The following is a 42450-nucleotide window of genomic DNA, read 5'->3' on the forward strand; positions in this document are numbered from 1 at the left end:
TGAGCAGTTTGTAAATATGATCGGTGTGATACCTTACATTGAACTGGTCATAAATATACTGAGCAATATCTTCCCCCATTAGTCTGCCTCCTTCTGAAGAACTTGCTGACTGTTTTACATAATCTGACAGTGTGTTTAGTTGTTGTAAGGTTAATTTAACTGGACGACCTTTAATCGGTTTGTTGTTCAAGCCAGTAACGCCATTATTAAGGTCGTTTGAAACCCATTTATTGGCACTGCCGCGCGCTGTATTTAGGCGCTTAGCAATATTCGTTCTGTTTTCACCCTCAAAGAATAATGAAACAGCAAGCAGGCGTATTCGCTTTCTTGCATTCGGCTCTTTACGTGATAAAGCTAAAAGTTGCTTGGATTTTTCTAAGTTCAATTTAGTAAAAGTAGATAAGTATCAGTGTGCTAATTAGATCACATAATTTGGCAGATTGGTATTATGCCATTAAAGGGAAAGCACGTTGATATACCATTAGTATCGTAACAAACTACTAACCTAGTCATATCTGTTGCTTGTTTAGTTAAATTATCGAAGATTAGAAGTGGCAATTAGTTCTTTTTATTAACCGATATTAAGATAATGCTTGAAAATAAAACGTCAATTTTTGATAAAAAAATACCTGCAGATTAAAATTAGCAGGTATTTCATATGGCTAGTTACTTGTTAGCAATATTTAGTTGTTAAAACTTGAATGTTGCTTTTAAGTAGTATTCACGACCGGTCAAACGATGAACACGAATAAGTGCACCGTTATCGCCGTTACTTACATATGGCGGCTCTTTATCAGAGATATTATTGATACCTAAACTAAGAGTTAAATGCTCAAAATTATAGTAACCATTGATGTCATTATACGCTACCGTACCTACACGGTCAGATAAAACACCATTTGGCTCAGCATAGTCATCTACAGCACTTTGATATTGGATGGTATGAGTAAGACCCCAATCACCTTGTGAGTAGTTTGTTCTAAAGTTAGCACGAAGTTTATTAAACGCACCACGTCCACCGTTTGCAACATCAGCACCGTATCCACCAAGAAGTTCTGTTGTTTCCAAACCTTCAGCTTCATTGTGATCTAATTCAAGAACATAAGTACCATTTAAGTTAAACTTCAACTCACCACCTAATACATCTAGGCCGTATTTTAAGTCAAAGTCTATACCACTTGAATTAAAAATACCTAAGTTCTGAGTCGATAATTCAACACCACTTAAACTACCTTGCGAATCACGACGAGGACCACCTACTGTACCATAAGCAACTGGGCCTTTAATTTGAGCACATAATGGTGAAGAAAAGTCTTTACTATTATAACATTCATTACTAATAGTACCGATTGAAAGCTCACCTATAATATCTGTAATTTCAATATCATAATAATCTAGCGCTACACTGAAACCTTCGATAAACTCTGGAGCCCATACAACGCCTAAATTTTTACTTTCCGATTGCTCAGGACCAATATCAGGATTACCACCTACCCAAGAGCCAGACTGTTGGTTAGGTTGTGCCCAATCACCTGGTAGACCATCTGCAGCACAGTTAGCCTTAAGTTCAGCGCTTGCATCAGGATTAGAACCATATTTAATACATGGATCAGTATAAGTTTCAGCTGAATTAGCACGAGGTGCAAATAAAGTACTCACGCCAGGTGTTCTGAAGCCCTCTGATAAATTAGCGCGAACTAATAAATCTGAATATGGGCGCCATTCAATAGCAAACTTAGTAGTAACTTCAGCGTCATCAATTAAGCTTACATCAGTGCGACGTGCAGCTGCTGTAAAATCTAAACGCTCAGCAAACGGTAAGTCAGCTAAAATAGGCACATTAATCTCAGCATAAAATGATTCAGTTGTATAACCGCCATCAGTTCCGTCTGGTGCTACACCATAAATTGCCCCAAGACCAGCCGCACCGTCCGGTAACGATGTATAATGAGTCGTTAAATGTTCATACCCCGTTGCCCAAGCAATAGTACCGGCTGGTAATTCAAAGCTTGTTTCACCAGCAATATTGAACTGTAATTGTGTATCTTCTGCTTTACTTGTTGAGCTCATTGGAACAATAATCCAATCTCTCATATCATTTGTTAGAGAGTCTTTTTGGAACGGGTCCCATACTCCCGGACAAGCTGCATTAGCAGAACATAATTCTGGATCTACCAATGTATTAGCACGTTCTTGGTGAATACGCCCACCGATTTCTTCAGTTCTACGGCGGCTATTGAACGAATAGCTTGTGTCCCAATACCAACCATTGCTAAATTCACCTTCAAAACCAGTAGTAATTAAATATTCAGTAATAGAAAATTCAGAAGTACGTCCTTCAGATTCTGTTAAACGTCGTTGAGCAAATACCTTTTCACCAAATGTATTCCCTGGATTTGTTTCAGGAACAGGCATGCTCCAGAAAGTGCCGACAGGTGCCAAACGGGTTTTATTCACACGATGTGTAAATGATGCTTCAGATACAAATGTTACAGTAGAAAAACCACTATCGATAAGTTCGTAATTAGCGGAACCGAAAAGATTATATTTTTCAAGTGGTTGATAAATGATACTAGTATCAGCATAGTTATAACGATCAGCACTTTCTATTGCTCGAGGTTTACCATCCGCGCCTTTAACAAAGGTTTTACCGACAATACCTGGAATAGAGAATGAAGCTGGTGAGGTTGTTGCAGAGCCACCAGCACATACCACTTTGCCCTCAACGCTACCATCTGCATTTTCTTTTGTTATATCTTCTGCGCGCACACAACTTGCCCAATCACGGTCTTCACCATAAATTGCATCACGTTGTTCATAACCTGCTGAGAATACAATATTCCCTTTATCAGTTTCAACACCGGTAATGAACGAGATATTAGACGTTTTGCCGTCATTTTCACTCGTCTGTTGATGGCGGAATTCTATTTCAGCACCAGAGTAATCATTGTTTGTAACAAAGTTAACTACACCAGCAATTGCATCAGAGCCATAAATTGTTGATGCTCCATCGCGTAAAACATCAACTCTCGCTACTGCCGCCATTGGAATAATAGAAATGTCACCACTGAAACGACGACCATTTAAAAGAACAAGCGTACGACTCGCACCTAAACCCCTTAGGTTCATTGTTACGCTACCATTACCACCGTTATTAACGTTACTACCGTATGAACCACCACTAATAATTGGTAATTGTTGTACAAATTGCTCAAGGGTAGGAGCACCCGTAGCTTTAATGTCATCTAATGAATAAGTAGTAACAGGTACTGACGTTTCCATATCTGTGCGACTAATACGTGACCCTGTCACTTGAATTCTTTCAACTTTATCAGCGCCCTCTTCAGCAGCAATCGAGCTTGCTGAAAACGCAGCGGTTGAAGCCGCACCAAAAGCGATCGCTAAGCGAACAGCCTTTGAAACTTTATTATTTAACATTTGATTCTCCCTGGGTCATATTTATATATGATTTTATTAGTTTTAATTGCTAGAAATTGAGTACTTAAGTGCCAATATATGACACTAAGTACCTAATTGAGCAATGCGATACTAATATTAGAGATGACCAAAGGTCAACAGTTATTTAACCTGAAAATCAATAGTTTTACAGATAAAGAACAAATAAATTCAAGAAAGTTACATTATAACCAATTGTTTTATCTAGAAATAAAGCTTTTATTTATGCTTATAAGGTGATTTCCTTTAAAAAAATAACCATGTAAAAAACCAGTTCTAACTCAATAATTTATAACAAAATCAATAAAAAGTTATGCAATAGGTTGCTTAGTAATGATATCAAAAGCGTTTATGGTGCCTCTAATACTTTCTGAGTTAGTGTTTTGTATCGCGAAAAATTAAATCTATCCTCTACATTACGTAAAAAAAGCCCTAATAGATCGGGCTTTTGTTAACTTTAATTTAATGATTTATAAACCCATTAAAACTTCAAATTTACACTCATGTGGATAAAGCGACCCAATGTATCGTAAAATCCAGCAACTGTGTTTGCATTTGAAGCAATAGTATTACCCACCATTGGAGGTTCTTTATCGAAGATATTATTCATACCACCAGTAAACGTTACATGTTCGTTAATAGAGTAACTACCAGATAAGTCGATAAAACTATAAGAACCTATACCACCGTTTTCAATTAATGAGGCATCTGCTGTTCCATCGTAGTCAATACCACCATAGTAACGCCATTTAGCTCCTACACGCCAGTCATCACGGATGTAATTAACGTTAGCAGTATGACGCCATTTAGGCGAAGCAAAACAGTCTGTATTAATATTACCGGCACAGTCATAAGCTAAGGTTGAATCACCTAAGATAGGTTCAACTTCTTTCTTCATGCTGTAGTAACCGTTAATGTCAAACTTCAAGCTTGCATTTTCTAGATCCATTGAGTAGGCAGCTGTAGCATCAATCCCTTCCCACGTTCTACCACCAATATTATCACTTAGGTTTGTTACAAAACCTGCTTGACCTAACCAAAGGCTACCAGATGGACTACGAGTAATGTTATTACAGAAAAATTCATCACCAGTTTCAGCACAGTTGTTTAATATACGCTCTGCGCCTACTGTACCAATAACCTTTTCGATTTCAATTTTGAAGTAATCAACAGAGAAGTTAAAGTTTTCAAAAGGAGAAGCAACTAAACCAATTGTAAGCGTTTCACCTTCTTCTGGTTGAAGTGCTGGGTTACCACCAGATAGCTGGTTATATTGTCCTGCAGGTGACTCACCAATACTTCCGTATTGTGAATCATTCACGCCAGCATTAGCACATTGGCTTGCTGAGTACGCTGGTCTGTCAGCTGCATCGGCTGCTGTAGGATCACCAGCACAACCGTCTGCACCACTCCAAAGGCCAATACTTTGAGCAGCAAATAACTCACCTACGTTAGGAGCACGTACAACTTTCGCAAAGCTAGTTCTAAATTTGTATGTGTCTGCAAGAGTGTAGTCAACACCAATTGAGTAAGTAGTATCTGAACCAGTTGTTGAATAATCAGACCAACGAGCTGCTGCTGAAACATTTAATTCATCTAAGACTGGGATTTGTAACTCACCGTAAACTTCGTTCACGTCAATTGCACCGTATAGGCTTGGTGAAGGTCCACCTTGACCTAATAACTGACCTTCTTCGTAAACTGTGTCTGATACACGTTCGTAATCTTGTTCACGACGCTCAACACCAAATACAGCGCCTATAGGAAGAGATGCCGTAGGAAGAGTCCAATCAAACTCACCACTAATATAACCACTGTAAATAACTTGAGTTACTAGACCCGTTTGAGTACCTACACCTGCAAGTTGAGCTGCTTGCTCTGGTGTTACACCACCAAGTTCAAATACGTTGTAGTATAAACAACCATCTGCCTCATCACATTCAGTCCCTACAGCACCAACGCGAGGAGCTATTTTCGGTGAAAGCAAGTCATTTTTGTAAACAGAGCTTGAAGTCGTTGCAGAGTAGTTGTAACTAACATCGTATGACCAGTTATCGCTCAGTTCACCTTCCATACCCGTTAGTATTCTGTATGACGAATGCTCTAAGTTATCTGAACGAGGGCCACCTTCTACATTACGTTTACCAATGTATGCAACAAATTGATCAGTTCCATCTTGACTGAATAAGCCTTGAAGCTGCTGCTTTTGAGCATCAGATAATAAAGGGTTATTGTAATCAAATAAAATCTCTTCATTATAGAACGTACCAGATTCAGCAATCTGACCTGCTGTTCTATTATGCATGAAAGAGAACTCTAAATATGGACGGAAAGTTTCATTGATTTCATAATCAATGAAAGTACCTAGAGTAAAACGCTCATTTGGTCTTAAAAAGTGATTAACTGGAGCATAGTTGTAACGATAACCATCGTCCTCTCTAAAACCTGTACCATTTGGATCTAGGTAACCGTAAAAATTTTGTTTGTAATCAACTTCACCATCAACCACGGGGTAGATATCAAAAAATGGGTTTGGAGTTGTACCAGAACCACCACAAGATTGACCCGCGCCATTTAGTGCACAAGATGAATAATCTCGAGAGCCCTGTAACAGTTCAGTTTGACGGTTGTAAGTTACATAACCTACAGCGTGACCTTTGCTGCCATCGAATCCACCACCAACAGTAAAATCTATGCTGTAAGACTTACCATCGATACCTGTACTACCTGTATCGTATTCAAAGCCTTTCTCATCCATCAAACCTTGAATGTATTTGTTATCATTATTGTGTTGATAACCAGAAGTACCTACGTTAAGAGAAATACCTTCGAACTGATCATCCATTACAAAGTTAACAACACCAGCAACAGCATCAGCACCGTAAACAGCAGCTGCACCACCAGTTAAAACATCTACTCGCTTAATCAGTGATGAAGGAATTTGATTTATATCAGCAACTTGAGATGTGATACTACCAGCTTGCATTCTTCGGCCGTTAATCAAAACTAAAGTTCTGTTTGAACCTAGACCACGTAAATCTACTGTTGCAGTACCTGTTGCGCCATTCGCTAAAAATGAACTTTCTGCAGCTTCAATTTGTGGCAACTGATTCAAGATATCTTCAACACGAGTGAAACCGCTTAGTTTAATCTCTTCTGCAGTCATTACAGTAACTGGGCTAGATGTCTCTAAATCTGTCCGCTTAATGCGAGAACCTGTTACTTGAATACGTTCAACTTTTTCAACGCCATCTTTTTCTTCTGCAGCAAATGAGCTGGCAGAAAACGCAGCTGTTGACACTGCACCAAAAGCGATCGCTAAGCGAACTGCCTTTGAAACTTTATTATTTAACATTTGATTCTCCCTGGACCACTATATTGTGGATTATTTTTATTTAGCTTTTGTAAACTATCGCAACAATTATGTTGCAAACGCATCACGATACTAAACAAAAAAAACCAATATGCCAACATTTGTTCACATTAATTTAATTTAATCGGCATAAAAACCCAGACAATGCAATAAAACGGTACAAAAACGATTAAAATAGCAACAATATATTTTAATAACACTTTCAAAAGTACACTTTTTAGCAACAAAAAAATTAACAATACCGATATTTGGAACTATTTAAATAAGTTGTAATTGTGCTTTATTGGGCGAATTGAAATCTTTATTCAAGGGAAGAAGGATCATTTGTGCGATTGGTTTGAGTTGTTTTTCGACATAAATTGCATAGTCATATTTTTGACTTGTCTGGGTTTGCTGCACGTTTGCATAGAGCTCTGCACCAACATGAGTGTATACATATTCAACAATTTGGCCTTTATTAATAACAAATTCAGGGTGAGTTGCTTGGTGTTTTTTGACAGCTTGGACTTGAGGTGGGATATTTTTTTGATAATCAGCCAAGTGTTGGCCGAGTTTTTTTCTGTATACGAGTTTGTCGTCAAATTCCCCAGCATACAAACGGATAATGTAACTTTCAATAATCGGTGTTAACATTTCAACAGTAAAACTGTCGCTGAATAAAGTTTCAAACAGTTCGGTTTGAAACTCATGCGCTAATTCTGTCCAGTCGCTTCGCACGGTTTCCATACCTTTGAAAATTAGCTCTTTTTTATCTTCGCATTGTACCTGGCCAACATAACGTTTTTTTGAACCGGTGGTTTTGCCACGGATAGTCGGCATAAAGAATGGGCTATAAAGTGTTTCGAATTCTATTTCTAAATAACTTTGTGTCGCAAAGCGCTGTTTTATTGTTTGCTGCCATTTTTCATTAATAGTATTAGCTAATTGCTTGCCAATTTCTTTGCAGTTATCTGAATCAAGTTGATCTGGTAGGCTCACAAATGTTGAATCGGTATCACCATAAATAACAGTATAACCAAGCTCTTCGATCCACAATCTGCTGGTTTGCATTATTTCATGACCACGCAAAGTAATAGAGCTTGATAAGCGTGGATCGTAAAAACGACACCCCTTTGAGCCTAACACGCCGTATAAACTATTCATGATGATTTTTATAGCTTGCGACAGCATGGGCTGAGCAGTATTTTTTGCGTGTTGCCTTGATGAGGCTAACTTTTTTATTAAATTAGGAAGGTGATGCTCAGTGCGAGAAAAAAAAGCGTCTTTAAAACCTGCAATCGCGTTATCAGGCTCCTCTAAGCCGCGAATTAACCCAAGCGGATCAATACAAAACGTTTGCATAATCGATGGATACAAGCTTTTAAAATCCAACACGATAACATTTTTATAAAGCCCAGGAATTGACTCCATCACAAAACCGCCTGGGCTTTCAAATGATAAGCCATGATCGCCTAGATTCGGTGCAACATAACCGCTTCGATGCAATAACGGTAAATATAAGTTAGTAAAAGCAGCCACTGAGCCACCCATTCGTTCTAACTCTAATCCTGTTAACTGCGTGCGAACAATAGCAAATTCAATGAGTTTTAACTTTGCAAAGATACGATTAACTAACACACAATCTTGACGATTATACGCCGCTAGCGAGAGCTTATCTTCATTATATTGACGAATAATTTCACTCAAGCGGTTATCGCTTTGGATTAACTTTTTCTCGCCTAGTATTTTATGGCTCACATTAGCCAGTGAGAAACTATCAAAATGATAAGTAGCATTTTTTAGCGTATCTATGCCATCGATAACACAGCGCCCAGGCAGAGTTAAACGGGTAAAGTGTCCTTCTCTGATCTGTAATTGACCATTACCTCGACCCAATAATAATTTAACGCCAAGGGCATCCGCGCGTCGATTAAGTACATTAAAATCAAATTCAATGACGTTCCAACCAATAATAATGTCAGGATCTGCTTGTTGTACCAGCTGCTGTAATTGAGTCAGCAAATCAATTTCATCATGGCACCAATGAATAGTCTGTTCACTCTGTTGTGGCTCGCCAACCATAATAACGCAATCAATCCCCTCACCTACTAAACCAACTGAAAACAACACGCCTTCACCACTGCACTCAATATCCAATGACAGCGTTTTAAAACGTGGTTTATACGAATCAGCTGCTTTTAGCTGGGCATTGTCGATTTGGATAAAGCCAGCTTGTTGAGTAACGTCGCCTGTCACCCACACCCCACCTCGAATAAAACGCTCCATTAAAAAGCGATCGCTGTGGCGTACATCACCTTCATATACTGTGATCTGGTTTTCTAGGGGTTGGTTTTCTAAAAGCTGCCTTGCTTGATATAACGCTTGTGAGCTTGAAAAATAGCAAGCGATGCATTGTTCGCCACTAAAGTGTTTAATCGCAACGTCTTTAAATTCGACATTGATATTGTGCTTTGATAACAACTGAGCAGCTAAAGCACGTTGTTTTATTAAAATAAAAAATACCGCTTGTTGATTTGGCACTAACACTTTTATCGGACCATGATCAGAGCTTAGCCAATAGCACAGTGTGATCCCACTATGGCGGCTATACTTATCAGCAGAATATTGTTGCCTAGAAAGTATAAAGCCTTGATAGATTGCTTGTGTCAATGTTCGATCCCAATTAATATACAGCACTGTGATTATATACATACTTTAGGTTATTGACCCATGCTTTCTGATGCATTAAAAACGACGATAAGAAAAATTCACAAGCATGTGGCCGATAACCTCAGTGATTATCGCCCTCGCAGTAGCCAAAATTACTTAGTAGCCGAAATTGCAAAAACACTGGCGGGCGAGTACCACAAAAAACAGCGGATCTGCGTTATTGAAGCTGGTACTGGTACGGGTAAATCGCTGGCTTATTGTTTAGGTGCATTACCGCTGGCGCTTGCACAAAAAAAGAAGTTAATTATTTCTACTGCAACGGTAGCCCTTCAAGAGCAATTAATAAGTAAAGAACTCCCCTTTTTTAAAAAACATTCAGGCCTTGATTTCAAGTTTGATTTAGTCAAAGGCCGCCAGCGCTACCTATGTGCACACAAGCTACATAATGCGGTTAATGGTGACAATCAAACACAAATGGACTTTATGCCCACCCTTACTTCGCCACTGAGTGCGATGGAAACTAAATGTTTGCAGCAACTCTATGATACTTACACCAATAAAAAGTGGCAAGGCGATCGAGACAGCTGGGCAGATACTATCCCTGATCGCGTTTGGGGATTAATTGCTTGCGATAAACATGCTTGTCAACGACAAATGAAAGCACATCAAACCTGCCCTTTTCAACTTGCTCGTCAACGCTTGATGCAAATGGATGTATTAGTGATTAACCATTCATTATTATTAGCTGATCTTGATTTAGGTGGCGGGAAAATTTTGCCCGAGCCAGATAATAGTATTTACGTTATTGATGAAGCTCATCATCTTGCTCATATTACGCGTGACTTTTCATCTGCCGCAGCGACGATTAAAGGCACCATTGATTGGCTTGATAAACTCACTAAATTTAGTGGCAAAATGGCCAAAGTATTAGTAGGTCAAAAAGCCATTGGGCAAAATTTTAAGCTCTGTGACAGTATTAATGATGCCAATAAAGACTTAAAAGTTGTTCGCGATATTTTGGATAATGCCGATTTTAACTATTCAAAAGACGATACATACCGATTTGAACATGGTGAAATACCTGAATCGTTACACGCTAAAGCCAAAGATATCAGCGAGGCGACCCTCGATGCTCTGCGCTGCTTAAATAAAATGCACGATACCTTAGTACAAGATGTCAGTGATGGTGATATCAAACCCTATGTTGCCGATCCTATTTTAGGCGAAAGCGGTCATTACATTAATCGTTTAGAGCAACTAAACAAACTTTGGTATAGCTACGCCACCAAGGGTGAAGGCACACCACATGCACGTTGGATAAAGCGTTTAGAATACAAAAACCATCACGACCATCTACTCAGCGATTGCCCTATTGAAGTTGGCTACTATTTAAAAGATAAACTGTGGCGACAATGTGCCGGTGCGGTTTTATGCTCAGCGACCCTGACTGCACTTGGTTCATTCGATCATTTTGCTTACGAAAGCGGTCTTACAAAAGAAGAAGGTGTAAAATACTTAAAAGTACCTTCTCCGTTTGATTATCCTAATCAGGCCACTTTGCACATACCAACATCACACATCGAGCCGACCGATAAAGAATTTAGTGATCATCTGGCCAAAGTATTGCCGGATCACTTAAATGCACAACATGCTAATTTAGTGTTGTTTGCGTCTTACTGGCAAATGGATCATGTAGTAAAAGCCTTGCGCGCTAAAAACCTCGACATTTTAGTACAAGGTGAAATGTCGCGTGAAGCACTATTAAAGCAACATACAAAGAATATAGATGCGGGCAAAGGCAGTATTTTATTTGGCACACAAAGCTTATCCGAAGGACTCGACTTACCGGGTAAATACCTTGAGAACTTAGTGATCACTAAAATTCCATTCGCGGTACCCACCTCACCCATTGAAGAGGCACAAGCAGAGTTTGTACAAAGTAAAGGGGGTAATCCGTTTTTATCTATCACGGTGCCTGATGCGGCTAAGAAATTAGTGCAAAGCTGTGGTAGACTGCTGCGTAAAGAGAACGATCAAGGGCGCATTACAATCCTAGATCGCCGTTTAGTGACCAAGCGATATGGCAAAGCCATGCTTGACACATTACCACCCTTTAAAAGACAAATAGATTATTAATGTTTGAACTTGCACTAGACCCAACAACCTGGGCACTTCTTTGCGCAGTGGCACTTGCCGCAGGCTTTATAGACGCAATAGCCGGTGGTGGTGGCATGTTAACCGTGCCAGCACTTTTAACAGCAGGATTGCCGCCCCATTTAACACTTGGCACTAACAAATTAGCTGCTAGCTTTGGCTCACTCACCGCAAGTGTTACTTACTTCCGTAAGCAATTATTTAATCCTCAATTTTGGGCAGCGTCAATTATAGCAACCGCCATTGGCGCTTTACTTGGTACCCTTATTGTTGACTACCTGAGTATTGAATTTTTAAACAAACTACTGCCTATTGTTATCATTATGGTAGCCTGCTACAGCTTATTTGGCAGTTTAAGTACGGTAGAACATGATCAATTACCACCATTGAACAAAACAACTAAAATAAAACAATGGCTACAAGGCTTAAGCTTAGGCTTTTTTGATGGCTTGGCAGGCCCTGGGACCGGGACTTTTTGGACTGCATCAAATAGTTTACTCTACAAAATGAGTTTACTGCTAAACTGTGGTTTAGCCCGTTCAATGAATTTTGTGTCAAATTTTGTATCACTGATTACTTTTGTAGCGCTTGGTCATGTTAACTTTTTACTCGGCATCACAATGGGCTTCTTTTTGATGTTTGGAGCCTGGCTTGGAGCTCATTCAGCAATTCGGTTTGGCAGTAAGTTTATTCGTCCTGTTTTTAATACTGTGGTGATAATTTTAGCGTTAAAACTAATTTACGAGGCTTATTTATAAAATGCGAACAGCTTCTTTTGATAAGCTTTGCCAACAAGTTGCAACCTTAAAGCAGCATGCTGAGCAATTTGATAAAGCCAAGTTATTTGCTAAAAACCGCTATATGCAGGCACAACCCAGTTTATTTGACCGAGGTGTGTTTACTACTAAAAGCATGAAATTAGTTGATTATGTGTTAGAAATTGAAGATGAAGTTAATAGCCTTCCACCACTGGAGCGTCGCCATGCTCATAATTATGCTTTAGAGCGTATCGGTAATCAGGTGCAAGCCGTATTTAACGTCATTAAATCAACCCCTATTTGGGAAAAAGAAAACAAAAGCACTTACAAACCCCGTAGTAAAACCTATAATAAATCGGCACCTTACCAACAAGCTGTAAAACAAATTATGCAACCCGCCCATGAGCTATATGACGAACTCAAACAAAATCATGAGTTCGAGCGTCGCTTAGTGCTAATGGTTGAAGAATGTAAGCTAAGAATGCAAAATGTGGGTCCTGTAAAAGCAAAAGCCATTAATTTAGAGATCCTTGCTCTTCATGGCCGCCTTGGTCGCTGCCGTAAGGCAATATCTGCCACCGAAGAAAAAATTCAAATAGTTGAAAAACAACAATTACGCTAGCTATGACTGTTTTTTATCATCCACTATACTCTGCGCTTGAACTGCCTGTACGCCATCGTTTTCCAATCGCTAAATATAAATTGCTAAAACAAGAAATTGCAGAGCTTGGTTTTACTGACTTTATTAGCCCAAATAAAGCGACTAATGAACAGCTCCAGCTTTGCCACAGCCATGAGTATGTTGAACGCTTTATTAGCGGGCAGTTAACTGACAAAGAAATAAAGAAAATGGGTTTCCCATGGTCAAATCAACTGGTAGAGCGCACTTTATTTTCTGTTGGTGCAAGTATTCAAGCCGCTGAATACGCTTTAAAAACGCAGCTGGCGGTAAATCTCAGCGGCGGATATCATCATGCTTATAATGCTTACGGCAGTGGTTTTTGTATTTTCAACGACCTCGTGGTTGCCGCCGCTCACCTCATTAACACTGAGCAAGCATCAACGGTGCTGATTTTTGATTGTGATGTACACCAAGGTGATGGCACAGCCGAAATTTGTGGCTCTCTTGATGGAGTGATTAGCTGTTCGATTCATTGTCAGCAAAACTTTCCACGTTTAAAGCAGCATTCTGATTATGATTTCTCACTCAACACTGGCTGCAGCGATAATGAATATTAAAAAACAGTCGCTAATGCCTTGGCTTTTTGTATCCGTCTTCATCAGCCTGATATTATTTTATATAACGCCGGAGCTGATATTTGTAGCCAAGACGAATTAGGCTATTTTGATGTTAGTTTAGAGGGTGTATATCAACGCGATTCGCTGGTTCTAGCAACCTGCAAACAGCACTCAATTCCTTTAATGTGCGCGCTCGGTGGCGGTTATCAGCGAGATACACAAAAGTTAGTTGAAGTTCATAAGCTGCTTTTTCAAGCGATTGTCGATTTATACCCGCACTTGGTATAAACTAAAAACAGCTTAATACTACTAAGGTAGATAACACAGTGCGATTACATGACGACATACACAATTACTATGAAAAAATTATGATTGAAGAAATCATTAAACGACAACTTGAAAAGCAATATAGTGAAGACGTAATGGCTGATTTTTGCTGTACTGTACTAAACCAACTACCTGCCCGATACATTCGCTATGATGTAGATATGGAGTTTTACTTACCACACGTTGAACGCTCTCATATGGAGGAACGAGTAAATATTGCCATTGATGTTGCAATCAGCCAAATAGCGAAAAAAAAGGGCGGACATGAGTAAAGAGTTAACCCAAGCACCTACACACGTAAAATTAGCCGTAGACTTAATAATGCTGCTTGAACAACATGACGTTGCCGCTGATGATGTGCTCAAAGCACTTGAAATAATCAAAAGCGATTATGAAAAAAAACGCCTCAATACTAACATACAGCCAGCATAGTTTACTGGCTGTAGTACATTTACATAATCGTATTATTCGTCTTTAAAAATTGCCACATAGGTCGCTTGCGTATTTGATTTGCTGGCCCGATACATACCACTGGTATTAAACGGTAAGCTGATATTACCTTTGCTATCAACGATGATCACTCCTCCAGTACCGCCAATCGGCTTTAGCACACTATTAATCACTTCATCACCCGCTTGTGTAATAGTCTTACTTTGATATTTAACTCGTGCGCAAATATCAGCCGCGACATTATAACGAATGAAATACTCGCCGTGGCCAGTGGCAGATACCGCACATGACGCATTTTCAGCAAATGTACCAGCACCAATTACAGGGGCATCACCAATGCGACCAAAACGCTTTGCAGTCATCCCGCCCGTTGAAGTACCTGCCGCCAAGTTACCATTTTTATCAAGTGCAACAGCACCCACAGTGCCCATTTTATAATTGACGGGTAACGCCTGATGCGCAGCTTGATAATCTTTACTGGTAGCTTTGGCTTTATCTAGTTTTTCTTTTGCTTTTAATAACGCTTTATAACGGTTATCCGTATCGAATAGGTTATTTTCGACCAATGGAACGCCCTGCTCTTTGGCAAACTCTTCAGCACCTTGACCACTGAGCATCACATGAACCGATTCTTCCATCACCAGACGCGCTAAATTAATCGGATTTTCAATATGTTTAACACCCGCAACAGCGCCCGCTTGACGGTCACGACCATCCATAATTGACGCATCTAATTCATGACTGCCGTCATAGGTATATACCGCACCTCGACCAGCATTAAAGTATGGCGAGTTTTCTAATACATTGATTGCAGCGGTTACTGCATCTAGGCTTTCGCCACCTTGCTCAAGTACTTTATAGCCAGTTTCTACCGCCTCTTTGAGTTTAGAGCGATAAGCTTGTTCTTGCTCTGGAGTAAAACGACTTTTTTCAATCGTGCCTGCCCCACCGTGAATAGCGATAGCCAAAGGTGCACTAGCGCTTATGGCTAATGGGCTAAACGTTATACAGCACGCACTAACTAAAGCGCTAAAAAGTGACTTGTTCATACAGGTAGCTTGTGTTGGAAATAAGTATAACCAATGTGAATAAATTGGCGTTAAATTACAACCCTAACCAGATAAAAAACATAAAAAAAGCGCCCAAAGGCGCTTTTTAATATTTCGTTTAAATTACGCTTGTTGCGCTTTCAAACGAGCTAAACGTGCTACTTGATGCGTAGACGTTAAGAAAGAGAAAATAGGCGCTAAATAACCACGCTTACGAAGCTCTAAAAAGTCTTCGTCACTTAACTCGTTAAGCTTTTTCTCATCAATAAGGTAAATACCATTGATGTCTTTTTTCTCGCCTTTAATATCAACTGTTAGTGTTTGCGCTACTAAAAGCTCTTTATCAGCAAGATATTTTGTGAATGCTTCAGTTACATGAGAAAACTCAATAAATGATACAAGTGCTTCTTTACGACGTTTTAAGTAATCTGTCTCTTCACCGTTTTCAAATAATGCATTTCCTTCAGTTTCACCCACTAATGGGCTTGCTTCGTCAATCACAATACCGTATTGATCTTCTTGTGGGTGTTTAACTAGACCCAGTGGGTAGCGTGTTGTTGCCATAGGAGCAAACGCTGCAGTCCACTTACCGTCTTTTACAAAAAGGTTTTCGCCAGGCTCTAAACCAAACATAGCTACAGCTTGAAATTGACCAGTCTCGTTATTTTTTACGAAAGACATTGGAAACTCATTTGCTACACGCGCGAACTCATGTGCAACTACAGGCACTAAGTGTTGAGTTTTTAAAAATTCTACATTGATGCCGTTTTGAATTTTAGTGTTGGCATGCTTTTCATTGTGTAAAGGCTGTACTTGTTGCTCCGCCATGTTACTGCTCCGTTATTAATAAGTTTATATTTTTGCTGTTAGTACCCTAAGGCTAAAGGTTTTGCTACAAAAATGGAAGTGAAATGTTTGTTGCAATTTGCAGTTATCATATGATTTTAAACATAAGAAGCTTAATGTAGCTATCTTTAGGAAGCTGTCAGACAAGTTACTTTAAACTACAAGAAAAAAAATATAGAATTAGACGGCATCCAAATACTAATGCATATACCGAATTAAGTTTTTCTTAACTTATGGGTAGTAATTTGTAATCGAAGAAAAGTGCCTTTTAGTGGCCTAATCAAACTGAATCATATCTAACTTAAATATGGTGTGTTTCCATCAATTAATCGAGGCTTTACTTTTTGAATATCCGGCTTGAAAAGACTAAAGTAGGAAACAATCCATATGCTATTATTGACCTACCTGATGAAGACTGTGAACTCTGGAAAAAGAGTGCAAGCTTTTATAAAGGTGACTGGATCAAAGCACTAAATTATTATCCAGGAATTTGGTCAAGAGTAACACCTCAATATTTCACCTTCATTGAAAGTATATTACCAAAAATAGTCAATCACTTTAATTTAGAAGGTTCTAAAATTGAATCTTTAAATTCAAATTATGCGATTGCTCAAACACCCAGTGAAGAATTATCGCAATTACAAAAAATCCCTCATTATGATGGAACCAAGAACAACCAACTAGCTATAGTGCACTACTTATGTGGTGAAGAGTTTGGTGGCACAGGTTTGTTTTCACACAGAAAAACAAACCTTGAAAGAATTAATCTTGAAACAGAGGAAAACTTTAATCAAACAGCAAAAGAAGAAGCTCTTCAAGCTAAGTTAAATGGCTATATTGATAAAGATAATGAGTATTATGAGCTAATAGCATATTGTAAAGCTAAGCCTTCTAGACTATTCATATACCCAGGTAATGTACTACACTCAGCGATTATTCCATCGCAATGTAAACTAAATAATGAAATAGCAAAAGGCCGCCTAACAATTACTTCCTTTATCTCGTTTGATAATAATATTACTTAGATTTATATTTTCCCTAAACCATGCAGTTTAATCTTAATGAGTAAATCTCTTTGCCCCTGTAAGCTCTTCATTGCTAATATACTTGCCTGTTGTATTTTACTGATATGAGCTGTCGCTGAGCTTAAACTTGGATACCTCTGCGAGATTGCATTTCTATCAATCTCAAAATCCATACCATACATTACGTATAAGTAATTCTCGAGCTTAAAAAGGTCTGTCGTACGTTCAAAATCAAACTGACTAGGAATATGGGTATGCCAATACTTTAGTTTTTGTAAAAGGCCATCAGGAATATTTGCTTCATCACGATTATCAAGCCAAAATTGCGTATCATCACGTTTTGAAATGCAATAATGTAGTTTTATAAAATCAATAATATTTTCCCAAATTGCACCTACTTGCTGGTTATAATCTTTGGCAATATTTTGCATCTCATTAAAATTAATTGGTAGCTTCGTTGCTAATATTTTTGCTGTCATATCAAAAACAAGTAGCCCGGTTGCCTCAAGCGGTTCAACAAACCCTTGAGATAATCCAATTGAAACACAATTCTTCAACCACGGCTCTTTTTGATACCCAGTTTGCATAGGTATTTTGCGCGCATTAACAGGCTCTTTACCTAGGTACTTTGCTAGTTCTTTATAAGCGCTTTCTTCATTTATATGATTACTAGAATAAACTAAACCAACCCCTCTTCTTGTAGTTAAACCTATATCCCAAATCCACCCAGCCTTTTTCGCATGTGCGACAGTATAAGGTTTAATAATTTTTTCGTGTTCTCCATAAGGAACTTGTATTGCAAGTGCGGTATCGCATAATAAAACATCTGATTTATCTACAAATGAGCCATTAAGTGTTTTCTTTATTAACTTTCCTTCAAAGCCACTACAATCAACAAATAAGTCACCACTAACCACGCCCTCATTTAACAGCTCTAACTCACAAATATAACCATCAGATGAGAGCTTTACGTTAGACACATGGGCATGAGTATGTTTAACAGCTAAATTATTAATCGCATTTTCTTTTAGTAGCTCTGTAAATTTACTTGCATCTAAGTGATATGCATAATTAACAATACCACCATATTCTGGAATTTGAATATTTTTAGGGGCTAAATTTGCTTCACATATGTCATGCTGTATTGATACGCAGGAAGCATAATGATCAGGACATATATCTTTATTCTGCAGCCAAAATGCATTTATTGAATCATTCCCTAAATGTGGGTATTCAAATAGATGATGGTAGAAATTATTGGGTTTTTCTGAGGGATTATAAGTCCAATCGACAAACTTGATACTTTGTTTAAATGTTGCATCGCATTGCACTAATAGTTGAGTTTCTGAAATCCCAAAACTTTTGAGTGTTTCTCTTATTACTGGCACTGTACCTTCACCCACACCAATTGTCGCTACATCCGGTGAGTCAATTAATTTTACTGAAAGGTTACCTGCTGCTATGCTTTCTTTATAGTGAGATGCAATATGGTTTGCAGTAAGCCAACCTGCTGTACCCCCACCTAAAATGACGATATCCCTTATGTTTTTTTTATTCATAGTATTCTCACAAAAAAGCCCCGAAAACGGGGCTTAATTATATATCTTAATCTTAATTTAGAAGCGGAAATCTACACCAATTGCATAAGTAGCTTCACCTTGGTAAGACCAAGCTGGATAGCCATCTTTAAGTGAAATTTTAGTTGCTTCGTTATCTGCATCTGCTGCAGCGTATTGAATGCTATCTTCTTCAAGTAAGTTTGTAGCAGCAAAACGCAATGTGAAGTTTTCAGTTAAATTATAACTTGCTGTTAAATCAAGTGTACCAAAATCATCGTGCCAGCGGTTTCCATAAAAGCCTGTTTCACGGATCATATACTCTGAACGCCAATTGTAAGCTAGACGTACAGAAACTTCATCATTCTCATAATAGCCGACTGCGTTAACTGTATGCTCTGAACTATCAGTGAAAACATCAATGCCATCAGAGAAATTATCCGGATCGGCAGAACTATCAGCGAAGGTATAGTTAAACATGGTTCCGAAGCCACCTGCTAACGCATGTTGAATTTGGAACTCAACCCCTGCAATTTCGCCACCATCACCGTCTACTTGTGTGTTCACGGTCCAATCATCACATTTACAAACGGGGTCTGTAATGCCAATTTTTTGGTTACGTAATGTCTCAGACGTAGTGAAGTTACTAACATCTTTATAAAAAGCAGTAACTGCAACTAAGTTAGAGTCACCATAGTAATATTCAAAACCAATATCAGCCTGAGTTGCCTTAAACGGGCTAAGTGAAGGGCTTCCTTTTGTAACCGACTGATTACCTAACTGTGTATCGCCATAACCTGCTAACGATTGCGATGCAAACATATCTGAATAGTTTGGACGAGAGATAACTTGCGCAATAGAGAAACGTAAAATAGTATCTTGATTTATATCATATGCTAAGTTAAAACTTGGTAAAAGTTCACTGTAATGACCTTGGTCTGTGTCGATTGTTGAGCTTAGGCCATTATTTTGCGCAATCCCATTTGGGTCAACAAAAGTTGGATCTGGTGCATAAAAATCTGACTCCGCATATGTTGATACATAGCGCACACCAAAGTTACCGCGATAGGCTTCACCGGAAAAATTTGCCATTACATATACTGAAAGGTTTTCCTCTTCAACAGTACCAAAGCCAGAACGGTCTTCATACCAGTTTTGAACAGCCGCTAAGCCATTCGCTTTCATCGCGTTAATATTTGGTAGTGGAATTGTTAAATCTTGCATACCAGCAGTATCTGTACCACTCCAGTATTGCAAAGGATCAACGCTAACGTGTGCACCTTGTGCTGCTCGCAAAGATTCTCTTGTTACTTCATGGTTAGACCAACGAACACCTGTTTTAACGCTGGTAATGAAATCGCTATCCAGCATCAAAGTTAAATCAGTTTGAAAGTATGTCTCTTTATCCTCATTTGGCGCAATTTGTGTTGCCCACTCTTGAAGACCTCTACCCGCCCATACTGTACCAATGTCATTTTCATTCCAACCATTCACAGCAATATCAATATCTGTATATTCACCAGTTGCATCAATTGTACCGTAAACATCTTCTGGAGAGCCGATAAAAGCAGCATGATTAAGAGTTAAATCAGTACCACCTTCAGCTTTAGTTGTGCCTATTTGTGTTTCAAGTTTAAAATTATCGCTAACGTAATCAAACGATAAATCGATTGTTTCTGAATTCATTGATGCAAAACGAGCGAATGTTTGCAAGAACGTTTGTCCAGCTGGATTAGCTGCATTTGTTTCACGGACTAAACATGCACCGGCATCGTTAAATTGTGAGCAACTATCAGTATTAGAGAAGACAAAAAGACTGTTGTTATTATTATCTGCACTTAAGTCTAAATTCATATAATGTAGAGCGAAGCTCATATTATCTGTAGGTGAATATTGAGCTGTAAAATCTACTGCAGTACGCTCACGATTTTGCTCAAAATAGTTAGCAGACTCTGCACCTGCCCATGCGTAAGATGCTTCATTACCACGGCGCACATATGTTGTATCTTCCCATGCAACAGCGGCAAGAACACCAAATGTTTCTTCATCATTTTTCCAGCTGTAGAGGCCTGAAATTGCAGGATCTGTTTCGCTAGAAGCCGTTGAATATGTGCCCTCAGCTGAAATAAATGCAGTGCCAGAATCTAGATCCAGTGGTTTACGAGTAATAACATCAACCGAACCACCAACACCACCTTCAAGTAAATCTGCTTGAGAAGATTTATATACTTTAATTTCAGAAATCATCTGTGGTGGTAAAAGTGTGTAATTAAAGCTACGGTCAATTGCTTGTTGGTCATACCAACCTGTAGAAGCAACATTTTGACCATTTAATGTAGTCAACGTTAGTTGATTAGATGCGCCACGGATAGAAACTTGCTGCCCTTGACCAAACTGGCGATTAACTGCAACACCAGGAATACGACCTAAAGCTTCACCTACATCACTATCTGGAAACTTGCCAATATCCTCTGCTGATACAGCATCTACAACGCCATCAGCAAACCGTTTAGTATTGATTGATGCCTCTAAAGAGCGACGAATACCACGTACTTCAATGACTTCTACGTCTTCTTGAACTTTTACTTCGTCAGCTGCATAAACAGCACCAGTGAATCCGGCACTCATTACAAGACCGATATTTACTGCTAATAAGCTTTTTTTAAAATTTTTAGCTAACACAGGATTCCCCTTGAATCATTTTGTTGGTTTTATTTATCACTTCTGCCCAGTGGTGATGACAGCGTTGTCATCTAGTAACAAACCATACACTCTAAATTACATTTGTGCTACATCTTTTTAGCCGTTTTGTGCAAAAAAATAGCTATAAAAATACTAACCAATTGAATATTAATAGATTAAAAAAATAGAGTTTATAAATTGTTACAGTTTTACGGCGGGAATATAGCATGGTTAAGTTCAAAAACAGAAAACCAAATGCACTGTTTTAGGTAATTTTATGATTTTAGATAAGTCTTAGTGTAAAAAAAACGTTCCACTTCAACTATACAGAAATGACATTTCGCTTATTTGCTGATAAAGATATAACTTTAGCTGGATGAACAAAAACACATCTTTTCACATTAATATTGCAGAAAAATTAGGGCAAATAATTTATCAAGGGGAATTTATTAATAGTTATCAATATCAATGACAGCGTTGTCATTTTGTATTTTAAAGAGTTACGCTATTAATGTCTACCTTTATTTTCCCCCATAGCCTACCCTTTTCATTGAAAATTTTAGAGAGCTATAGGAACCGTGAAAATTACTCATATAATTGTTCTATATGGATAATTTTTAATGTAGTTAGTGAAGTTTTTTAAACCACTAAGATACTCATGTTTTTAATAAAGTAGGCATAAGTAGGCATAAGTAGCCACATTTCAACAAACAACTAGTTAACTCACACTATTTGTAAGGCTTGTTATTTAGTGAAGATAAGTCACTTACAGATAGATCACATTACGCTCCAAACTTAATAATTGCCGGGCGTTATATAATACCAATCAACTTAAATATTTAACCATTCTAGCGAAGCTATAAATGGTCAGTAACTTAACACGATTGTATAACTGTTGTTTTCGATAAAAATAAATAAGCGAAAATAATAAAGATCTTGCAAGTGCGATACAGATAAATTTAGAAGAGAAACAAAAATGCAGGCTTATAGCCTGCATTTTAAAGTTTGGGTCGATTGGGGTCGTTACGGAGCCCAATAAACTTCAATATTTATTGTTGGGTGATTTAAAACTGCACGTAGTGGCATGTCGTTTTCATCTCCACCGGCTTTTGCTGCTTTATATACAGCAAGCTTTTCTTCTCCACTGATCAGTAACTTAACCACTTTAGACTGCGCAATCGCTGATAAAGTTAACGTCATACGTTCGGTAATATTCCCTGTTACTTCACTTTCTATAGCATTAATTGCACATACCAATTGTGATGTTTCAAGCCCTTGCTGTAAACCGCCCGCATGTGGAAATAATGAAGCGGTATGACCATCCGGTCCCATGCCTAATATAGTTACATCAAATGGACGTTTCAGTTGTTGGTACGCAGCTTCACATTCTGCACTACCCTGTTGGGCAGTCTCGGCATTGTTTTTCATAGTAATGAAGTTAGCTGCCGCCCCATGATTTTGTAATAACGTGCTCTTAATAAACGCTTCATTACTTTTTTCATGTGCTGCATCAACCCAACGTTCATCAACCATAGCAACATCTATCTTTGCCCAATCTAATGCTAGATTAGATAAGTGCTTATAAGCGGGTGCAGGTGATGAACCACCTGATACCATCAGTACGGCACGGCCATCAGCTTCAATACCGTTGACTAAACTTTGTTCAAGTGTTGTAGATAACTCAGCGGTTAATGCATCTTTTGAATCAAAAAATTTCTCTACGATGGTTGCCATTGTTATGCCTTATCGCCAGTGTTAAACCAAACATGGTTATTTTCAGCTAATAGTTCATCAGAATTCTCATGACCCCAGCTACCAGCACGGTATAAAGCAGGCTTACCTTTTTCTTGCCAGCGCTCGATAATTGGGTCAATCCATTTCCAAGCTTGACGTACTTCATCACGATGAATAAACAGGGATGGATTATTTGCAGCTGCATCTAACATCAAGCGCTTGTACGCATCTGAATGGAAACCATTGCTATAAGCTTGCGATAGCTCAATGTTCATGGTTACCGGCTCTAATTGCATCTCTAAATTATCAAGACGCTTTGACATCAAGGTTAATTGAATTGTCTCTTCAGGCTGAAGGCGAATAACCAAACGGTTTGGTTCAATATTGCCAACATTATCACCATAAACATTGTGTGATACTTTTTTGTATTCAACGACAATTTCGGCACAACGTTTTGCCATACGTTTACCTGTACGAAGATAAAATGGCACGCCCGCCCAACGCCAGTTATCAATATGAGCACGAATAGCAACAAATGTTTCTGTTTTACTTGAACCTTCATTTAACTCTTCTAAGTAACCAGGGACAATTTTGCCATCCAAATCACCGGGTACATATTGACCACGAATGATGTTGTCATCTACATCCGTTGCAACAAGTGGGCGCAATGATTCTAATACTTTCAGCTTTTCGGTGCGGATGCTGTTTGCATTAAGTTTATTTGGTGATTCCATCGCGACTAAACATAACAATTGTAATAAATGGTTTTGCACCATGTCACGTAAAGCACCGGCTTTATCATAAAAACCAGCACGGCTTTCAAGGCCAACAGTTTCAGATAAGCTGATTTGAATATTATCGATTGATTTAGCATCCCACATATTTTCAAATAATGAATTTGAAAAACGCAGTGCCATTAAGTTTTGTACCGTTTCTTTACCTAAGTAATGATCAATACGGAAGATTTGCTCTTCGCTAAAGTATTCAGCAATTTTTGCATTGATCTCTTCTGCTGAATTACCGCAATAACCAATTGGTTTTTCAACAACGACACGTGATGTAGCAGTGATCAGACCTTTGCTAGACAGTATTTCACAGCAGCTACCATATACCGCAGGTGGAAGTGATAAATAGAACACCCGAGATTTGTCTGCATCGTGCTCATCTAGTATTGTTTTTAGTTTATCCCAATCATCGTCTGCTTCGGTTACATTCGTGACTACTGGCACCAAACACGCTGAAAAAGCTTTCCAATCTTTGGCATTAAACTCACCTTTACCTAAAAATTCTTTTAGCGCTTGATGAGCTGTTTCTATGTATTCCGCACGTTTACTTTCTTCACGAACCGTCGGTAAAATACGCGAACCTTGTGGAAGGTTGCCTTCTTGATATGCGCGATACATTGCAGGTAATAACTTGCGTAATGCAAGATCACCACCGCCCCCAAAAATTACAATATCAAAAGGATTTAACATAATTTACTCTCTACGTTTGCTATGCCCAGTTGTCAACTATCCACTATTGATAGTGCGGGCATACATTCTTGTTGTTTAGTTGATGTCAGCTTTTTGGCATCGTACTCGAGAAAAAGCCTGTTGAATTCGCTTGTTTTTATCGCTGAATATTGATTCAGCTGTATTCATTTCAAACTGGTAATTAAATGAGTCTTAGGGGCTCTGTATATCCTCTCACAAATATACAGGCCCTAAGAACTCCAGCGCTACCCGTTCAAAGGTATTTGGTTACACAGTACAATTGATTGTGCTGTGCGAATTTTTTACTGCGCTCGACGTTGTTTATAATAGCTCATTAAGCCATTTGTCGAACTATCATGTGGATGGTTTATATTATCATCCAGTAACTCAGCTTCAATTTTTGAGGCTAAACCTTTACCAAGTTCAACACCCCATTGATCGAAAGAACAGATCTCTAAAATGATGCCTTGGCAGAAAATTTTATGCTCATATAAGGCAATTAATCGCCCCACCGTTTTTGCATCAACCGTATCTAACAGCATTGATGTTGTAGGACGGTTACCACGGTGGATTTTATGATCAATTAGCGCGGCTATTTCAGCCTCTGATTTGCCTTTTGCGGTTAAATCAGCGCGAACTTGCTCGGCATCAACCCCCATCATCATCGCTTCTGTTTGTGCAAAAAAGTTCGATAATAAAATGTCGTGATGCTGACCAATATTAACCTGAGGTTTAATAGAGGCAATAAAATCAGCTGGTACAATCACATTGCCTTGGTGCAAACACTGATAAAAAGCATGTTGACCATTAATGCCGGTCATACCCCAAATAATCGGCACTGTAGTATACGGTACGGTATTACCCGCAAAATTAACGTGCTTACCATTACTTTCCATTTCACCTTGCTGCAAATAAGCTGGCAACATGTGTAATGCTTGATCGTAAGGTAAAATAACCTGTGAGTCGAAACCTAAAAAGCTGGTATTCCATACGCTCAACAAAGCCATTAACAATGGTACATTTTCTGCAAATTCGGCCGTTTTAAAGTGTTCATCAACTTCAAAAGCGCCTTCAAGAATCGCTTCAAATGCATCAAAACCTAAATATAATGCAATTGGTAAGCCTATCGCACTCCATAATGAAAAGCGACCACCTACCCAATCCCACATTGTGAATACGTTTTCATCAGCAATACCAAACGCTGCCGTTTTTTCTAAATTAGTGCTCACTGCAACAAAGTGCTTAGCAATGGCTTGCTTGTCATCGGCTGACTCTAAAAACCATGCAACGGCGGTTTTTGCATTGGTCATGGTTTCAGATGTAGTAAAGGTTTTTGACGAAATCACAAACAAAGTTGTTTCAGGATCGATGTCTTTCAATACTGACGCAATTTGTACGCCATCAACATTTGAAACGTAATGTACTTTTAATGAGTCATCTGCATAGCTTTTTAGTGCTTCCGTGGCCATTTGTGGGCCTAAGTTTGAACCACCAACACCAATGCTCACAACATCTTTCACGGCTTTACCGGTATAACCTAACCATTGCCCGCTACGTACTTTTTCAACGAACAACTTAATTTTTTGTAACTCAGCGTTAACCACCGAACTTACATTCTCGCCATCTACAACTAATGATGATGCACTACGGTTACGAAGTGCAGTATGAAGCACGGCTCTATCTTCGGTGATATTAATTTTTTCACCGCTGAACATTTTATCTCGCCAGTTAGCGATATCGCACTCTTGTGCTAAAGACAGTAACTGTGTCATCACACTGTTATCAATCAATTGTTTTGAATAATCAAATAAAACACCTGGGATCTGAGTCGAAAATTGCTCGAATCGCGTGCTGTTATTGGCAAATAAATCTTTAAGATGAACTTCCTTCATCTTATTTGCACTTACTTGTAATGCTTGCCAACTAGCTAACTGTGAACGACAACTCATTTTTAACATCCCCTTAAACTTGCAACAAACTGATTTATAACTATCTTTAGATTAAAAAAGTGTACTAATAGCGTATTAACTTACAAATAAATTTAACGATAAGTTAGAATGACAACGCTATCAACAAGCTAATTTTATATTTTACAATCGAGATAATAACGTACTTTTACTCATTTGACACCGGTATCATAAAAATTATCTCAATTATTTTACTGCTAATTTTACTGAACATTAGATACACTAACTGGTCTTGATGAAGAAATAATGAATAACACGTTTGTTAAGTCTACTTAGGTGTATTCTTATCAGGAACATATCAACACTAAAACAATAACCTAAAAGTAACTCTATGAAAGTAACTATAAATGATGTAGCGAGGCTCGCCGGGGTTTCGATGAAAACGGTTTCACGGGTAATAAATAAAGAACCATCTGTTCGTAAAAAAACTTACGATACAGTCATGGATGCTGTAAAAGAGCTGAACTATCAGCCAAATCTTGCAGCACGAAACCTAGCTGGCACGTCATCATTTACGGTAGGCTTAGTTTATGACAATCCTAATGCGTATTATGTGATTGATATGCAAAATGGTGTGCTTTCTCGCTGTAAAGACGAAGGCTATGAATTGGTGATCCATCCATGCACTTATACAGATGCAAACATGAAAGATGAATTTATCACCATGATAAAGCGCTCTCGCTTAGCTGGGCTTGTGCTTACACCGCCATTATCAGAGCAAAGTAGCATCACCAATTTACTCGATGAGTTAAATATTCATTACGTTAGGGTGTTATCTGGGCGACCATCAGATGATGATCAAGACACCTGTATTTATGTTAACGATTATAAAGCCGCGTATGAGATCACCACTCACCTTTTAACTCATGGACATGAAAATATTGGCTTTATCTGTGGCGATAAAGAACATAAATCGACGTCTGAACGCCTTGAAGGTTATAAAGCAGCGCTGGCAGATAATCATAAAGAATTTGATAAACGCTTTATTTACGATGGTAAATATTCGTTTGAGTCGGGTGTTGAAGGTGCAAAGCACTTGTTAGCCGAGAATAACACCTTGGCTATAACCGCTATATTAGGTGGCAACGATGAAATGGCCGCTGGCGCCCTATTTGCATCACGCTTAATGGGTATTGCTATTCCTGAACAGTTATCTATTACTGGCTTTGAGGATTCTCCTTTCTCTCGTCAGACATGGCCAAAGTTAACTACCGCTCATCAAGCAAACGATGTTATCTCTCAACATGCAGCACGGTTATTATTTACCAAAACTCGCGGTGCTCGTAACCAAGATAAAGACATCATCACATCATTTACACCATCAATTGTGATCCGTGAAAGTTCAGGGCCTAAACAGTAGCTACAGCCTTGACTGATAATAAATAAGGCGCTAAAAGCGCCTTATTTATTATCAGTCAATTGCCAGTCTTCTGCCCTGTTATTATAACAGTGCCATTCCACCGCTGAGATTATACACGTCAGTAAAGCCAAGCTGAGATAAGTTAGTTGCCGCTTGTTTTGAACGATTACCACTGCGACAAAGTAAAATATATTTACCCTGTGGGTTCAATTGCCTGTCCACTAATGCATTTGCCATTCTACTTAGCGGAATATTCATCACTCGCGCAGGGCTAACTGCAAATAACTGAGGAATATTGTTTGCCCCATGTTCATATGGTTCACGGGTATCAATTAAATAGACATCGCTTGCAGTTAACATATCTTTTGCTTGCACGGCGTTCAGTTCGTAAGCTCTACTGTATTTTAAACTGTCAGCATAACCACACAAAGTTGCAAATTTACATAAATTGTCTTCATCGCTGCGCTGCTTGTTGTTAGCAAATTCAGTATCACTTAGTTCATTGTTCAATAATGCATGCAATAACGGCGTTTGCTGCTGTTGAACTTGCCAATTAATAGCAAAACATTGCTGGTAGTCATGACCAGAACAAATAACTGTCGACTCTGCTAAGCATGTTGATAGTTGACGTAATGAGTGTGCCATAGCTAACGCATCCCCACCGTCAATTGCAGTATTACCAAGCCCAGCAGGCAGCAGCAAATCACCGCAAAAGCAAAATAGCACTTGTTGAGAGTTGTTACACCGCAATAAATAACTAACACTATCTTGGCTGTGCCCGGGTGTTGCTAAACGCTCAATGGTGCATTCAGGTAATGCAATACTCGTTTGCTGCACTGGCCACCCTAATTCATGCTCGTCATGCAAACTGAATTTTAAGGCCTGAGCCAACAATGTAGTCGCACAGCATCGCTCTTGATGGGCATGTGTGTCTAAAATGGCTGCTACCGCTAAATTTTGTGTGTGTACTATTTTTTCAAGCCGCGGGATAAGCTCAATAATTGGGTCAATGATCACTGCTTGTTTATCTTGACTGACATACAACCAACAACACGCACCTTGATGTCTAAATTGTGTTAACCCTAATGCACACGCTTCTTGCTGTGGTGATGACGAATCTGAAACCACCAAACAATTAGCTTGTAATATTGGTTTAAGTGAACGAATACGCGCACAGGCAGTGGTTATTTCAGCCTGTGTTGTCGCCGGTCCAAATGATAAACGTATTGCATTTTCACTACGCCAATCACTCACGCCCATGGCATCTAACACAAAACTACGATTTGCGCCAGAGCTACAGGCTGAGCCACCACTGATACGAATACCTGCCGCATCGAACAAATCCATCACTTCTTTACTACTGAGTTCATCAACAGCAAAATTTAACGTTGTTGGTACTGACAATGCAAAAGTATGATTAAAGGTTATATTACCAAAGGTATCCACTAAAGCCTGATGTAATTGTTCACGATAGCCGTTTAACACATCGATTGATTTAAACGTATCGTTTGTTTTATCCAGCAATAAACAAAACAGTTTGTTAAGACCTGCGATGCCTGGCAGGTTTTCAGTACCGGAGCGCATGCCACTTTCTTGACCACCACCGGCAATAAATGGCGTATAGGCACTGCCTTGACGAATATACAACACGCCTATACCTTTCGGTGCGTAAAGTTTATGGCCTGAAAATGGCGCGTAGTCAATCGTTGTATCACTAAGGGCTAATGCGGTTTTCCCTAGCGCTTGTACGCAATCCACCATCCACGCAACTTCCGTGTTATGTGCTCGTATTACCTTTTCAATCGCTTTTAAATCTTGATAAACACCGGTTTCATTGTTAACTGCCATGGTACAAATCATCAGTGCATCACCAGCGTGTTGAGCAATAAAATCTAAATCTAAAAGGCCATCACTCGATACCGGGATCGCAAGCACGGTTGCGTTTATACCCAATACGGCATTCCAATGTATTAATGTATTAGGTACTGCTTTATGTTCAGTCGCGCCATACAGTAATACTGGGTTTGGTTTAGCATGCTCTTTAGCTGCTATGAGCGTAGACACGACAGCTGTTTGAATTCCTTCGGTAGCCCCAGAAGTGAATAAAATATCCCCCTGTTGTGCACCTATCACATCACGGGCTTTTTGACGTGTTTGCTCTAATAAGTGTTTAGCTTGAATACCGGTAATGTGTGAAGAAGAAGGGTTACCAAAGCAGATTTGCATAGTATGCGAAACAACCTCTGCAATACAAGGTAGCACCGGTGTTGTTGCGTTTGCATCAAGGTAAATTTGTGACGATGAGTCAGTAGGTAATATTAAATCAGACATTAAAAAACGCACCATATTACTAAAAGATATATCTTATAACCCATTCTACATAAAATTAATGGGTCGCGTAAGAATCAATTAGTCTCTCAAGTGCGTTTTCTATACCATTTGATACTATACCCAAAATACCTAAATCTTCAGGTGATTTAGGTATAAAGCTAATTAAACAAAGTTCGTGTTAGCTATGCTCAATCAGTTGTTCTTCTTGTTTCGTTGACCAAGCATTGAGTAAGGCTTTTACCAATGACGCTAGTGGAATTGCAAAAAACACGCCCCAAAAACCCCATAAGCCACCAAAAAACAGTACCGCAACAATAATAAATACCGGGTTCAGATCAACCGCTTCAGAAAATAGTAACGGCACCAGCACATTACCATCTAATGCTTGAATAATGCCGTAGATGATCAGTATGGTCCAAAACTGGGTTTCTAAACCAAATTGAAATAATGCCACGGCCGCAACCGGTATGGTAACAAGTGCCGCACCCACAAAAGGGATCAATACTGATAAACCCACTAATACGCCCAATAGCGCTGCATAACGTAAATCAAAAATAGTGAACGCGATAAACGATACTGAGCCTACAATCAAAATTTCAAACACCTTACCACGAATATAATTCATGATCTGTTGGTTCATTTCGTGCCATACCTGCAAGATTAAGCGTCTTTGTTTTGGAACGAGTTTTTCTGCACTTCTGATCAACTCCAGCTTATCTTTGAGCATAAAGAATACCAGTAATGGTACTAAAATAAGATAGATCAACCACGCCACTACATCTTTTAATGATGTCAACGAGACCGATAATAATACTTGGCCAAACTCAATTGCTTTGGCTTCAACACTGCTGACCACTGATTGTACTTGCTCTGCATTAATTAAACTGGGGTATTGCTCAGGCAAGTGCAGTAAAAAAGATTTTCCCTGCTCTATCATGTGCGGGCTTTCTTGCACTAAATTACTAGCTTGCTGCCACAGTATTGGGCCCATGCCGATCACTAAGGTCAGCATCAACCCTGAAAAAATCAACATCACTATAATAGTGGCAGTAAAGCGATGTAAGCCAAAACCCTCTAAATGCGCAACCGGCCAATCAAGCAGATAAGCAATCACTAAAGCAATCAGCACAGGTACAATAAGTGCACCAAAGAAATAAAACATCGCCATTAAAGCGAGTAATAAAAACAATAAGGTCACTGAATGCGGATCTGAAAACTTCCTTTCGTACCACATTTTTACATATTCAAACACGATTTAGCTCCACGATTAACAATCCACGTTGTTGCTCTAATTTGTACTGATAATGATTTTTTTGCAAAAAGCGCTCCATATCTTTGGTAGATTGGTCTGCCAAAAGTGTAAATCTTATCGATTGCGCCGCAGCTAAAGCTTGGCGCAAAGCCAACTTAAACTGGATAAATTGCTGCGGGCATTTAAATCCGCGCAAGTCTTGCTCTAGCATAACCAATTATCTACCCTATAAAAATGAATAATACGGTCTTTATCAGTACTATTAATAACAAATGTAACTTTTTCTTAAAACACGCATCGCAATAGTTTATCCTTGTAGCATAGTTTGTAGTAAGGATAAGTTAATGTCTGGCACGCATAATAAAGCGCAACTACCCAGTAATCCAACTCTTAAAGAAATTAACTGGTATAAAAAACAAATAAATTGGGGTGAACTCCCACCCTTCTATCACCTTGTCGCCTCTTCAGTGAGCGAGTCGGAGGGGATATTAGAACACGGTTTTGATAATGCCGTGAAAAAAATAATTGATAGGCGCAATTGGAATCTCGATTTACTAGGAGGTCATGAAGACACTCTTGGGGAGATCCACTGTGAAAATAAGCCAAGAATTGCGTTGCATCAAGTGTTCACCGACCGAGGCTTTGAATTATGGGCACAACCCTACGCAAAAGACGTTACAATAGATAAATACGTTAAAGATAACCGCTTTATGGAGTTTAACGAGTGGGATCCAGTGTCAATGAAAAGTTTGATCCGGATTAACCAATTACATAAGTTTATTGGTTTTTACTTTGAACGTGGTGACAAAGCAGATAAGGCGCTTATTCTCCATGCACACAAGGTAGTACATAAAATCATTAGTTTTTTACAGCGAGAATTGAACGTTGTAAAGCTAGATGGGGTCACAATCAAAGAATTGTATCAATTGTGCGAACGAGATAGCAGAGCATGCAGTGACGAAATCGACATTGCTAAACTCATGCTAGGTGAAAACCATAACAAGGAATAAAATGCAGCTTAAATCAGCCTTTATTACATTATTCAGTACACTTTTAACATTTAGTGTGCTGGTAAGTGAGCCATTAAAGGCACAAACCAATTTTACATTGCCAGATCTTGGTACTTCAGCATTACAAGCTTTGCCGCTTGAAAAAGAACAAGCTATCGGAAAGGTGATGATGATGCAAATTCGTGGCTCATCACCGGTTGTTAATGATCCTGTGCTTGATGAATATTTAACCACAATTGGCCGTAAGCTAGTTGCCAATGCCAATGATGTACGCTTTCCGTTTTCATTTTTTTGGATCAACAATCCGGAAATCAACGCATTTGCTTTTTATGGTGGCCATGTTGGGGTGCACACCGGTTTAATTGCGCAATCCGATAACGAAAGTCAGTTTGCCTCAGTACTTGGTCACGAAATTGCCCACGTTACCCAGCGCCACCTTGCACGTCGCATGCAACAACAACAAGATAACAGCGCACTCACTATCGCCGGTATGATTGCCGGTATTTTAGCAACCGTTGTGTCTCCTGATGCCGGTATCGCGATTATCTCAGCCAGTCAAACACAAAGCGCATTTAGTCAACTCACTCATAGCCGCTCAGCTGAGCAAGAAGCCGACCGCATTGGTATGCAAACACTCAATAATGCAGGATTTGATCCTTACGCATCCAGTGAATTCTTAACTAAACTTGCTGCGCAAATTCGTTATAAATACAAACCACCAGCCTTTTTGCTGACTCACCCATTACCTGAGAGCCGCGTGTCTGATGTGCGCTTACGTGCACAGCAATTTGAAAAACGTCAACTTCCGGATAGCTTAGAATTTAACCTTGCCAAAAGCCGCGTGATTGCTCGCTACCACCAAACACCAGAAGCGGCTGAAAACTTCTTTAGAAAGCTCATACGTGAAAACAGTTTTTATAATAAAACAGCGCTTAATTATGGCTTGGGTATTAGTTTATTGGATCAAAAAAAGCTCGATGAAGCGGCGCCTATTTTAGACGAACTTTTAAAGTCTGATCCTAAAAATTTATTCTATATTGATACGCATACTGATCTATTGATAGCTCAGAATAAAGCCGCCGAAGCAGTAAAGTTTTTAGCCGCGTTGCATGAAAACCGTCCTAACAATCAAGTTATTACCTTAAACTATGCCAATGCTGCACTTGAAGCTGAGCAATACGATGTTGCAGTGCAAATATTAAAATCATTTTTACTCGAAAAGCCTGAACATAATTTAGGCATGCAACTTCTTGCAGATGCCTATAAAAAGCAAGATAACTTAGCCGCTTATCATGAAGCAAATGCCGACGTTCTTGCACAATACGGCGCCTACTTAAAAGCCGCTGACGAAGTACAAAAAGCACTCAATTTTGTAGAACCACAAGAGCTAATTAAACAACAACGTCTCAAAGCATTGTTAACGCAATACCGCCAAATGCAAAAAGAGCTCGCAAGGCTTTAAGTCTGGTGCTGCTTGGCCTAAAATAGCCTTACTTTATCTAATTGGATTGTTACTATGTCTGTTACTATTTTTCATAATCCACGTTGTTCAAAATCGCGTGAAACATTAGCCCTACTTGAGCAAAAATCGATTCAGCCAGAGATAATCGAATACTTAAAAACACCATTGAATCATGAGCAAATCAGCATCTTAGTTAAACAGCTAGGGTTTTCTTCAGTACGTGAACTAATGCGTACTAAAGAAGATATTTACAAAGAGTTAGACCTTAAAAATGAGCATGATGAAAACGTACTCATTGCAGCCATGGTTAGCAATCCAAAATTAATTGAGCGCCCTATTGTGGTAAATAACAATAAAGCCGCACTGGGTCGCCCACCAGAAAACGTACTAAGCGTACTTTAATGAGCGTCACTATTGTTGTGTTGTATCATTCAAGTCACGGCTCTGTTGCAGCCATGGCACATGAAATTGCAGAGTCGATTGAATGCCAAGGCGGTACTGCACTGCTAAGAACCTTTGTAGCTAGAGAATCTCACGATATTGTGATCAGCAAAGATGACTTAATCCAGTGTGATGGGTTAGCATTTGGCACCCCTACTCGCTTTGGTATGATGGCCTCACAAGCCAAAGCTTTTTGGGAAACCACCAGCGACTTATGGTTAAAAGGGCAATTAATAGATAAACCAGCCTGTGTATTCTCATCATCAAGTAGCATGCATGGCGGCAATGAAGCAACGTTGCTTAATTTGTCACTGCCATTATTACACCACGGTATGCTGTTAATGGGTGTGCCCTATGAAGTACCGGAATTACTTGCCACACAAACCGGTGGCACTCCCTATGGTGCAAGCCATGTTGCTGGTGCACAAAATAGCGCGCAATTAAGTAAAGACGAAATTAAAATTTGCCAAAGCGTTGGCCAACGCTTAGTTAAAATCACGAGAAAATTACAATGACATCGCACAGCGATTTAAACCCACAACTCACACCGAAAAAGGCTATCACTATCCGTTTTCAACGTATTGCAATAATTGGCTATATTGGCTTGTTACTGCTGATGCCACTTTGGTTGTTTTTATTAGAGCCTAGAGAAGGTCATAGCAATGGATTTATTTTTGTTGTGTATATTCTGCCGCTTTTACTGCCGCTAAAAGGCATCATTCAAGATAAACCTTATACGTATGCGTGGGCAAACTTTATTGTTATGTTCTATTTTATTCACGGTTTTACCCTACTGTGGGTCGCACAAGAACAACTAATATGGGTCGTTTTAGAGCTGCTGTTCGCCAGTATGATGTTTATTGGTTGTACTTATTATGCACGTCACCGAGGTCAAGAGCTGGGGCTAAAAATTCAAAAACTAAAAGATGAGTTAGCAACAGAAAAAGCGGCTCATGAATTTAATAAAAAAGACTAAAGTTAATACCAAACGACTTAAATATTTAACCATTCTAGCGAGCTAAATGGTCAGTAACTTAACACGATTGGTATAACAACTAAAAAACGCGCTTAATTAGCGCGTTTTTGTCTACGGTACATGCAAGAAGCTTAAACAACTTCACTTAACGTTGCCAATGCAACAATACTTGCTAAGCCTAGCTGCCCAACTAAACTGATCAATGAGCAACAACGCAGTACAAATAACCCCCATGGGTGTTTAATATGAGGGTATAAAGCGCAGCGCTTCAAACTAATTGCAAAAAAGAAGCAGACAATTGCCAACATGGTTAAGCAAAGCGTCAGTTCACTTTTAATTGCAATCGAATCATCAAAAAAGAAAAACAACTGTAGCGGCAACAATAAAGTCACGATGGCATGTAAGGCGTGGACTTTTTTGATCCGCGAAAATTGTCCATCCGGCGATAATTCTTTAATACCAAAATCACGCTCTAAGCATTTCACTAACTGACTGGCTTTAACACTCACTGCTAAACGATAACAACTTAAGCCATCACAGTTACGAACACGAAAGTCATAGCCAGACTTCAATAATAGCACCATCAAAGGTTCATTTTTTGCTAGTACCGCATAATGTAAAGCACTGTTACCAAGGGCATCACGTTGTTTTTTATCTTGTTTATCTAATAAGGTTTGTACTAAATTAACAAACCCTTTTTCAACTGCCCACATAAAGGCCGTTTTACCATTTTCATCCGCCAACGTGCCTGTTGCACCTTGCTCTATAAAACGCATCGCCATCGTTTGTTTAGCTGTGTCAAAACGCAAATGCGCCAACAGTGCTTGTTCTAATAGCACCACTGAGTCAACATCTGGTGATACTTGGGTTAATAAGGTGAAATAATCCTTTCCGCCAGCAACTTTTTTCGCCGCTAATTCACTTAACGCATTAACGTCATCGATTGAGTCAGGTATAAAGGTGCTAAAACGTTCACGAAAATCAACTTCTTTCCACAGTGCCAAGGCATCTTCGGCACTCATTTTACTGCCCGCATTGAGCGCATACTCGATGATTGTAAAATAGCGTTTTGAGAATAACTGAGATAATAACGTAACGGGTGTTTCTATCGTTGTTTGTGACGCTACAGCTGCATATTTTTCAAGGCGTTGGCAAAGTAATAGCACTAAACTCTCTGGGCTATACTCGTTATCAAAATAGTAATCTTTAGCTGCCGAAATATACTGTTGAGCGGCTTCATCATATTCACAGATATGTTGGAAAAAACACTCTTCAAATGGCTCAAGGGGAGTTAACCAGGTTAAATAATAGATAGGCGGTAGCACAGTGGTACACACGCCATTGTCTTCTTCAGTCGAGCGACAAGCCGGCCATGCTTCTAAAGCGTCTAAAATAAATGCACCGTTTTGCTCAATAAGTCCTTTGACTAATAACGGGTATTCTTTAGGCCAAATAAGTACATTTTCCATTAAAAAAACACAACTCCAGTGTCTATCTTGCTCGGTACAAAGGTCAGTAAAAGAGTTTAACAACTACAAACTGACACTGCGCTTAATATAATTTTAAGTACCCCAGTAAATTAGTGATACCAGTGGGTATGTAAGCGCTTATTCTAGCATACCCAAAACCACACGCTATAGCCAAACCGTGTGATTTTAAAAGAAAATAACAAAGCACCATGCAGTTAACACTGCACGGTGCTTTAGGTTGGAGACTTACTTGGAAATGATTACTTACTGTTAAGCTCAGCTGTCACTTGGTCAAGGCCAACTTCTGAAATTCGTTGAATAACTTCTTTTTGCTTTGCACTGAGTAACGAAATACCTTCAGCGACAATATCATATACTTTCCAGCTACCATCTTTGCCTTGGCGAAGCTTAAAGTGTAAGTCAATCGTTGGCGCATTATCTGCAATAATTTGCGTCTTAACCGTGGCAAACTCGCTCTCTGCAGCATCGTTACTTTCTTCGAATTTTATTTCTTGCCCGGTATATTTCATTAATGCACTAGCATAGGTAGTGGTTAAGTAATGCTCCACTGCACTTATAAATGCAGTCGCTTGTTGGCGATCGATACCTTTAATGTGCTTACCTAATAATTTATAGGAAACAAATTTAACATCTATATTAGGCATTAAATACTGATCAACAATGTGTGCCATGTCACTTTTGCTCGCTGTGCCTTGGCTGTTTATTTTGCCAATTTCACTAAACAGCTGATCGCCTACCTGAGTTAATAACTGATTAGGTGACTGTTGTGTTTGCGCAAACAAGGAAGCACTAAAAACTAGCGCGATTAATAATAAATAACGACCAAGTGAAGTCATTGTTGATAAGTCCTAAGTAAATCTTGTAGCGTAATTTACGCTGTTCATAAGAGATTAAAAAGCCTCAAAATAGCACCTTATTAGTGCCAACACGGCATCAATTGATTTAATCTTTTTATTTCATATTGTTAGCTAAGCTCATGTAATAACACACAGAGTCTGTGAATTTATGCCACTTGAATTAGCCTCCCCCACGCCCTTATTTTGTAAATAACGTTTTCATCTAAAGAGCTTTACCATGTTATTTAAAACATTAACTGTATTGATTTTATTATCTATTTCCATGTTCAGCAGACTATCTTATGGCGCGCCCTATACACTTTCCCCTCATGGCTATGCCATTGATTACATTCAGGGGGAAGGTGATGTTAAAGGTTTAAAACTGGCATACCAATACCATGCTCCGGCACTACAATCATTAATTGAAAATACCCATATTTACTTAGAATCAAGTATTAATATTTGGGAATACGGCGCAGATAATAGCCATCAGACAAATGTTGTCCTTGCAATATCCCCGGTATTTCAACATCTGATCAGCTCAGTGCGCGGTATTCCTTTGTATTTCGAAGCCGGCATAGGGGTTTCATTAGTCAATGACACTCACTTCGCCGGCAAAAATGTGAGTACCCACTACCAGTTTGAAGACCGACTAGGCTTTGTTGCTGATTTTGGAAAAACCAAAGCTGCGGTGCGTTATTTACACTATTCAAATGCAGGGTTTAAAAGACCAAACCCAGGTCTTGATTTTATTTCGCTGTCGTTTTCTAGACGTTTTTAACCCTAGAAATCTTTGCTACACTAAGTACTTATAAATGACTCGTTAGAGATCACCATGCAAATTTGGCATATACTCATCATCATCTTAGTGTTGGCAATCATTATCGGTAATATTTTGCTGATCAAACACTCAGCAAAAATGGATTTTAAAAAACCAACCGATGAAGATGAACTCAAATCAGAGCAACAAAAAAAGCCCTAACTAAGTTTTGTTAGGGCTTTACATCGTAGGAGATGTTCTTTACTGCAGCTCCTCACGCAGCTCTTTGGTTGCTTTAACCATATTATCAAGAGCTTGTCGCGTTTCTTGCCAACCACGGGTTTTCAAACCACAGTCCGGGTTTACCCATAAACGCGCAACCGGTATTTTTCGTGCGGCTTTATGGATCAACGTTTTCATCCATGCAATATCCGGTACATTCGGAGTGTGAATATCATATACACCTGGACCAATATCATTTGGATAATCAAAATTCTCAAATGCTTCAAGTAGTTCCATGTTAGAACGTGAGGTTTCAATGGTGATCACATCGGCATCCATATCTGCAATCGCGGCAATAATACCGTTAAATTCGGCGTAACACATGTGAGTATGAATTTGTGTTTCATCTTTCACACCGCTTGCTGAGACCCTAAATGCATACGCTGCCCATTCTAAATATGCTTGCCATTGGCTACATTTAAGCGGCATACCTTCACGAAATGCAGGTTCATCAATTTGAATAATATCAATACCGGCATTTTGTAAATCGACCACTTCATCACGTAACGCAAGTGCAATTTGATTAGCGATGGTGGGTTTGTCTAAATCATCACGAATGAATGACCAAAACAGAATAGTTACAGGACCTGTTAGCATGCCTTTCATTTTCTTACTCGTCAGCGACTGTGCGTATTTTGTCCACTGAACCGTCATCGCTTTTTCACGTGATATATCCCCCCAAATTACAGGTGGTTTCACGCATCGCGAGCCGTAGCTTTGCACCCAACCAAACTGGGTAAAAGCAAAGCCTTCTAATAGTTCAGCAAAGTATTCAACCATGTCATTACGCTCCGCTTCGCCGTGCACTAACACATCTAAATCAAGCGCCTCTTGCTCTTCAACAGCGTAGCGAATTTCTGCTTTAATTTGCCTTTGATAATCATCCGCAGATAATTCACCGGCTTTATAATCACGGCGTGCTTGACGAATTACTTGAGTTTGTGGAAATGATCCTATCGTGGTGGTCGGCAGTAGCGGTAAATTAAGTGCTGCATGTTGTTTTTCAATACGTTGAGCAAATGCATGATTACGCTTACCGTCTTTTGCGGTGAGTGCAGTTACACGCTGTTGTACAGCTGTATTATTTACACGAGTAGAGGTTAAGCGTGCTTTAATAGGTGCTGAATAAGCAACGAGCTCACTGATATCATTGCTTTCAAGCGCGGCTTTTAATAATGACAGCTCTTGGCCTTTTTGTTTTGCAAATGCAAGCCATGAACAAAGTTCATCATCGAGCTTTTCTTCTTGCTCTAAATCAACCGGTGTATGCAGTAAAGAACAAGATGGGGCAAGCCATAGATTATCACCGCGCTTTAGCGCAATGTCTTTTATGCTATTAAATACAGCCTCTAAATCAGTACGCCAAATATTACGGCCATTTACTACGCCTAATGATAAAACTTGATCTGTACTTAATAATATATCTAGTTTTGCAACATCAACATTTGTTGCAACACAATCAAAATGTACGCCATCAACAGGGTAACCTGCAATATCATCAAAGTAGGCAGTGACTGAGTCAAAATAACTAGCAAGTAACAACTTCACGCCTTGACCTGCAAGTGCACGAAAGCTTGTTTTTAATGCCTCTTGATAATCTTCAGTCAGCTCTAAACCTAATATAGGCTCATCAACCTGTACCCATTCAATCCCTTGCTGCGCTAATTTAGCGAACACGTGTTGATAAACAGCTAATAGTTTTTCAAGTAAGCTAAGTTTATCAAACTCCTCACCTGCACATTTTGCTAAGTAAAGATAAGTGACTGGGCCGACCAATACTACTTTTGCATTGTGCCCCAATGCTTGTGCTTGAGTAACTTGCTCGAATAACTCAGTGCAAGTTAGTTGAAACTGCTGATCATGAGTTAGCTCTGGAACTATGTAATGATAATTAGTATTAAACCACTTTGTCATTTCGCTTGCTGCACATGAACAACCGCTTGGTGCACGACCACGCCCAATACGAAATAATGTATCAAGATCAATGCTACCATCCGCTTTTTGATGACGCTTGGGCACTGCGCCAATCAATAAAGAGGTAGATAACACATGGTCATACCAAGCAAAGTCACCTACCGGTAATAAATCAATCCCAGCATCTGCTTGAAGAGCCCAATTTTCTGCCCGGATCGTCTTACCTTGATCAAGCAACTGCTCTTGGCTGATTTTACCAGCCCAGTATGATTCTACTGCAAATTTTAGTTCACGCTTTCTACCTATGCGAGGAAAACCTAAGTTATGTAATTGTGCCATGTTGAAATTCCCTTCCAGCTGTTTAGATAGCTAAACCATAAACCTATACCTGACATCAAACAATTGATGCTTCCTCAGTTTCAACTTGAGGTAAATTCATGGAAATGATTTTTTGCAAACTCAAAAAACACAATGACATCGCTGTCAAATATGGTGCTATAGTAGATTTGTAAATTTCACGTAAAAAAACGGGATTTATAGCCATCTAGACGTTGAAGCATCTTAATTTAAGGCGTATTATGGCTGTAATCTGAGTTAAACTCACCTTTACCATGAGAATTATTAAAGATGATTGATGTAAAACACTTAAAGACCATCGCAACCTTGAAAGAAACCGGTTCTTTGGTAAATACTGCGCGCGAATTATTTTTGACTCAATCCGCTTTATCTCATCAAATCAAAGATTTAGAAAACAAGCTTGATTGCCAACTATTTGAACGTAAAACTCAACCGGTGCGCTTTACCCCACAAGGTATGCTATTACTTGAACTTGCCAGCGAAGTACTCCCGCGTGTTGAAGCAACCAAATGCCGTTTAAAAGAAAGTCTTAATCAACCAATTTCACAATTACGACTCAGTGTTGAATGCCATGCTTGTTTTCATTGGTTATTACCAACAATTAAAGAATTCAATAACTTTTGGCCTGATATCAAAGTTGATTATGAGCGCGGCTTTAGTTATGACGCTATTCCTGAGCTGCTCAGTGATGAATTAGATTTAGTACTCACTTCAGACATTCGTGAACCAGATAAACTTGAATACGCACATTTATTTGATTTTAAGCTTAAATTAATTGTTGCCCCAGATCATGAACTAGCGAAAAAAGCCTATGTAACGGCGCTTGATTTGAAAAACGAGACGATTATTTCATACCCTATTCCACGAGAGCGTCAGGATATCTTCAAACATTTTATTCAAAATGCACGTTTTGATGGCACCTTGAAAACCGTAGATCAGGGCTTGCTCATTTTTCAGCTTGTCAGTGCCGGAATGGGGGTTGCAGCATTACCGGATTGGTTAGTAACACCATATGAAAGCCAAGGACTCATTAAGTCGATTCCATTAGGCGCGCTGGGATTAACCCGTCCAATGTATTTAGCCATGAAAAAGAATATGAAAGATAACCCAGTGAGACCGAGTATGCTTATCAAGATTCAGTTGCCAGTTAACGCTAAGTTATTTTTTAGCTAGCCCAGCCCTAAGCAGGGAGCAATTCCCTGCTTTTCCTCCTAGGTGTTTTTTATGTTCAAAATCAAA

At 39.1% G+C, this 42450-nt stretch carries 31 protein-coding genes and 2 pseudogenes; 16 read left to right on the forward strand and 17 right to left on the reverse strand.

All coding sequences use genetic code 11. The features are described 5' to 3' along the window. The 4 genes and pseudogenes from H5232_RS11850 to H5232_RS11865 all read right to left on the reverse strand — a co-directional run. Positions 1 to 385: pseudogene (locus H5232_RS11850) on the reverse strand (helix-turn-helix domain-containing protein); the annotation flags it as partial. Positions 386 to 690: 305 nt separating this feature from the next. After that, the gene (locus H5232_RS11855) at positions 691 to 3438 is read right to left on the reverse strand and encodes a TonB-dependent siderophore receptor (RefSeq protein ID WP_182718402.1); all 2748 of its coding nucleotides are present in this window, start codon (positions 3436 to 3438) and stop codon (positions 691 to 693) included. Positions 3439 to 3937: 499 nt separating this feature from the next. After that, the gene (locus tag H5232_RS11860; protein WP_182718403.1) at positions 3938 to 6811 is read right to left on the reverse strand and encodes a TonB-dependent receptor domain-containing protein; all 2874 of its coding nucleotides are present in this window, start codon (positions 6809 to 6811) and stop codon (positions 3938 to 3940) included. Positions 6812 to 7087: 276 nt separating this feature from the next. Next, positions 7088 to 9478, reverse strand: a complete 2391-nt coding sequence (locus tag H5232_RS11865) for a DNA polymerase II (RefSeq protein WP_182830931.1) — start codon at positions 9476 to 9478, stop codon at positions 7088 to 7090. Between the two features lie 60 nt (positions 9479 to 9538). Between H5232_RS11865 and dinG the strand changes: the two genes are divergently transcribed. The 6 genes and pseudogenes from dinG (at position 9539) to H5232_RS11895 (ending at position 14388) form a co-directional block, all read left to right on the forward strand. Beyond that, positions 9539 to 11614, forward strand: a complete 2076-nt coding sequence (dinG, locus tag H5232_RS11870) for an ATP-dependent DNA helicase DinG (protein ID WP_182739955.1) — start codon at positions 9539 to 9541, stop codon at positions 11612 to 11614. Beyond that, positions 11614 to 12390: a TSUP family transporter gene (locus H5232_RS11875; protein WP_182718406.1), complete on the forward strand. Its 777-nt coding sequence runs from the start codon at positions 11614 to 11616 to the stop codon at positions 12388 to 12390. The genes dinG and H5232_RS11875 overlap by 1 nt, the downstream gene beginning before the upstream one ends. A gap of 1 nt (position 12391) precedes the next feature. Next, complete coding sequence (locus tag H5232_RS11880) at positions 12392 to 13012, forward strand: primosomal replication protein (RefSeq protein WP_182718407.1); 621 nt, start codon at positions 12392 to 12394, stop codon at positions 13010 to 13012. Positions 13013 to 13014: 2 nt separating this feature from the next. Continuing rightward, positions 13015 to 13917: pseudogene (locus H5232_RS11885) on the forward strand (histone deacetylase). 38 nt (positions 13918 to 13955) lie between these two features. Next, entirely contained in the window at positions 13956 to 14228 is a 273-nt protein-coding gene (locus H5232_RS11890) for a late competence development ComFB family protein (RefSeq protein ID WP_182718409.1), read from the forward strand. Continuing rightward, entirely contained in the window at positions 14221 to 14388 is a 168-nt protein-coding gene (locus H5232_RS11895) for a DUF2496 domain-containing protein (protein ID WP_182718410.1), read from the forward strand. Before H5232_RS11890 ends, H5232_RS11895 begins: the two co-directional genes overlap by 8 nt. 32 nt (positions 14389 to 14420) lie before the next feature. Here H5232_RS11895 and H5232_RS11900 read toward each other — a convergent pair whose 3' ends face one another. Next, positions 14421 to 15455 carry an isoaspartyl peptidase/L-asparaginase family protein gene (locus H5232_RS11900; RefSeq protein WP_182798198.1) on the reverse strand — a complete coding sequence of 345 codons (1035 nt, stop codon included), beginning with the start codon at positions 15453 to 15455 and terminating at the stop codon, positions 14421 to 14423. A gap of 123 nt (positions 15456 to 15578) precedes the next feature. After that, complete coding sequence (locus tag H5232_RS11905) at positions 15579 to 16283, reverse strand: SapC family protein (protein WP_145240973.1); 705 nt, start codon at positions 16281 to 16283, stop codon at positions 15579 to 15581. Positions 16284 to 16645: 362 nt separating this feature from the next. On the opposite strand from H5232_RS11905, the gene H5232_RS11910 reads away from it, so the two are divergent. Then, positions 16646 to 17326: a DUF6445 family protein gene (locus tag H5232_RS11910; protein WP_182830932.1), complete on the forward strand. Its 681-nt coding sequence runs from the start codon at positions 16646 to 16648 to the stop codon at positions 17324 to 17326. 2 nt (positions 17327 to 17328) lie between these two features. On the opposite strand, the gene H5232_RS11915 is transcribed toward H5232_RS11910, so the two are convergent. The 5 genes from H5232_RS11915 to pgi form a co-directional block, all read right to left on the reverse strand. Further along, on the reverse strand, positions 17329 to 18885 hold the full coding sequence (locus H5232_RS11915) for a tryptophan halogenase family protein (RefSeq protein WP_182718413.1): 1557 nt from the start codon (positions 18883 to 18885) through the stop codon (positions 17329 to 17331). Between the two features lie 57 nt (positions 18886 to 18942). Then, positions 18943 to 21564, reverse strand: a complete 2622-nt coding sequence (locus tag H5232_RS11920) for a TonB-dependent receptor (RefSeq protein ID WP_182794602.1) — start codon at positions 21562 to 21564, stop codon at positions 18943 to 18945. A gap of 1023 nt (positions 21565 to 22587) precedes the next feature. Beyond that, positions 22588 to 23298 (reverse strand): 6-phosphogluconolactonase, encoded by a 711-nt coding sequence (pgl, locus tag H5232_RS11925; protein WP_182830933.1) that lies wholly within the window; start codon positions 23296 to 23298, stop codon positions 22588 to 22590. Between the two features lie 2 nt (positions 23299 to 23300). Then, positions 23301 to 24773 (reverse strand): glucose-6-phosphate dehydrogenase, encoded by a 1473-nt coding sequence (gene zwf / locus H5232_RS11930; RefSeq protein ID WP_182830934.1) that lies wholly within the window; start codon positions 24771 to 24773, stop codon positions 23301 to 23303. A 302-nt stretch (positions 24774 to 25075) separates the two neighbouring features. Then, a complete protein-coding gene (pgi, locus tag H5232_RS11935; RefSeq protein WP_182797975.1) occupies positions 25076 to 26722 on the reverse strand; it encodes a glucose-6-phosphate isomerase in 1647 nt (548 codons plus the stop codon). Between the two features lie 349 nt (positions 26723 to 27071). On the opposite strand from pgi, the gene H5232_RS11940 reads away from it, so the two are divergent. Next, positions 27072 to 28100 (forward strand): LacI family DNA-binding transcriptional regulator, encoded by a 1029-nt coding sequence (locus tag H5232_RS11940; protein ID WP_182718416.1) that lies wholly within the window; start codon positions 27072 to 27074, stop codon positions 28098 to 28100. Positions 28101 to 28181: 81 nt separating this feature from the next. On the opposite strand, the gene H5232_RS11945 is transcribed toward H5232_RS11940, so the two are convergent. From H5232_RS11945 to H5232_RS11955, 3 genes are all read right to left on the reverse strand, one after another. Then, positions 28182 to 30431 carry an aminotransferase class V-fold PLP-dependent enzyme gene (locus H5232_RS11945; protein WP_182718417.1) on the reverse strand — a complete coding sequence of 750 codons (2250 nt, stop codon included), beginning with the start codon at positions 30429 to 30431 and terminating at the stop codon, positions 28182 to 28184. Between the two features lie 178 nt (positions 30432 to 30609). Then, complete coding sequence (locus H5232_RS11950) at positions 30610 to 31683, reverse strand: AI-2E family transporter (RefSeq protein WP_182718418.1); 1074 nt, start codon at positions 31681 to 31683, stop codon at positions 30610 to 30612. Then, complete coding sequence (locus tag H5232_RS11955) at positions 31676 to 31894, reverse strand: sulfurtransferase TusA family protein (RefSeq protein WP_149982821.1); 219 nt, start codon at positions 31892 to 31894, stop codon at positions 31676 to 31678. The genes H5232_RS11950 and H5232_RS11955 overlap by 8 nt, the downstream gene beginning before the upstream one ends. Before the next feature lie 133 nt (positions 31895 to 32027). Between H5232_RS11955 and H5232_RS11960 the strand changes: the two genes are divergently transcribed. From H5232_RS11960 to H5232_RS11980, 5 genes are read left to right on the forward strand one after another with little or no spacing between them, the layout of a single operon-like run. Beyond that, on the forward strand, positions 32028 to 32693 hold the full coding sequence (locus H5232_RS11960) for a hypothetical protein (RefSeq protein WP_149982822.1): 666 nt from the start codon (positions 32028 to 32030) through the stop codon (positions 32691 to 32693). Position 32694: 1 nt separating this feature from the next. After that, positions 32695 to 34155 (forward strand): M48 family metalloprotease, encoded by a 1461-nt coding sequence (locus H5232_RS11965; RefSeq protein ID WP_182718419.1) that lies wholly within the window; start codon positions 32695 to 32697, stop codon positions 34153 to 34155. 54 nt (positions 34156 to 34209) lie between these two features. After that, entirely contained in the window at positions 34210 to 34557 is a 348-nt protein-coding gene (gene arsC, locus H5232_RS11970; RefSeq protein WP_182784987.1) for an arsenate reductase (glutaredoxin), read from the forward strand. After that, complete coding sequence (gene wrbA / locus H5232_RS11975) at positions 34557 to 35111, forward strand: NAD(P)H:quinone oxidoreductase (protein WP_182830935.1); 555 nt, start codon at positions 34557 to 34559, stop codon at positions 35109 to 35111. Before arsC ends, wrbA begins: the two co-directional genes overlap by 1 nt. Then, a complete protein-coding gene (locus H5232_RS11980) occupies positions 35108 to 35572 on the forward strand; it encodes a DUF2069 domain-containing protein (RefSeq protein ID WP_145241003.1) in 465 nt (154 codons plus the stop codon). Before wrbA ends, H5232_RS11980 begins: the two co-directional genes overlap by 4 nt. Positions 35573 to 35703: 131 nt before the next feature. On the opposite strand, the gene H5232_RS11985 is transcribed toward H5232_RS11980, so the two are convergent. After that, positions 35704 to 37041 (reverse strand): ankyrin repeat domain-containing protein, encoded by a 1338-nt coding sequence (locus H5232_RS11985; protein ID WP_182718421.1) that lies wholly within the window; start codon positions 37039 to 37041, stop codon positions 35704 to 35706. A 260-nt stretch (positions 37042 to 37301) separates the two neighbouring features. Further along, positions 37302 to 37898: a phospholipid-binding protein MlaC gene (locus H5232_RS11990; protein ID WP_182718422.1), complete on the reverse strand. Its 597-nt coding sequence runs from the start codon at positions 37896 to 37898 to the stop codon at positions 37302 to 37304. Positions 37899 to 38136: 238 nt separating this feature from the next. Between H5232_RS11990 and H5232_RS11995 the strand changes: the two genes are divergently transcribed. After that, complete coding sequence (locus H5232_RS11995; RefSeq protein WP_182718423.1) at positions 38137 to 38679, forward strand: acyloxyacyl hydrolase; 543 nt, start codon at positions 38137 to 38139, stop codon at positions 38677 to 38679. 54 nt (positions 38680 to 38733) lie between these two features. After that, positions 38734 to 38880 (forward strand): DUF2897 family protein, encoded by a 147-nt coding sequence (locus tag H5232_RS12000; protein ID WP_145241011.1) that lies wholly within the window; start codon positions 38734 to 38736, stop codon positions 38878 to 38880. Between the two features lie 39 nt (positions 38881 to 38919). On the opposite strand, the gene metE is transcribed toward H5232_RS12000, so the two are convergent. Continuing rightward, on the reverse strand, positions 38920 to 41193 hold the full coding sequence (gene metE / locus H5232_RS12005) for a 5-methyltetrahydropteroyltriglutamate--homocysteine S-methyltransferase (protein WP_182718424.1): 2274 nt from the start codon (positions 41191 to 41193) through the stop codon (positions 38920 to 38922). Positions 41194 to 41481: 288 nt separating this feature from the next. On the opposite strand from metE, the gene H5232_RS12010 reads away from it, so the two are divergent. Beyond that, complete coding sequence (locus H5232_RS12010; protein WP_182830936.1) at positions 41482 to 42384, forward strand: LysR substrate-binding domain-containing protein; 903 nt, start codon at positions 41482 to 41484, stop codon at positions 42382 to 42384. The last annotated feature ends 66 nt before the right edge of the window (positions 42385 to 42450 follow it).

The sequence above is a fragment of the Pseudoalteromonas sp. SG41-5 genome (assembly GCF_014164495.1).
GTDB lineage: Bacteria > Pseudomonadota > Gammaproteobacteria > Enterobacterales > Alteromonadaceae > Pseudoalteromonas > Pseudoalteromonas rhizosphaerae.

Excerpts from the sequence above, each read along its gene's own strand:
- H5232_RS11895 (WP_182718410.1), top strand. The coding sequence starts at position 14,221 with ATGAGTAAAGAGTTAACCCAAGCACCTACACACGTAAAATTAGCCGTA.
- H5232_RS11875 (WP_182718406.1), top strand. The coding sequence starts at position 11,614 with ATGTTTGAACTTGCACTAGACCCAACAACCTGGGCACTTCTTTGCGCA.
- pgi (WP_182797975.1), bottom strand. The coding sequence starts at position 26,722 with ATGAGTTGTCGTTCACAGTTAGCTAGTTGGCAAGCATTACAAGTAAGT.
- H5232_RS11985 (WP_182718421.1), bottom strand. The coding sequence starts at position 37,041 with ATGGAAAATGTACTTATTTGGCCTAAAGAATACCCGTTATTAGTCAAA.
- H5232_RS12000 (WP_145241011.1), top strand. The coding sequence starts at position 38,734 with ATGCAAATTTGGCATATACTCATCATCATCTTAGTGTTGGCAATCATT.
- wrbA (WP_182830935.1), top strand. The coding sequence starts at position 34,557 with ATGAGCGTCACTATTGTTGTGTTGTATCATTCAAGTCACGGCTCTGTT.
- dinG (WP_182739955.1), top strand. The coding sequence starts at position 9,539 with ATGCTTTCTGATGCATTAAAAACGACGATAAGAAAAATTCACAAGCAT.
- H5232_RS11990 (WP_182718422.1), bottom strand. The coding sequence starts at position 37,898 with ATGACTTCACTTGGTCGTTATTTATTATTAATCGCGCTAGTTTTTAGT.
- H5232_RS11915 (WP_182718413.1), bottom strand. The coding sequence starts at position 18,885 with ATGAATAAAAAAAACATAAGGGATATCGTCATTTTAGGTGGGGGTACA.
- H5232_RS11965 (WP_182718419.1), top strand. The coding sequence starts at position 32,695 with ATGCAGCTTAAATCAGCCTTTATTACATTATTCAGTACACTTTTAACA.
- H5232_RS12010 (WP_182830936.1), top strand. The coding sequence starts at position 41,482 with ATGATTGATGTAAAACACTTAAAGACCATCGCAACCTTGAAAGAAACC.
- H5232_RS11995 (WP_182718423.1), top strand. The coding sequence starts at position 38,137 with ATGTTATTTAAAACATTAACTGTATTGATTTTATTATCTATTTCCATG.
- H5232_RS11960 (WP_149982822.1), top strand. The coding sequence starts at position 32,028 with ATGTCTGGCACGCATAATAAAGCGCAACTACCCAGTAATCCAACTCTT.
- zwf (WP_182830934.1), bottom strand. The coding sequence starts at position 24,773 with ATGTTAAATCCTTTTGATATTGTAATTTTTGGGGGCGGTGGTGATCTT.
- H5232_RS11905 (WP_145240973.1), bottom strand. The coding sequence starts at position 16,283 with ATGGCGGAGCAACAAGTACAGCCTTTACACAATGAAAAGCATGCCAAC.
- arsC (WP_182784987.1), top strand. The coding sequence starts at position 34,210 with ATGTCTGTTACTATTTTTCATAATCCACGTTGTTCAAAATCGCGTGAA.
- H5232_RS11860 (WP_182718403.1), bottom strand. The coding sequence starts at position 6,811 with ATGTTAAATAATAAAGTTTCAAAGGCAGTTCGCTTAGCGATCGCTTTT.
- metE (WP_182718424.1), bottom strand. The coding sequence starts at position 41,193 with ATGGCACAATTACATAACTTAGGTTTTCCTCGCATAGGTAGAAAGCGT.
- H5232_RS11980 (WP_145241003.1), top strand. The coding sequence starts at position 35,108 with ATGACATCGCACAGCGATTTAAACCCACAACTCACACCGAAAAAGGCT.
- H5232_RS11900 (WP_182798198.1), bottom strand. The coding sequence starts at position 15,455 with ATGAACAAGTCACTTTTTAGCGCTTTAGTTAGTGCGTGCTGTATAACG.
- H5232_RS11945 (WP_182718417.1), bottom strand. The coding sequence starts at position 30,431 with ATGTCTGATTTAATATTACCTACTGACTCATCGTCACAAATTTACCTT.
- pgl (WP_182830933.1), bottom strand. The coding sequence starts at position 23,298 with ATGGCAACCATCGTAGAGAAATTTTTTGATTCAAAAGATGCATTAACC.
- H5232_RS11880 (WP_182718407.1), top strand. The coding sequence starts at position 12,392 with ATGCGAACAGCTTCTTTTGATAAGCTTTGCCAACAAGTTGCAACCTTA.
- H5232_RS11955 (WP_149982821.1), bottom strand. The coding sequence starts at position 31,894 with ATGCTAGAGCAAGACTTGCGCGGATTTAAATGCCCGCAGCAATTTATC.
- H5232_RS11940 (WP_182718416.1), top strand. The coding sequence starts at position 27,072 with ATGAAAGTAACTATAAATGATGTAGCGAGGCTCGCCGGGGTTTCGATG.
- H5232_RS11855 (WP_182718402.1), bottom strand. The coding sequence starts at position 3,438 with ATGTTAAATAATAAAGTTTCAAAGGCTGTTCGCTTAGCGATCGCTTTT.